The organism is Belliella pelovolcani (assembly GCF_900156785.1).
Taxonomy (GTDB): Bacteria; Bacteroidota; Bacteroidia; order Cytophagales; family Cyclobacteriaceae; genus Belliella; species Belliella pelovolcani.
Map to the genome: position 1 here is coordinate 115,344 of NZ_FTOP01000006.1, position 57,671 is coordinate 173,014.

A 57,671-nucleotide genomic window follows, 5' to 3' on the forward strand; every position below is an offset into this window, starting at 1 on the left:
AAAGACCCAACTTATGTAATTATTGATATCAACGGAGTAGGTTACCATGTGAAGATTTCTTTGCAGACCTACTCCAAGATAAAAGACGAGGAGCAGGTAATGCTCCTCACTTTTTTGCACATCAAAGAAGATGCGCATACTCTCTATGGCTTCAAGGAAGAAGCTGAAAAAAAATTATTTCTCAATCTTATTTCAATTAGTGGTGTAGGCCCCAATACTGGATTGATGATTCTATCCTCTTTGAGCAGTGAAGAACTAGAATCAGCCATCATCCAAGAGGACTTCAAAACCATACAAAACGTCAAAGGCGTGGGGGCAAAAACAGCCCAAAGAATCGTCTTAGAATTAAAGGATAAAGTTAAAAAAGACGCAATTTTGGATTCATCTACCAGCCATACTGGATTCATGACCCAAAACAATAAAATCAAAGAGGAGGCGTTACAGGCTCTGATTACCTTAGGTTTTCCAAAAGCGACAGCAGAAAAAAATATTGCTACGATTTTGAAAAAAATAGGTTCAGAAATTTCCTTAGAAGATTTAATTAAAGCATCTTTAAAGTCAACTTAGTCCTTTAATTGATAAACAATTGAGCTTTTGTTCTAGCATTTTTTTACACCTCATCCGTGTCCGTATAATCACCCCAGCAATCTTAAGTTTTTTGTTGGGATGTATTATATTGCCCAATGCACAAGCACAACAAAATCAAGCAGATACCACCCAAACCAGAGTAGACTCCTTAGATGCAAGAAGGCGACTTCCTTCATTTTTACTTTGGCAAAATCTAAATACCCAACCTCTATTTCCTACCCAATCACCTTTTAGATACCAATCCCCATTCTATCCGCTCAACCCTAATCAAGAAAGAATACAGGTTGAATTGGACTCTACACTCAGGTATAGCATCCGAGAAGAATTAGATTCTACGATCATCACTCCTGGTTTCATGTATGATTTTGATGATTATTCGAAGATGCAAGAGTATCGCTTGAGGCAGGAATATTGGAGAAATCGGTCCCGAGGAACAGATGGAGAAAGTGCTGTCAGTGGAAGAGGATTAATTCCACCTATGACGACAAGCCCTAGCTTTGATAGGATATTTGGGGGAAATGAAATAAACATTACTCCCACAGGGTATGTCAACCTCGACTTAGGAGCAATTTTCAGAAGGGTGGACAATCCATCAATTCCAATCCGGCAGCAGCAAAATGGGGGCTTCAACTTCAATCAGCAAATTCAAATGAGCGTCAACGGTTCATTGGGTGAAAAAATGAAACTTGGGGCAAATTTTGATTCCAACAATTCTTTTGATTTCCAAAACCAATTGAAAGTAGAGTATGCTGGATTTGAAGAAGACATCATCAAATCCATAGAGATTGGTAATGTCAGCATGCCTGTACAAAACAGCTTAATTCAAGGTGCTCAGAACCTTTTTGGTGTCAAAACTCAATTACAATTCGGAAAGCTATTTGTCACAGGCGTGGCTTCTACGCAAAGAGGTAGGAGAGACGAGTTGATCATTGAAGGAGGTGGACAAGGAAGATCTTTTGAAATTCAAGGGTCTGATTATGATGAAAACAGACACTTTTTCTTAGGACATTTCTTTAGGGACAACTATGAACGTTGGTTGAGAGGCCTTCCACAGATTCTATCAGGTGTCAATATCACTAGGGTAGAAGTCTATATCATGAATCGAGCAAACAACACAGAGACCTTGAGAAACTTTGCCGCATTTATGGATCTAGGTGAAGGTCAAAGAATTTTCAAACCTGAGAATTCAAATATCGGTGCGGGTACTCCTGGCGCCCCTACTTCAAACAATTCAAACCTACTTTTTGGAAACTTAAGTGGTAACCCAGTTTTTAGACCATTTGACACAGGTTCTTCTGCCATAGAGGCAAATCTAAACTTGGTAAGAGGCGTAGATTTCGAGCAGGTCAATGGAGCAAGAAAACTTGCCCAGACGGAATTTACTTTCAACAGAGAGCTCGGTTATATTTCTCTTTCAAGAAAATTACAAAATGATGAAGTTCTTGCAGTAGCTTATGAGTATACCTGGAATGGAAACGTCTATAAAGTAGGTGAACTTTCAGAAGATTATCAGAATAGACCTGAAGATCAGATCATTTTCATGAAAATGTTAAGACCTGCTAGAATCAACACCAGAATCCCAACTTGGGACCTGATGATGAAAAACGTCTACAACCTCAATGCTAGCCAAATTCAAAGAGAGGGTTTTCAGCTACAAGTTATTTATAGAGATGATAGAACTGGCTTAGATAATCCGAGTTTATTAGAAGGGCAAAACATCAAAAATATCCCATTAATCAGGGTAACTGGACTAGATAATCTCAATCCTCAAAATGACCCAGCTCCTGATGGGAATTTTGACTTTATCCCTGGAGTCACCATCCTACCGGAAAGAGGGATGGTTATATTCCCTGTATTGGAGCCCTTTGGATCTACCTTGAGGAATAGATTTTTGCCAAATGAAGCTGCACTGATAGATAAGTTTGTCTATGACACACTGTATAGAACCACCCAAGCAGATGCTGAATTGGTAACTCGCCTGAATAAATACTTCATAAGAGGAAGGCTGACAGCTGGATCAGCCTCAGAAATCATGCTTCCAGGACTCAATATTTCTCCAGGATCGGTGATCGTGATGGCGGGAAATATACCACTGACCGAAGGCGTTGACTTTACCATCGATTACAATATCGGTAGATTAACTATCATCAACGAGGGAATTTTACAATCAGGCAAAAGGATTAATATTTCCTTTGAAAAAGCAGACTTGGTTTCTTTTCAAACGAGAAGTTTATTGGGAACAAGGTTAGATTACATGTTTAGCGACAAATTCAATCTTGGAGGTACTTTCCTTTACTTGAATGAAAGACCCAACATTACGAGAATAGCAGCAGGTAGTGAAACATTGAGAAACAGTATGTGGGGCTTAGATGCCAACTACAGCGATGAATCAAGGTGGTTGACAAAGCTAGCTGATGCCTTACCTTTTACCAATACCAAAGAAACATCACTCGTTCAGTTCAGCGGTGAATTTGCACAATTACTCCCAGGAACTTCCAACAGAGTAAACGGAGAACAAGCAGCCTACATCGATGATTTTGAAACTGCCATCACACCTTTCAATCTTGGTGGGGCAGCAGCTCAAAACTGGCATTTAGCGGCTACTCCAAAGACAGAGGACAATCAGTTTGATCTGAGTGACATGACGGAAGATAGGCTAGGAAACGCCTACAGAAGAGCGAGAGTCGCCTGGTACAATATCGACAATGTATTCTACAGAGAGTCGGGACCGGGTGTGCCTACAAACATTACTCGGGAAGATCGTCAAAATCACTATGTAAGAAGGGTAATTCCTCAAGAAATCTTCCCTAGAAGAGATAGAGATGTGATTATTGTACCCGAGCCGCTCTTTGAAATGGCTTACTTCCCACACGAAAGAGGGATGTACAACTACAATCCGAGCTTGACAAGTGAAGGTCTACTTCCAAACCCAAGGAACAACTATGGCGGAGTCACACGTGCTATCACGACAGAAGTAGATTTTGATAGAACTAATATCGAATACATAGAATTCTGGCTTTTGGATCCTTTCATTCAAGGAGAAAATGGACGTGTCATCGATGGTAGATTCAATACCAATAATACAACAGGTGGTAAGCTTAGATTTAACTTGGGTGATGTATCTGAAGACCTAATCAGGGACGGAAGACATGGCTTTGAAAATGGACTTCCTGCTGATGGTGATCCAGGCAGTACAGCTACTACTGAATGGGGAAGAATCACAAGAGAACAATTTCTAATTCCTGCATTTGATAACTCTGCAGAAGCTAGAGCCAACCAGGATATTGGTTTAGATGGATTGAGAGATGCAGACGAGGCTGAGTTTTTCAGAGACAGATTTATCAATAGATTGAATGTGACTCAGAATGCTCTGAATGAAATTGTCAGAGATCCTTCAGCTGACAACTTTCAATATTATCTAGACGAAAATTTTGATCAGAATAATGTCAAAATCCTAGAGCGATACAAGAAATTCAATGGTATGGAGGGGAATACTCCGATCACTGCAAACCAAAATCTGGCATTTACACCATCAGGATCTAATCTCCCAAATAACGAAGACCTTAACAACGATAATACCATCAATGAACTAGAAAGTTACTATGAATATGAAATAGACCTTCGTCCAGGTCAACTTGAGGTAGGTCGAAACTATATCGTTGATAAAGTAACTGCCAATCAAAGTGGAGATGAAGTCAATTGGTACCTTTTCAGAATTCCCGTAAGAACTCCAGATAGAGTTGAAGGCGATATTTCAGGCTTCAAGTCTATCAGATTTATGAGAACATATCTTACGGACTTCGAACAACCTGTCGTAATGCGGATGGCCAACTTTAGATTAGTTGGATCCCAATGGAGGGTTTTCCAAGAGTCACTTTTCGAAAGAGGATTCTTTGAAGTGCCAGAGCCTGATAATTCTAATTTCACAGTTGGAGTAGTCAATATTGAAGAAAACAGCCAAGGTAGTGATACACAAAGTCCATATGTACTCCCTCCAGGAATCACCAGGGATAGAGACAACCTATCTACTGTAGAGCGTCAGCTCAATGAGCAATCTTTAAGACTTTGTGTGGAAGACCTTCAAGCAAGAGACGCTAGGGCTGTATTTAAAAACACACGGCAAGACCTCGTACAGTTTGAAAGGCTAAAAATGTTCTTCCATGCAGACAGTGATGATGCAGAAGATGGGGAGCTTACAGCATTCTTGAGATTGGGGACTGATTATACAGATAACTACTACGAAATCGAGGTTCCACTCAAAATCACACCAAAAGGTACCAGAGACCCAAGACAAATTTGGCCATTGGAAAATGAGATTGACATTGCCATCTCAGAGATCGTAGGGGTAAAAGTCGCGAGAGACAATCAGCGGGTACCGTTGAATCTGGCTTTTACACAGGATGTCAGACAATACAAAGTGACGGTAGTCGGTAGACCTGAGCTCAGCTTGATCCAAGGGATGATGATAGGTATCAGAAACCCAGGAGAATCTGGGACAGCTTCAAGAACTGTCTGTATTTGGGCTAATGAACTACGAGCAACTGGATTCAACGAATCAGCAGGCTGGGCGGCTAATGCCATTTTAAATGCAAAAATCGCCGATGTTGCGACCATTTCCACATCTATTCGCCATAATACAATAGGCTTTGGTGGACTAGAAACGAGGTTATCTCAAAGAGCACGACAAGCAACTACCCAATATGACATCTCTGCTAATGTAAGTGTTGATAAACTACTTCCTGAAGCCCTTAATGTAAGTATACCTATGTACGTCAGCTTGGAAAATTCGAGCACTAGGCCTGAGTTTGATCCGCTCAATCCTGATGTACCTTTTGAAGTTGCCTTAGGGAAATTCAATACAGATGCTGAACGCGAACTTTACAGAAGTCAAGTACTGGATCAAGTAAAGAGGAGGAACATTGGATTTACTAATATTCGCAAAAACAGGAACCCTGAAAGGGAGTTTAGTCGTGTTTATGATTTAAGTAATTTCTCATTTACTTATGCTTATGGTTCAGTCCAGCAAAGCAACATCAATACTGAATCTTACAATTTTGAAACTTATGTGGGAAATTTAGCCTACAACTATCAGCCGAAACCTCTAAATTTTGAACCATTCAAAAATAGTGAAGGCTTGAGTGGTAAATATTTGAAATTGATCAAAGACATCAACTTCAACTTCTCTCCTACCACAGTGGCTGCTCGAATAGATGTAGATAGAAGGTTCATGCGTACCCAATACCGCAATGACCAGCTCACCACCGATGGTGTGGATCCATTCTTCCAGAAAAGTTTCTTCATCAATAGGTTCTACAATGTAAACTGGGATCTCACCAAAAATCTAAGGGTGGACTTCATGAGTCGAGTGATGGCAGTCATTGATGAACCTGAAGGGGATATTGATTCACAAGCCAAAATTGATTCAATCAGGGTTAATATCAGAAATCTTGGCAGGACTACCAATTATAACCATAGAGCAGACGTCAACTATAAGTTGCCTTTGAATAAGATCCCTGCTTTAGATTGGATAAGTTCTGATGTGAGGTATGCGGCAGAATACACTTGGATGACTGGCGCTATTGGTCAAAGAGACACCTTGGGTAATGTCATTCAAAATACAAGAGAACAGGTATATCAAGGAAAGTTAGATTTCACCAAACTTTACAATAAAAATGCTAAATACAGGGCATTGACAGCACCGAAGAGGCCTTCTATTCCCGGCCGACCTGCTGTGAATGCTGAAGATACTATTGGAACACCTTTTACCAACAAGTTGATAAAGTTTCTAACCATGGTGAAAGATATCAACTTCAGGTACTCCATTGTAGAGGGGACATTCCTTCCAGGCTACATGGAAAATACAGGCTTGCTCGGACTAGACCGCAGCTTCTTAAATCCTGGCTTTGGATTTATCATGGGAAGTCAAAACCCAAGTGTAAGATTTGGACTAGCAAACAATGGCTTGATGGCACCTAGTGCGGAACTCACGCAACAATTCAGGCAGAATCAAGCAAAAAACTTACAAATATCGGGACTGGCTGAGCCTTTTAAAGACTTTAGGATTAACCTAGAAGCGAGAAAAAGGGAATCGGGGGAATACAGTGAGATATTCAGAAACTCTGCAACAAATCCTGGAGAATTTAATCCAATCAGTCCAAATAGAATGGGGGGATACAGTATTACCTATTCTATGATCAGGACCACATTCGCGAGAGATGACAGAAACAACAACTCACCCTTATTTGACAACTTTACCAGTTTCAGAAGCATCATTCAGAGCAGGTTAAATGCAGCAAATCCAGGAGGAGAATACAGCGCAAATGGTCAAGATGTGCTAGGGCTTGCATTTTTGGCAGCATATGGAGGCAAAGACCCAGCAACCATGAACTTAAATCCTTTCCCTAGAATACCATTACCAAACTGGAGGCTAGATTATAGAGGATTATCTCAAATTCCAGCATTGAGGGAGTATTTCTCCAGTATCAATATAACCCACGAGTACTCCTCTACATACGAAGTCAGCAATTTCTCCAATTCTCTACTGTACCAAAGCGGATTAGAACTCTTCAATTCCATCCAAAATATCCCAGGAGCTACTTTGACGAATGAATTTGGACAATATATCCCGATATTTGTTCTCAATCAAGTCATTCTCACAGAAAGATTCTCCCCATTGATTGGAGTGGATTTCTTGACAAAAGACCGATTGAATATTTCAGTTGAGTATAATTCAGAGAGAAATCTAGGTTTGAACTTCTCCAATGCCCAAGTGACCGAACAAAGGAGCAGAGATTTTGGATTTGATTTGGGTTATACAAAATCAGGCGTAAAAATTCCTTTTAAAATTCAAGGAAGGCAAGAGGTTTTAGAGAATGACCTACAATTGCGAATCAATACAAGGGTCGTAGACACCAGACAAATCCAGCGTAAGATTGAAGAAAGAAGTACAGTCACCAATGGTAATCTGAATATTCAAATCAGACCTACTATTGGATATGTGATCAATCAAAACCTCAATATTACGCTCTATTTTGATAGAACAATCAATGATCCAAGAGTTACAACAGCCTTTAGAAGAAGTTCTACTGCCTTTGGTGGACAATTAAGATTTAATTTATCCCAATAGGTTTTATCATTTGCTTAAACCTTGTATTTTTGGGCACCTTATAAAAAAGAACATATGAATTTTCCAAAAGACCTTAAGTACACCAACGACCACGAGTGGGTAAAAGTGGAAGGCGATATCGCTACAATCGGCATCACAGAATTTGCACAAAGAGAACTGGGTGACATCGTCTATGTAGAAGTAGAAACAGTAGGAGAAACAATTGCCTCAGGTGAAGTATTCGGGACTGTAGAAGCCGTAAAAACCGTCTCTGATTTATTTATGCCACTAGAAGGAGAAATTATCGAATTCAACGAGGAGTTGGAGTCTGCACCAGAGGTAGTCAACGAAGATCCATATGGTGCAGGATGGATGATCAAAGTGAAATTTTCTGGAGAACTTCCAGCAGAGCTACTTTCAGCTGATGCATACGCTGAACTGATAGGTGCTTGATCAGTTACTAAAATATAGGATACTTCCTGCTTTAATTTGGTTGTTGATGATGCTCTTCGCATTGCTCAGCCCTGGTGATCAAATACCAAAAACACCCGAAATTCCCTTTAAAGACAAAATCATCCACTTTGGACTGTTTTTTGTTCTTACAATACTGTGGCTTAGAGTCCAAAATCAAAATAAGCGTGGTAAAAACTTTATTTATAAATTTTTTACTACCTATTTAGTTTTTGGAATTTTAATTGCTATATTAGTTGAATATTTGCAGTTGTATGTCCCTAATAGGTCATTTGACTACCATGACATCACCGCAAATATACTTGGAGGAACCGTTGGAATAATTTGTTTTTATATTTTATACAAGAGAGATTCCAAACTTGTATAAGTAAAAATAAATGGCTAGAATTGTTATCTCTAAATGGAAAAAAGTTAATAACCTTTATAAAAGTAAACAACCATGGAAGCTAAGAAGACGCCAGAAGCAGATTTAACCAAGCGTTCGGGGATGTTCCTGAACTTGGGTCTGCTTGTCAGTGTGGGTCTAGTTCTGTTTGCTTTCGAATACAAGTCATTTGACGAACGTAATTTGAAAGACTTAGGACAAGTTGCCGACGATTTTGAGGAATTATTAGATATTCCGATCACGGAACAACCACCACCGCCACCACCGCCAGTGGAGCAGCCAATCATTCAGGAAATCCCTGATGAAATTGAAATCGAAGAGAAGATTGAAGTAAACTTTGACGTCGATGTGAAAGAAGAAACAGTCATCAAGGAAATCGTCATCTCAGATGCACCAGTTGTAGAAAAAGCAGATGAAATCTTCGACGTAGTGGAAAATGCTCCAAACCCTCCAGGGGGTATGGAAGGTTGGAACGAATACTTGAGAAAAAATCTTAAGTACCCAACTCAAGCTAGAAGAATGGGTATCGAAGGTACAGTATACGTGGTGTTCGTAGTGAATACTGATGGTACAATCCAAGACGTAGAAGTACTAAGAGGTATCGGAGGTGGATGTGATGAAGAAGCTTTAAGAGTAGTTCAAAACGCTCCTAAATGGGAACCTGGAAAACAAAGAGGTAGACCAGTGAGGGTTAGAATGAGACTTCCAATCAGATTCAAACTTGGATAAAATATTTAAAAGGGGCTTCCGCCCCTTTTTTTATGCTTTTTCTTCAATCTTTAGATTGAAAATCAATCCATATTTTTCAACTATCCTTTATACACAACCTATGTTTTTAAAATATAATTTATTTTGTTAGTTTATTAAAATATTTTTAACTAACTTTTACTCTAATCAAATCTTCTAATAGAAAATTGATGATAAGCACCCCACATGGCTAGCATCATTAAAGGATGATTTGAATTATTCTTCACATTCTAAACTTGAAATCATGGAAACCAAGAAATTGCCAAAAGCAGATTTGACTACAAAATCAGGAATGTTCTTCAACATTGGATTAGTCATCAGTATTTCCCTTGCACTATTTGCCTTTAATTACAAGGTTTACGAAAGAGAGAGTATTTTCAATGCTTCTACATTGGATATCAATGTTGAAGAAATGATAGAAATTCCAATCACAAATCAAACACCACCTCCACCCCCTATAGAGCAACCAATAATAAAAGAGATGCCCAATGAAATCGAAGTAGATAAATTTGAGTTTGTTATTGATGTAGATGTTCCAGATGAAATAGTGATCAGCGACATCGAAATCGCTCCTCCTCCGATTGAGGATGTTGAAACCATATTTGATATTGTTGAATCAGCACCCCTGCCGGCAGGAGGTATGAGTGCATGGAATGAATACTTGCAAAAAAATCTAAAATACCCAACCCAGGCAAGGCGTATGGGAATCGAAGGGACGGTCATTGTCGTCTTTGTAGTCAACATAGACGGATCCATTCAAGACTTAGAAGTACTGAGAGGCATTGGTGGTGGATGCGATGAAGAAGCTTTGAGGGTCATCAAAAACGCCCCAAAATGGGAACCTGGCAAACAAAGAGGAAAGCCTGTTAGAGTGAGAATGAGAATGCCTGTCAGATTCAAGCTAGGCTAAACTTAAAAAACGAAGTCTATCTGAGTATTCACTTAGATAGACTTCGTTTCCTTTAAGTTTCTATTTATCAAAGGATATTCAAAGACTGCTCTTTGATCTTTTCCAACTCGTCCTTCATCACGATTACATATTTCTGCATGGAAGCATCGTTTGCTTTAGATCCGATGGTGTTGATCTCCCTGCCAATTTCCTGACAGATAAACCCAAGCTTTTTACCTTGTCCAGTACCTTCCTTTAGATTCTTTTCAAAGTAATCAAGGTGCGTGCCTAATCTTACGATTTCCTCAGTGATATCTACTTTCTCAAAATAGTAGATAAGCTCTTGCTCAAATCTATTTTTATCAAAGTCATTTTCCTCAAGCCACTCTTTAAAATTATTTCTGATACGCTGTCTGATACGATCCTTTCGAATTGGGTCTTCAATTTTGACGTGCTTGAGGCCATCTCGTAATACCTCTAAATTCTCATCAAACTTCCTTTCTAAGACTTCCCCTTCATCCGTTCTAAAAGCATCGCAACTAATCAAGGCTTCTTCTATCACTTTTTTGACTACTTCCCAATCCTCAGCATTATTTGACTTCTCCATGGACTGCGTCATCACATTTGGAGACTGAATGGCTAGCTTGAATAAATCATCACTAGAGGCACCCACTAACTCTGCCAAGGCAAGGTATTTTTGATAATATGCAGCAAATAGTGGTTCATTGAATCCAACAGGAAGATCTTCTCCCGACTTTTTAGAAAACTCAATTGAAACATTGACTTTTCCTCTTTCCAATCTTGCACTCACAAGATTTCTGATTTCCAATTCTTTGTCTGAAAATTGCTTGGGACTTCTGATGGATAGGTCGAGAAATTTTGAATTCAAAGTTTTCACTTCCACACTTACTATGAAAGCTTCATCTTCAAAACCGGCCAATCCATAGCCTGTCATTGACTTAAGCATAAAGGTTTTTTATTGGTTAGAAATTGTACCCTAAGGTCACATAAAATTTTAGATCATCTGTTTGATAATTTCGCACAGGTCTAGCTAGGTCTAATTTGACATAATAGTTCAATAACACTGTCCTGATACCGGCACCATAACTCTGCAACCATGGGTTATTAAAATTATTCAAAGTGATGACAAAAGGTGAACCTTCTGTATTAATGACCTCAGTATTTTGATCATTGACTCTTTCCCATGGTGGATTATCATTCCAAGATGATCCAATATCATAAAACCCTACTAATTGGAAGTTCTTAATAAAATTTGAGGTGATATTGCCTCTGGATAAATAGGAGAAAAGAGGAATTCTCAATTCGGAAGTAAATGTGACTACATTTCGCCCTCTGATTTCATCATAATTATATCCTCTCAAATCTACAAACTCTGCAAAAAGAATATTAGAGTTCTCAAAGCCTCCTGCATTTCTTACTGGGGATGCTTCTGGCCTATTGCTAGGCGGGCGATAGAACTGATTGAAGAGCCAGTTGTCCATTCCACCTACTAGGTAAGTCTGAGGGTTACTTCCAAAGAAAGAACCTGCAAACAACCTTGTCGCCAAAGTAATGTTCTTATGAATTTTTTGATAGTTTCTAAAGTCAACATAAGCATTACTGAAGGATCTCTCACCTGCGTTTAGACCTTGATAGTGAACCACACCGATTTTACCTTTGAGTCCTTGCTGCATATATAGGCCAAGTTGCTCTGTTTTATCCACTACAAACTCAAACCTAGCACCAGCATAATTGACATCAAATCTATTTTGTTCAGGTACTACACCTCTCAAAATAGAGTCTGGATTTAAGTTAAAATATTGAGATTTGGCTACAAAAGGGGCTAACATCACACGGCTATGAACTGAGAATGGATAAGAAAATCCAAGTTCAGTTTTTGTCAACACATACCTTTGGAAAGTCAAATCACCCTCAGAAACTTGAATGGATCTTCTATCGAACCTACCTCTGAGATCTACTCTACTTTTCAAATATTGATAATCAAAGAAAATATCACTGCCCGACCTAAAATCAAGCGTGGTCATCAAGCCTCCTTCAAAAAGATGGTTATCGAGAAGGTCTGACATTTTCCCATTCAGATTAATACCAAATCCTCTCAGTGGATCGACGACGAAGGTTGTCTTCAAGCTGGTAGTGATAAACTGAGGCGTCATGATCGCAGGACCTACTACCCTTCGCTGCATATTTTGTCTTCTGAAATTATCCAGAAGCGTACTTCTTGAAGCAGCTTGCTGCGTCCTTTCTGTAGGCTGCGTCAATGGAGGAATGGTATCAAAGGTATAATTCTCTGTATCGATACCTCCCCTTCTCTCAAATCGAAGTCTTTCAGTATCTATACTTCCAGTTAAGTTACCACTTGGTGGTACAGTATCTCTCTGAACCTGTTGCTGAGGCGTAGTAGACGCAGGGGGCCTAACACCCGTCTGACTGGTAGCTGGAGGTGTGGTAGTTCTTCCGCCTACAATCAAATCTTCCAAGCGGAGATTGAGACTTGTATCTCTTTTCACCTCTTCAGTCTTCAATTCTTGAATTGGTGTAGTAGTTGATTCTTTTTGTGTTCTTGTTTCTTGCTGCTCAACTCTTCTACTTGATATCCTCTGATTCAATTCCTTTGCTTGTTGAAGCTGTACCCTAGGAGTGCTTGGCGTGAACTGATCAGCATTAGAATATGGCTCGACAATCAAGACGCTCTGGTTACCATCTCTATATGCATAAGCTACCCGATTCATTCTCGAATTGTAATCAAATGCTTCTAGACTCTTATTGAAAGCAGACATTTGGCTTGAAATAGCTCCATTCGAACTGGTCCTCATCAGGTTCATGATACCGCTCTGATCACTGAGATGAAGAATGAAGTTAGCATTCATCACTGTTGGTCTGATGTTTCGATAATTGCTATTTGTCATCTTGGTGATGATCTCAGCGGAATCCGTCAAATCAATTCTGAATAAATTAAAATAGTCGGGCAATTTCCTTATATCTGGATATCGCGTCATTACTGAATCAGGTAGATCGGTAGAATTTGAAGAAAAGATAATAGTAGAATCGTTCAAGAAAACTGGATGGAGGTTGTCAAAAACATCATTGGTCAATCTCTTACCTACTCCCCTTACATTCAAAGTATAAATATCTGTTTTGCCATTGGTCAATGCAGAGACCACCATGTTTCTACCAGAAGAATTATAATCAATACTCAATACCTGAGTTATATTTCTTAAGAAAATTTTGTCTTGATTTGAGCCATCAATCGCCCTTTGGATCAACGTAGTCGTCCCTCTTCTAAATGTAGCAATTGTCAGATTCAATGTATCTCTCCATGCTATCACAGGACTAGTAAGGTTAACTGGTTGATCATCAGATCGGCTACCTCCAGACAGGATGGTTCTTTCTCTTTTGGTAGCGATTTCTTGAACTTGTACCTTATATTTCCCACCATTGTTGATCACATACGCTAGATGCTTGCCATCAGGACTGAATTTGATATCATTGATCGTTCCAAGATGAGCGCTTTTGGTTCTATTGACCTCGTTAGATTCATTAAAATCCTTGAAAGTCGTCAGTACGGACTCATTGGTTTGCTGGTAAAAATTCTGCCATTGTTCCTCGAAAATTCTAAAGTTCAAACCAATCGTGTTGGCAATGCTATTTTCTTCATTTCTATTAATTCTACTCAGATTGAGAATACTAGAAATATATCTTCTGCCATATTTCTCAGCTATGTAATTCCATATAGACTGTCCAACTAAAGCGGCTTCTTTTTCTTGTAAGCGATGGATTTTATGCTTTTTATCTCCTCTAAAATAATGCCGCATATAATCATCCATTTCCATACTCCAACCATATCCAAGATACATAGCCGCCCCTTCTACATACCAATCAGGGAAACTATTGATAAGGTTCGCTTGAAAGGCATCTGCTATAGTAGCACCATAGAGCATTTCTTCTATGATTACTTTAGATGTAGTGTAGATCAAATCTTTTTTGAACTGTTCCCATGTCCCTGCGAAAGCTACCTCTCCCAGTAATCGACTGAAAAATGTCTGACCGTCAACTGTATACTCGTCTTTATTCAAGTTGAGATTACTTTGCAGAATTTCTTCTTGAGAATTATAAATAAAAATCTTAGGCTTAGTGTATGCAACATAACCTATCATCTGTGTCAACCTATCGAATTCATTTTCAAGATAATCGATAGCCATTCTGGCATTATTGACACCTCCATCATAATAGTAGACTTCAAAATTATTTGAGCTAAAATAATACCACTCAATGTTTTTATGTTGTATTCTATTTTTACCAAATCGCTCTTGGTCAAACTGGGCATGAGCAGAACTGCCATACAGCATCAGGCCAATCAGTACAATTAAACAGCGTAAATTATGATTCATTAGTCAATTCCACTTAGATTTTAAATATACTTAAAAAAACGACTTATGTTCACATCTGGATGGGGTTCATTTTTTTTTATCAACAAATCTATCATCATTTTACTGTAATACGGAATCAAAGAAACTCCTTTTGCCCCAAAACCATTGAAGATATAAACGCTTTCATGCTCAGGATGTTTTCCCAAAAATGGTCTCCTATCCTTGGTCGCAGGTCTGATCCCAGTTTTATGAACGACCACTTTTTTATTTTCAATATTGACCAAATTATCCAACCTATCCAAAATCTCATTTTTAGCTCTCTCAGTTGGGCCCTGATCTAGGTCATGCCATGAATAAGTAGATCCCACTCTTAGAAGTTTGCTTGGCAATGTAATTCTAAACACGCCCCTATTGATAATTTCCTGAGGTTGAAAATCTTGTTCGATATCTAGAATCTCTCCTTTCACTGGAGCAAAAGGTAAATCTCTAAAAAACTTACTTCCTAGACTACCCAAACCATTGCAATATACTACTCCCTTTGCTTGAATATCTTGATATTTTATTCCTGTTTTTTCTACGGTTAGCTGCGTTTCTTCATATTTCTCGAACCTTACTAAATTCCTTTCTGAAAGATAACGTGTGTACCCATCTAAAAGAACATTAATGTCTAGATAACCTGAAGTATTGAGCAACACTCCACCAAATTCATCTTTCACCGCTTCAAAATATGACGAAGTTCTGATTTCTTTGAGGTAGGATACAAATTTTTCATCTCCACTATTCCCCATCCATTCATTTTGTTCTTCAATAGAAAGAAAAGGTCTGTAAATAGGATTTTTGTATAAAAACTTTGCTCCTAGTACACTTTCTAATTCTTCGTATAGCGGCTCTATTTCAGGAAAAAGTAAATCTGCATTCCATGTCTTGACCATTTTTCTTCCTGTCACAGGATTATAAAGGCCAGCAGCAATGCGACTACTTTGATTTTGATTTGGCTGATCTATGACGATTACACGCTGTCCCGCTTGCATTAACCTATACGATAATACAGTACCTGCAATCCCTTGTCCGATGAGTAAAAAATCTACTTCCATGCCCAAAAATAAATTCTTTCTTTGTTATTTTGACTGATAATCAAAAATCATTCTCTAGTATGTTGCAACTTCGATCATTCACATTTAATCCATTCATGGAAAATACCTACGTCCTCTATGACGAAACCAAAGAGGCTGTGATTTTTGATCCTGGGTGTTATGAAAAAAGAGAGCAACAAACCTTGCAGGCATTTGTAACAGCAGAAGGTCTTACGGTCAAATACTTGATCAATACCCATTGTCATATCGATCATGTTTTGGGAAATGCTTTTGTCAAAAGAACTTTCAATGTCCCACTATTGATGCACCAATTTGAGATTCCTGTGCTCAAGTCTGTGCCTTCTTATGCTTCTAATTACGGATTCCCAGCATATGAAGAGTCAGAGCCTGAGCATTTGATTGATGAAAGTGATGAAATCAAGTTTGGTAACACAGTCCTAAAAATCCGTTTTGTTCCAGGACATGCTCCTGGACATTTGATTTTCTACAATGAAAGTGCTAAAATCTGCATAGCTGGTGATACACTCTTTCAAGGGAGTATAGGTAGGACAGATCTCCCAGGTGGCGATCATCAAACCCTTCTTGATGCCATCAAATCTCAGCTATTTACATTACCTGAAGATATGACTGTGTACTCAGGACATGGACCTGAAACAAACATAGGTCTTGAAAAAGAACACAATCCTTTTGTAGGAAAAAGAGCAAGATTCTAATGATCAAAAAACACATTCCAAACACCATTACTTGCCTCAATCTTCTTTCTGGAATGATTGGAATTTACTTTGTATTAAGTGGAGAAATTCACTACGGGCTTTATTTTATTGTCTTGGCAGCTATTTTTGACTTCTTAGATGGATTTGTAGCCAGGATGCTTCAAGTACATAGCGAAATAGGCAAACAACTTGACTCCCTAGCTGACTTGGTGACATTTGGAGTATTACCTTCCTTCATCTTCTTCCAATGGATTTTAGAAATCTCTGAATTCAGCTATTTCCCTTTCATTGCTTTTTCAATGGGTATTTTTTCTGCGATTCGGTTAGCAAAATTCAATGTAGACACAAGACAATCTGACAGATTTATAGGAGTTCCTACTCCTGCAAATGCCCTTTTGATTGGTTCCATCCCCTTTTTAGTAGATCGATTTCCTGATATGGAGATTTGGTTGGTCACACCTGTTAGTCTGGCGGTGATTGCTATTATCATGTCACTCCTACTTGTTGCCGAATTGCCTCTGATTGCCTTGAAATTCAAAAGCTTTGATTTCAAATCCAATGTCTTTCGGTATCTGACCATTGGAGTAGCTTTGATCTGTATCGCATCATTGGGTTGGGCAGGTATTCCGATTACAATTATTTCTTATATTGCACTTTCTGTAGTGGAGGGAATGATTGCAAAAAATGATCAGAAGGCGTAACATATTAGCTAGGGCATTCTTCGGGATACTCTTTTTTTTTCTCCTGGGAAATCATTTTGCATTTGCTCAAGAGCAATATTTCAAATTCCCCGTAACCGTTGAGGGTGTGTACAAAATCAGTTCCGCTCAGCTCAATGCGATTGGGATCAGTGACATCAGAAATATCAGTATTTATGGCAATGCCGGCATGCTTGATCAAAAGCTTGACAGTGTTTCTTTAGGCTTGAGAGAAATCCCTGTCCAGGTGATTGACAATGAACTCTATTTTTTCTTAGAAGGCCCTCACACGGTTCGCGCAATTGAAAATACCTGGACTTATCATCATCACCATTACACAGATACACTCTACTACCTGATTGGCTCAAAAACTCCCTCTATGAATATCCTCTTAGAGCCAAGCTCTACTAATACTTCGACAGGTTCTGTGTATCAAATTCTAACTAAAAAAGAGGAGACTATTAATATATTATCTTCCGGGAGAAAATGGTACGGATCTGCTTTCAATTCAGGGCAAGCTTACAATATGCAATTTGACCTTCCAGCTTCTCGTCAAGGCGATTTACTTCTTCAGTCTCAGGTCATGGCTCAGTCCCTACAGACTGCAAATTTTAGCTTATCTGTCAATGGACAAAGTCGAGCCAATTTCTCTATCCCTTCAATCCCCAATAGCATCTATGGAATAAAGGGAAGGGAAGAAAACCTGCTCATTCAAATTCCCTCCCAGAGCCAAAACACTCTTTCTTACACACTAAATTTTCAAACGGCTGATGTCAATGGTACAGCCTATATAGACTACATATCTGTTGCCATCCCATTCAGCAGCAATAATTTACCGATAGGAATATTTCACCATCTTGGCGACTCACCTATAGTCATTACCAAACCAGCTAATCTTAAAACTTGGAAGGTTAGTAATATGTATGACGTGAAAGAGGTTGAAAGCAATAGTCTCTTATCCAATGGTGAAAAAGTGGTCACATTCAACCCTCAAAATACCCCAAGCATCAATCAATGGACTCCGGCAGCTCAAAATTTACGAAATGAAAGCATCAATAGCACTTTGATCATCATCAGTCCAGAGGCGCTACTATCTGAGGCCAATAGACTTGCCAATCATAAAAATAGCCTTGGAATATCTGCTCGCGTAGTCAGGTTGAGTGAAATTTTTGATGCTTTTGGTTATGGATCATATGATATTGTAGCCATTAGAAACTTTCTTGCTTACCACTATCATCAATCTGGCCAACTCAAGCATGTCTTGTTTTTTGGGAAAGGCACTTTTGACTATAAAAGAAAAATCACCGGTGGTCGCCCAAACCTTGTCCCATCCTACAGCTCCAGAAATAGCTTGAATCCATTGGCAACATATTCATCTGATGATTTTTTTGGGTTCTTAGATTTTGGTCAAGGTGAATGGGAAGAAAGTACTGCAGGGGATGAATCAATGAAAATTGGAGTTGGCAGAATCCCTGCGATCAATCTTTCAGAGGCAAGAGAGGCCGTAAATAAAATCATAGCCTATGAAAGCAGAAAAAATCTAGCAGGGGACTGGAAGCGAAGAATTGCTTTTTTTGCCGATGATGGTGACAATAATATCCATTTAAATGATGCTGAGAATCATGCGCGATTTTTGAGTGAAAATCATCCTGAATACATTCTTGAAAAAATTTACCTGGACAGGTATGAACAAATCAGATCAGCAGGTCGTCAATCCTCTCCACAAGCTAGAGAAGCTTTGAAAACTACCGTAGAAGAAGGACTTCTGATTCTGAATTACATTGGGCATGGAAATGAAACCACTTTGACAGCAGAGCAAGTGTTTCAGATTTCAGATTTTAGGGATTGGCCAGAAAATGAACTATTGCCATTGCTGGTAACTGCCACATGTGAATTTGGTAGGCATGACAGCCCATTTCTGAGATCAGGAGCAGAAGAAATGCTTTTTGCTCCAAATAAAGGCGCTATTGGACTTTTGACGACTGGTAGACCAGTATTTAGTAGTATCAACTTCGCATTGAATAAGGCATTTATAGAAGATGTATTTCAGGAAGAGAATGGTGAACGGCTTGATTTGGGAGAAATTTTCAAACGAACCAAAAACAATAGCCTCAATGGTGCCTTCAATAGAAATTTCTCACTATTGGGTGACCCATCATTAAAACTGGCCATTCCTGACCTCAATACTACAGTCAAAGAAATTCAAGATGTTCAACTTGAGCTCAGCATTGACACGCTACGGGCTATGCAACAAGTCAGAATCCAAGGTGAGATTCAAGACCCAATGACTGGAGCAAAAATCATGAGGTTTGGCACTTTCAATCTAGAAATTAGAGATAAAAAAATCGAAGAAAGAACCTTAGGTGATGAAAGCACACCAACTAGCTTTCTAGAAGAAGGCAATGTTTTATTTAATAGTGAGGGTGTGTTTACCAATGGCGAATTTGATATTGATGTCTTTATCCCTCAGAATATTGATTACGATTTTGGAGAAGGCAAGCTTAGAATATTTGCAATATTAGATGATGGTCTAGAGGCCATGGGAGCAAATAACATCACCATCGGAGGAACAGCAGCCAGTAACATCATAGATACCCAAGGGCCAGAAGTAAATTTGAAGTTTGGCTATGAATATGGAGAAGACTTGAGTCAGTTCAAGGCTTACAACATCAAATTACAAGCAGAGTTAAGCGATGAAAGTGGCATCAACATCTCTAACAACAACTTAGGTCAAGACATTTTGCTATATATTAACGACCAGGAACCAATCAATTTGAATCGATTTTACAGGTCCACGCAAAACACATTCAAGCAAGGGATTTTGCAAGCGCCTGTATCAGGCCTGCAAGAAGGTGCGAATCAGATTATTTTCGAAGTATGGGACAATGTCGGCAACAGTACCACAGTCCAAAGAGAGGTTATAGTAGACGGAAGTCAGCGCATCAAAATTCTCGAAAATATCACTTATCCGAATCCAACAAGTGAATTGAGTAAATTTAAAATCAAACACAATAGACCTGGCGAAAACTTAATGCTTCAAGTTCGTGTTTTTACCTTGACTGGTAGTGAAATATTTAAAGCCAGCAGGCGTTATGTGATGGCTGATTACCTGTTAGATGATTTTGAGTGGAATTTTTTCCATTCCAAAACCAATTATCCCGTAAAAGGAACTTATATTTACGAATTACAGCTCACTTCAGAATTGGACAACACCATGGATAGAAAGAGCGGAAAAATAATAATTAAATGAAAATATCGGTAAGCCATTTATTCAAGCCATTTTTTGTTTCCTTGATCTGTTTTTCGTCTACAGAGCTTTTGGCTCAGAATTCTACGATTATCGCAGGACAAGATCCTAATAGACGGGTGATTACGACAGCCGTTCCATTTTTGAATTTTGCACCTGACAGCAGACACTCTGCTATGGGTGATGTGGGAGTTGCTACTTCTCCAGACGCTAATTCAGCACATTGGAATGCTGGTAAGCTTGCCTTTATCAAGGATGATATGGGTTTTTCATTATCATACTCTCCATGGCTAGGGAGACTGGTCAATGACATGTCTGTCAGTTATCTGACAGGTTATAAGAAGATAGATGAAAACTCTGCCTTTGGCTTCGACCTTCGTTATTTCAACATGGGAGATATTCAGCTGACTGATGGAAGAGGAAATGAGTTGGGAGAGTTCACACCAAGAGATATAGCCATAGGAGGTACATATTCTAGAAGATTATCTGAGAATTTAGGTTTAGGTATTTCAGCAAGATTCATCCATTCAAACCTCTCTGGGAATATTTCTTCGGCTGGAGGAGCTGAAAGTAGACCTGGCATCACTGTAGGTACAGATGTAGGCCTATATTACAACAAAGACGTAATGGCAGGCAACAAAGAAGGCGAATGGTCTTGGGGAGTTGCCATCACCAATATAGGTCCAAAAATCACTTATAACAGCGCAGAAGATTTAGACTATATCCCTACAAACTTTAGAATCGGTACAGCTTATCAAGTCAAATTTGATCAGTACAACTCTTTGACTTTTGCGCTAGATCTCAACAAACTAATGGTGCCTACCCCTCCCATTTACAAAAGAAATGAGGATGGATCACTTTTCACTGACGAAAATGGAAATTTGGAAATTGAAGAAGGTAGAGACCCAAATAGACCACTGATTGCGGGGATGTTTGGTTCATTTGCAGATGCTCCAGGTGGTTTTAGCGAAGAGTTACAAGAATTGATGATCTCCTTTGGTATGGAATATCTATACAATGAAAAACTAGCCATTAGAACTGGTTATTTTCACGAAAACATCAACAAAGGAGGCCGAAGGTACTTCACCATGGGTGTAGGTTTCAACTACAAAACTTTAGGATTTGATTTCTCTTACTTAGTTCCAATGGAACAAAATCACCCATTGGCAGAGACATTGAGAATATCACTAGGTTATAATATATCCAAATAATGACATTAGATAGAAGCAAAGCTCCTGAATTTCTTATACCACAGGACATTCATCTTCCCAATCCCATCAAACGGACTCTGCCAAACGGAGTCCATTTGTATTTTATACCCACACCTGAAATAGATGCCATTAGACTGGAAATCAATTCAGAAACGCAAAACTCATCAATTTCAGCCGATAAAAAACTAACCTCCTTTTTTACTTTACACATGATGATGGAGGGAACGAAGTCCATGGATGGCAGTGAACTGGATGATTTTTTTGATTTTTATGCAAGTGAAGTAGAAGTGCATGCAGGCTTTGAAAACAATAGCATTGCCTTGATCACGACCAAAAAACATTTCTCCAAGGTCATACCTGTATTCAGGTCATTACTGACAGAGGCTACTTTCCCTGAAAAAGAATTAGCCAAAAGAAAGTCTCAAAAAGCGCTCAACATCTCTATCCAAAGAGAAAAAACAGCTGTCCGAGCAAGTCAACTTTTCAGACAACAGCTATTCGGCCAAGACCATCCTTATGGTCAAATCGCAGAAGAAGCAGATGTGGAAAGTATTCAAAGAGATGATTTATTGAAGTACTACGAAACTTCTCTATTGATCAATCCAGAGATATTTCTCACAGGAAATGTGGATGCCGAAGAATTGGCGCTGATAGAAACCTACTTGGGTAGTCTAATCATTAATAAAGACAATAATCCAGCTTATACATTTGAAAACAAGCCTACCGCAAGACTTTATGAAGACAGAAAGGACGCTTTACAATCATCCATCCGAATAGGTTGTCACCTGATACCAAAAAGTCACCCTGACTACCATGCCCTCACTGTGTTCAATACAATATTAGGTGGCTATTTTGGATCAAGATTGATCAAAAATATCCGAGAAGACAAAGGTCATACCTATGGAATATACAGTACCATTGGTTCTTTGCAAGGGTCAGATTACTGGGTGATCATGGCAGATGTTCAAAAAGCCTTTGTCAATGAAGTCATTGAGGAAATTTACAAGGAAATCAACCTGCTAAAAACTACTCCAGTTTCAGCCGAAGAATTAGAAGTGGTTAAAAACTACATGATCGGAAATTTCTTATCGACGTTTAGTAGTTCCTTTGAGCTTATCAATAAATTCAAGTCTGTTCATCTTGCAGGTTTAGACATGAATTTTTACGAAGACAAGCTTGATTTTATTCGAGATTTCGAAGCAGAGGACATCCTTGCTGTAGGTCAGAAGTATTTTCTTAAAGATGATTTGATCGAAGTGATCGTTGGATAAAACCAAGAGAAATCCAACCGAAGCTTAGCAAAGAATTGATAAATCAGAACTTTCATTGGTCTGGGCTTAATGCTTGTAGCAATCTTCAGTAATTCATCAGCAGACTCAAAGTTGGCAGACCATATGGCATGTTTGCACTCAAACAAAACTCTACTCAGAAGCGCTTGATCTTCCTCCTGAGTTTGATTCATAAATTTGATTTTCTGACAAACTTTTACCGTTGACGGAAGCATGCTTGAGTTTCGAGACAGGTATTGATTTGCAGAAAAAGCCTGTGCATGAATTCTTTTGATCACCCCTTGATGATCTGAAAATACTGCAGGATAATGACGTGTCAATCTTACTAGGATATCGAAATCCTCGTAAATCAATGTCTCATCATATCCTCCTAATTCTTTCAATATTTTTGAATCAAATATGACTGTAACTGCTGAAATAGGATTCCCCTTGATGACTTCTTGGTAAAGACTTCCATTTTCTATAAACTTTTTTAAGTCTGAAACATGCTCTCTATTATAATAGGATCTAATCTTGCCAGCTTCATCCAATAATTTGGCATCAGAAAAAGAAAATGCTGCATTTGGACTTTTCTGCAATGCCCGAATACTCTGCTCAATATGTCCTTCACAAAGCTGATCATCTCCTGAGAGATCAATGATATAATCTCCTGAGATTTGCTTCAAACCCAGATTGAAAGCCTGACAATAATTTAGACTTTCTGGAAGATCGATAAATCTACACTCAAACTTTTCCTTGTTTGTGATCCAATTCTTGATTTTCTCTTTGGATGAATCTTGACTTCCATTGTCAATGATAATCAGTTCAATGTTGTGATAGCCCTGATTCAAAACAGCATCCAAAGCTTCCTCCACAAAATCTGCTTGATTGAAAACTGTACAAATGATGGACACTTTAGCCAAAGATCCCATATCAAAGTACTTTTACCCAAGTAGGCTTATTACAAAAAGCATCGGTATATTTATTCTTGAAGTAAATCAATTTATGATTTGGCTCATCATTGGATTCAGAAGATCCCAAATCAAGTAGACCCACTTTTTGCTCAGCAGCAAGCTTTAGCAGGTATGCCATCATCAATTGACCTGTAAGTCTGAGTTGATTCTTTGGATTGATTGCAGAATAAAAATAATAAAGGCTCTCACCAGTCAACTTGACCGTCAAAGCATGGGCAACTGCCGTCCCATTATGTAGGACTGTAATTACAAAATAGCGCTCGGGGTAAGTAGAAACTTGTTGTATAAGCCTGTTTTCATCCAAAGGCTGCTTATGTCCTCGATCATCTTTCCATGCAGCAATCTCCTCCAGAAATGTAAAACTCTGAATATTTCCAGTGGTCACATTAAATTTGTTTTCTTTCGCCTTTTTGTGGAGTTTATTGAAGTTTTGAGTGAGCCATTTCTTGATTCGCTTTTTACCACAGACCACCTGATGATTGAGTAGGTTTTCTAATCCAAAACCTGACTTGAAGAGCAGATATGAAAATAAGTCTGCTTGATTTCCATAAGCAGCAGGTGCTTGGGTAATAGCAATCTTCTTTGCTTGCAACTGTGTAAGAGAGTCTAATAAAAATGAAATGAATTCACCCAAAACATCAGATGGAATACTTTCCTGCGTCCACAATCCGCCAAATGGCAAATTAGGTAAAGAATGGGCAAAATCATTTTCATCAATTGAAATGAAAAGTGAAGCCTTTTCTTGATCCTTCTTCCGTATTCTTCCAACCAAAAAAAGCTTGGCATCATTAGGCTTGAATTCTTGGAGAAAGTAATCATGCTGTTCATCTCTAACTTCAGACATCGTGAAACTATAATGTTCCAGACTATTTTTTTCAAATTTGATCATAAGCTTGCTTATCTCTTATATAATCTGATTCCGAAAACTTACAATTCCCCAAACCCAGTAAAATAGCATCCTGCTGAAAACTTACTTCCGACCAATGCATTGCAGGAAGGACTAGTCCTTGATCAGGCTGATCAAGCTTAAAACTAAACAACTCGCCTTTCTTATTTTCTAAACTCACTTGCAGAACACCTTGCAGTGCTACTAGAATTTGAACTTCCTCACGATGGGCATGTACTCCTCTGATGCCATTTTCTGGCACATTCGTAATCCAAAAAACCCGTTGAATTTCAAATGGCAATTGCTCTGAATGCTCAAGAAATCGGAGTTGACCTGTTTGCTGTACATCTCCTTGAATCTTGATTAGTTTTGGTGATTTAAAATCAATCATATCATTTCAAAAATAAGAATTTATAAGTATCCCAGTCATTCCATGATCAAAATAAATCTTTTGTTAATTTTAACTCCCAAAATCGAATAAATAATTTAACTAAATGGAAGACACTTACCTCACATTAGCTCACAATTCAGAGGGCTTATACAAGGAAAAAGGCAGTAAATTTTTAGCCTTTGCATTTCCAGTAGTGAATGAAGAAGAAATCAAGTCCCATTTGGAGGCCTTGAGAAAGCAATATTATGATGCCAGACACCACTGCTACGCTTATATCTTGGGGAAAGATCAAGATTCCTATAGAGCAAATGACGATGGAGAGCCTAATCACTCTGCTGGCGACCCCATTTTAGGACAAATCAGATCAAACAACCTAACCAATACCTTGATAGTAGTGATTCGATACTTCGGAGGCACCAAACTAGGGGTTGGAGGATTGATCTCAGCCTACAAAATCGCAGCTGCAGAAGCCATTACTAATAATGAAATCATAGAAGAAATCGTCAAAAACAAAGTTAAACTTCAATTTGATTACCTTTCTATGAATGATGTCATGCGATTGATCAAGGACATGGACTTGAAAATCCAAAATCAACAGTTCGACAATACTTGCCTAATAGAATTGCTAGTGAGGGAAAGTATGTTAGAAGAATTTATAAATAAGATCGAAGACTTAGGCCAGGTCAATATTATCGATTAAATAAATCATCTAAATAGCCTTGATACTGGAGTTTTTTGTAAATCTCTAAGCAAACCCAAGCGTCTGTCGCGGCGTAGAGCTGCTGCTTTTCGGTCAACTCAGGTGCTTCCCAATTCGACACTTGTTCAGACTTAGACACTCTGAAATTGAGCACCATGGCGGCAAGGTTTCGTACGCCAATGTTCTCAAAACCTACTTTCTTCAATTCATCATTCAAATCAAAAAAACCTGCTGGCTTAAAGTCCGCTGCGTGTTTTTTCAATGCCCTCAAATCGTCTAATACTGCTGCTCCAATTTTCAAGATGTCTGAATCTTCCATCAGTCGCTGAATGGGCTTTGGCAAACCAATTTCGTTAAGTCTGATCAAGTAAGCAATTTCAGGAGTGGATAGCTGTAGGAGAGCTACATAATTATAGACTCCTTTGCGAAATGCTGGCTTTGTCTCAGTATCAAATCCTATCAAATCATGAAAAGATAATTCCTCAACCATTTCATCAATTTGTTCTAAAGAATTGACCAAGACAATTTCCCCTTCAAATTGACCAATAGGTAGATTATTTACTTCTTCTTTTGTAATACGCTTCTGAATCATGCAGCAAACTCTTCTTTGATTTCAGCCATTTCTTCTTCCGAATAGTAATTGATCCCCAACTTGAGATAACCATACATGATTGTCATAAATGGACTGATGATATTGAAAAAACAATACGGGGCGTAGGTCAAGGTAGCCACACCTAGTACGGATGCTTGAGTCGCACCACAAGTATTCCAAGGCACCAAAACAGAAGTCACTGTGGCACTATCTTCTAAGGTTCGGCTCAGGTTCTCAGGCTTGAGTCCTCGTTTTCTATAGATATCTGCATACATTCTTCCGGGAACCAAAATCGCTAGATATTGATCGGAAGTAGTGACATTGAAAAACATACAAGTAGCCGCAGTAGAAGCAACTAGTGACCCAATCGAATGAACTTTCCTGATCACCGCTTCAGCTAAGACCGCAAGCATTCTACTCTCCTCCATGATTCCACCAAAAATCATGGCACAAATGATCAACCAGATGGTATTGAGCATCCCAGCCATTCCTCCTGTGATCAACAACTCGTTCACTACATCATTGGAAGTCACCACACTGATCTCTCCATAAAGTGCCATCATGACCGCTTTGAATGCACTGTAAGCATAGCTGACACCTTCTTCACTAGCTATCAAATAGATGATCTGTGGCTGAAAAATAATTGCAAATATCCCTCCTAGCAATGCCCCTGCCAATAAAGCAGGAACCGCTGGTACTTTTTTGATAATCAATATCAAAACCACTACTGGAACGATAAACAACCAGCCATTGATATTGAATTTTTCTAAAATAACAGCAGAGATACCTTTAACTTGCTCGACAGAACCTTCTGCTCCTGTGGTAAAACCTATCACTCCAAAAATCACTAAGGTGATCAGAATTGAAGGAACTGTTGTCTTGGTCATGTGACGAATATGAGTGAAAAGATCCGTCCCTGCCATAGCTGGAGCAAGATTGGTCGTATCAGACAATGGAGACATCTTATCTCCGAAATATGCTCCAGATATAATTGCACCTGCGATGATCCCTTCACCAAAGCCTAATGCTTTACCAATTCCCAACAGCGCTACGCCTACTGTTGCTACAGTAGTCCAGCTACTTCCTGTGGAAATAGAGACCACCGCACTCACAATTACAGCAGCTATCAGGAATATGGTTGGATTCAAAACCTGCAGACCATAGTAAATCATCGCGGGTACAATCCCACTCAACATCCAAGTACCTGCTAATGCGCCAATCAGCAACAAAATCAAAATACTTGACATCGCAGAACTGATACTTTTGACTATCCCATCTTGCAAGGTCTCCCATTTGATGCGAAGTCTGAATACAGCAATCAAAGCAGCTACTGCAGATGATATCACCAAAACCATCTGATTGGAACCCTCAAGGCCATCTGTGCCAAAAATCCCTATATTGATCACTAAGAGAACGATTAAAAATAGGATTGGGATCAAAGCCTCAATCAGGCTGGGTTCTTTGCGAGTCTTAACCATTAAATACTTCTTGGAAAATTTTTAAAGCTTGAAATTAATAAAATTTTGGAACTTTACAGCCTTAAAGTAAGTCAACCAGTTCAGTTCCTGCTTGCCAACCAATCGCTACCCCCATACCACCAAGCCTCACTCCTACTCCTATGTTTTCCGAAACTCTTTGGATGATTGGCTTTTTGGACTCTCCAAATGCCATGATACCAGTCCATTCCATTTCGAAGTCTACTTTTTGATCTGGAAAAACTATGGTACGAGTCAATTTTTCTAAATATGTTCTAAGAAGCGAATTCACCTCAAAAGTCTCAGTGCGTTCCCCTTCAAAATCTAAATTTCTTCCTCCGCCAATCAAGAGCCTATCCCCAACTACGTTTCTAAAGTACACATAGCCTTTGTCATAATGAAAAGCCCCCTCCCAAGGGATTTTATTTTGCATTGGCGTGCTGACCATCACTAACCCTCGTCCAGGAGTAATGTCTAACTCGGGGAAAAATCGCTTAGCAAAAGCATTGGTACAAATAGCGATTTTTAATGCCTCGAATTGAATTACATCATTGGTCAAAGGTTCTTTTACATGTATTTGTTGACCATCAATTCTGATGACCTCTGCACCGGTATGGAGCCTGATGCCTAGTTGCTGACACTTATCCCAAAGTGCAAGTATGTATTTCCCAGTATCTAATTCCCCTTCAAACTTATTGCGAACTATATGGAGCACGTCCTTGCCAAATCCATAGTGATGTATATTTTTCTCTACACTAAAAACATCCTTTCCAAACAAAGGCATTAACAATTTATTGATACGATTCATTTGATCTAAAGCCGAAACTTCTTGGCTCGTAATCAACTCAAATCCTCCTTTATCTTGGTAGCTCAATGTCTCATCTCCAAAAACCTTTCTGATCGCTAGCAGTCCTTGATAACGTTTTTCTACCAGTGCCAAGACCTCCTCTTCAGGCATCATGTTCAGATCATCAAGTATCTCAGTCAAGCTCCCAAAGCAGGCAAATCCTGCATTTTTTGTACTGGCACCAAAAGGAAAAACTCCTCTTTCCAAAATGGCTATGCTACTTTGAGGGAATTTCAATTTGTATTGAATTGCTGTGGACATTCCGACAATTCCTGCGCCGATTACAATCAAATCATATTTAAGAAAATGAGTTTTCTCCCAGTAGCTTAGCATTATTTTATATTTGGTTCCATCAAATTTGAAGACTATTTATTAATTTAAGTCATATTTTGCAAGGTCACACTACAAAACGCAAACTTATCATGAGAAAAATAGAAACGCTACTTCATGAATATGGGCTCAGCCATCAAAATGAAACCAACAAAGCCATTCACTGGATTTGTGTTCCCGCGATATTCTTCAGCATAGTAGGATTGATTTTCAGTATCCCATCAGGGGTTCTTGAAAGTTACCTCCCATTCTTAGGCAGTTTTGCCAATTGGGCTACGCTAATATTGATTGTAGTTCTTGTCTATTATGTTTCTATCTCACCACCATTGGCTTTGGGTATGTTCTTCTTTTCTGCTATCTGCCTAGCACTTGCCAATCTCATTACCTTGATATCTCCGATTCCACTTTGGTTGATTTCCATTGGAATTTTTGTGATTGCTTGGATATTTCAATTTTATGGTCATAAAATCGAAGGCAAGAAACCTTCCTTTCTCAAAGATGTTCAATTCCTTTTGATAGGCCCTGCATGGCTAATGCATTATATCTATAAAAAATTAGGCTTTGCTTATTGATTAATAGGGAATTACAATTATCTGCAAATATACCACTTGACATATTCAGCACAAATATTCTTGCGGATAAAATTATTTGTTATCAGTCGATCTGTAATCAGTTCATCAATTGTTTCAAACACCCCATTTAGTTTAGCAACCGGTTTGAATTCAGAAATTCATTTAAGGAATTTCCATAACAGGAATTAATTTCATCAATTCAATGAACCAATTAGATTCATGTATTTCGCATTTTATTTTTAACTTCGAATTGAATTCTAATTAAACTCTTTTTTATGCTTGAATTAATCATTGCCAGTGCTGAAATCCCCTTACTTTCTGACATAGTAGTCATTTTTGGATTAGCTACGCTTGTGATTTTGCTATTTATGCGACTCAAGATTCCTACCATCATTGGATTTCTATTCACTGGCGCACTTGCAGGCCCATATGGCTTATCATTAGTCAATGCTTCCACAGCGGTAGAAATGCTCTCAGAAGTCGGTGTAATCCTTTTACTGTTTGTGATAGGGATGGAGTTTTCACTGAAAAGCTTACTCTCTATCAAAAAGGCTGTTTTCATTGGCGGATCCCTACAAGTTGGGTTGACCATAGGCGCTACAGCTTTGTTGACCTATAGTTTTGGATTTGATTGGAATGTGGCCGTGTTCTTTGGCTTTTTGTTTGCCCTCAGTAGTACTGCCATAGTCTTGAAACTTTTGCAAGAGTCTGGACAAGTCAATACTATACCAGGAAGAACTACACTAGCAATCTTGATATTCCAAGACGTGGTGATCGTGCCTTTGATGCTATTCACTCCTATGCTCGCGGGCGAATCGGATAATGTGGCTTTATCCTTACTTTACTTGGCTATCAAAGGAGCCTTGGTCGTATTGCTTACCATAGTCAGCGCCAAGTATATTATACCACAATTGCTATTCAGGGTTACCAAGACCAGAAATGAGGAGTTATTCCTTCTGAGTATCATTTTGACTTGTTTTGCAGTCGCCTATTTGACATCATTATTAGGGCTATCACTTGGGTTAGGGGCATTTTTGGCTGGATTGATCATTAGCGAATCAGATTATAGTCATCATGCAACTGGAAAAATTCTTCCATTCAGAGAGATATTCTTGAGCTTCTTCTTTGTATCTGTTGGGATGTTATTTGATATCACTTTTCTTTGGGAGCATATTTTCATTATTCTAGGGTTGACTTTACTGACATTTGCTGTGAAGTTTCTGTTAGTAGCTTTTTCTGTAAAAGCTATAGGCCAAGGATTCAAGGAAGCTTTTATGGTTGCCTTTTCTATTTTTCAAGTTGGGGAGTTTTCTCTTTTGCTTGCTAAAGAGGGGTTGAAATATGATTTATTAGATCCTGAGACATATCAATATTTCCTGGCTATCTCTATTTTGACCATGACAGTGACGCCATTTGTATTGAAGAAAAGAGAAAATCTTGCCTGTGGAATTCTTGACTTACCGCTTCCAGAGAGATTAGCTAATCGTCTCGTCAATAATGACCTACCTAATATTGAAATAGAAACAGACGAGTTAAAAGATCACTTAGTCATCATTGGCTTCGGTCTCAATGGAAGAAACCTTGCAAAAGCTGCCAAATCAGCCAATATTCCTTATGCCATCATTGAAACAAACCCTGAAACAGTTAAGCAAGAATCTCTAAAAGGGGAACCTATCATGTACGGAGATGCAGCAAATGAAGCTGTTCTTGAGCATGTCAATATCCATAAAGCAAGGGTAGCCGTTATTGCCATTTCCCACCCAGAGTCTACCAAGAGAATTATAGCTTCCATAAGACATATTACTCAAAACCCTTATATTATTGTCAGGACAAGATACGTCGGTGAGATGGAGGCTAATCTAAAATTAGGAGCTAGCGAAGTAATCCCAGAAGAATTTGAAACATCCATCGAAATTTTCACTAGAGTTTTAGACAAGTATCTGATCCCAAAACATGACATCGAGGAGTTTACATTAGACATCCGGTCTGATAATTACGAGATGTTCAGGTCACTTTCTCCGGAGGGTCAATCTAAATTCAAAATTGACTTGCCTCAAATCAATTTTGTAAGCTTAAAAGTTGAAAAGGACTCGGGAGATGTGATCAATAAATCGCTGAAAGATGCTAAAATAAGGGAGAAGTTTGGTGTCAATATCGTCGCCATCAAAAGAGGGGACAAAACGACGGCGGAAATCACGGGTGAAGAGAAACTCAAATTAGGTGATATTGTCTACGTAGTTGGCAAACCTGCTAATCTGGAAAAATTCGAAGAAGAAATAGAGATAGATTGAAATCAATTTGGATCTTCTAAAAATTGAATTTTAGTGATTTTATCTAATGCTGATCGATTTTGAATGCTATTGATATTTTCCAAAATGGAAACTTTCTCGCGTGCCGTCAATCTCCAATTAAGAGAGGCTCTCTGAATCTCTCTTTCTTGCTGACTAGCTTCTGAATTCTGAACTAACAATCCCCTATCCCTCAAAAAATCAGTAGTAGCGTACTCAAATTCTATCCTATCCAAATCAAAGGGAAGCCATTCTTTGTGTTTGTTGTATAATACCTCATTATTCAACGTCTGTACATTATCCCAATTGATATAAATATTCTTCAATGGAGTAGCCATTTTTTGGAAAATAGTCGGCGGTAGTTTTGGGTCAATTTCCGAGAATTTTTCAGAATCGCGAATAGTAATTAGTGTGACGCCTGAGGTATTTTGATCGATCCAATCTTTGAAAACGTGAAGAAATCTGAGTGCATCTTGCATCCCAAAATTGTCAGACAAGCCTGAGTCCATCACTTCCATCTGCGGTTCGGATGGCAATTGTATGTGCGGGGTGATAAAAGGAAATGTGGCTCCCATTCTCAAAGCACTTATAAAATGAAGGTTATCAGCGTCCTGATGATGGAAAAATCGCTTGAAATCTATTCCTTGGCTTTTTTCATTTGGTCCATCTATTCTTCCTAAGGATACCCCCATATAACTAATAGAATGCGGTGATATCAATAATTTCCGGCCATCATTGGTGATCAATGGAGTCACCGGTAGCATGGGAATCAGGCTTTGTTCTTCTGGATCACGATAAGCAGAAATAGGTTTATCTAATACCCCTTTAGTATTGATATTGAGCTGTTTTTCAAAAGCAAATCCACGGTCTTGCAAATACCTACGGCCGTTGTATTCATGATATTGATTTCTAATAACAAGATCATTGACCAATAGCGTGAAAATAATCGGGTTTAAGTTATCTGCTGAGATTTGATCTAAATATTTCTTATCTAATGGATCAATATCCTCTCCCAATTGGGCTCTAAGATACAATTCTCTAAAAAAAGCAGCTCCAACTGTTCCACCTGAAGCTCCAGTGATCAGCTGAGTATGAGCAAAGGCTTGATTGTTAGACGCTTTTTGTATCTGCTGTAACACATGCAAAGTCCATAGCGCTGCTCTTTGCCCTCCTCCACTTGTAGTGATCATCAACATCCTAGGTTTACTACCCTGAGGAAACTTGGCCTTCCAGTTTTCTAAAATCCTCAGCGTGTTTTCTCTATCTTTTTGAAGTGTGTCTTTATGTAAATTCTGCTCCAAAGCTGCAATGTTATAGACAACTGGCTCCACATCATAGTCTAGCCCAATAGCAGCATGAGGTCTGTTCAAGATTGGGGAATTAGAAAAAGAGTTGAATAAAACTAGGAACAAAATAATGATTAAAGTAGAATACTCTCTTAGCCAAAAAGCAACTGCCCCAACCAACATGGTGATGACAGCAAAGAGCAAAGTCGCACTCGTCGCAGCGGGGATTTGTAATAATGGATAATCTCTGAAGAAACCTAAAAGTAAAATCAAACTAATTAGTATCGTCTGAATAATAAATAAATTGAGGTGATTTTGGTCAAATACCCTAAGTAGTTGGTAAGGTTTGAATTTGGATAAATCCCTTCTGACCAATTCGATTCGAAGCCTGTAATCAATGTAATCAAGTACTTTATCTTTGGCATCTTTACTTTCTTGAATCCGCTTGAGCATGTTTGCCCTTGGAATTTTTGATCGCTTTAATCTTTTTTCAACTGAGTCTGCAAAGAGTATAAAAAAGTCCTTATTGGTAAAACCAAAATAGAGAAATATCAAAGTATAAATCAGTATTGATCCCCCTGCAAAACCAAGGAAATATTGAAACACCTCTCCTGCTTCATGCTCATTGTCTAGTTGAAAATTGATAAAACTGTATAAATAAAGGATGTAAAAAGCCAGTGGAATGATAGCATTGTTGATACAAAACTGTATGAAAGGTCTCGGAATTACTGCCAGGAATTTGAATTTTGCACCATCGAGAATATAGGTCGTCATATGAAAGGACATGGTAAAAATACCCAAGGCAATCCCCATCAAAAAAAATCCTTGCCAACTGACCTCATTAAGATATTCTGGATCAAGAAATAGATAAGGTATACCTAATACAGAGCCAAACTTTTGTAAAATAATCAAGGCTAAAATGACCCAAAGAAATAGTAAAGCAAGATTTTTCCTCAGATGAAGGATCAAAAGTTGAATTGGGAAACTATAATAGATTTTATTCCACATAGGTGATTATTGACAGAAATATAAGGTATTTCTCCTGATATCTACAAGCAAATGCGACTTAAGAAGGGTTTTGTAATTTTTACGGTAAATCGCATTATTGAGATTGTGGCTTTTGTCAATAAAGCTTACCTTCGCAAGCATAAAATTGAAAAAATATGAGAGTTTGGTTCCTGTGTAAAGTAAAATACGCCAAAGAAAACGAAGAGGGCTTATTGAAAAATGTTTCAGAGCAATATCTGGTAGATGCTGTATCATTTACAGAGGCTGAAGCTAGGATTTATGATATGCTCGGCTCAGTTATTAGAGGGGACTTTCAAGTAACCAATATCAGTAAGAGCAATATCGTAGATGTGTTTTTCTTTGAAGATATCGATGTATGGCACAAATGCAAAATCACTTATATCATCACAGATGCTGATAGTGGAAAAGAGAAAAAGGTGACGCAATTTATGCTTGTGACGGCACATGATGTAAAGGAAGCGTATGATCGGATCTATGAAAGTCTAGATAATATGCTTGTATCTTTCAGGGTCCCTGAAATTACCGAAAGCCCAATCGTAGAAGTATTCCCTTTTGAAAAAGACGATGAAGAATTGCTCCCTCCACCTCCTGCCAATCTCAAACCTTTGAGTGAGGTCAAAGCTGATCAAGAAAGAAGAGAGGAGATTAGAAGAACCAATCAACCGACTGAAGAGATTGAAGAAGAAGAAGCTACTTTGACACAGTATGAAGCTGAGGACTCCGAAAATGATCTCAAAGAAGAATAAAATCTAATTCAAAGATAAAAGCAAAAGGCCAACTTGAAATTCAATTTGGCCTTTTGCAGTTTTTAGTTTTTAAAGTATTCTTATTATTCACGCAATTGATGATCAATCACAAATTGGATTAAATCTTCAACAGGCACAGCAGCTCTTTGAGAAGCATCCGAAATATCATCTCTACTTACCTGCGCAGCAAAACTCTTGTCCTTTAATCTTTTTTTCACTCCTTTGATTTCCATACCATCGTAGCCATGAGGACGCATCAATGAATATGCATGAACAAACCCTGATAATTCATCAAATGCATATAGCATTTTATCCAACTCAGAGTCTGGATCTACACCAAAATACCGAGGACCATGTGATGCTATGGCTTTGATCAATCTTGGATCCTGATTTCTTGCCTCTAGCTCTGCAATGATTTTCTTACAATGCTCATCTGGCCATTGATCCCAATCAGCGTCATGCAATAGTCCTGATAAGTGCCATAAATGTACTTCTTGGGAAGGTAAGCCTTTAGATTCTGCATATTTTTTCAATAAATGACCTACTTGTTGCATATGAAAAAGTAGCTTCTCATTCTTTACCCAATCTCTCAAAAGATCCATGGCTTGCTCTTCTGACATGAGGTTTCCGATATGATCTGAAGATCCAAATTCTGTTCTATTTAGTGGGTGAGTTAATTCCATCTTGGTAAAATTCAAGTTTTTAATTTTAAATATATATTTATGTATTTCACAACAATTATTTTGCTTTTTGTTTTATTGTTTATAGATTTAATTATTACTTTTGACCCATAACCTAGCCACTTATGACAGCAATTGACCAAAGCGCGATTTTTGCATCCAATTATTTTTATTTCATCCAAGTAGATCAAGATGGGATATTGCAAAATGCAAATCCAAACCTTAAGTCTCAACTTTCCTTGTTTCCGAATTCATTGATTGGTCAAAGTCTTGAAGAAGTTCTATTTCCAAAGGATTTTTTAAATTATCAAAATTCTCTCAAAAATGCATTAGAAACCAGCGAAAGAAATTTCAAGATTGACCTCAGAAAGATGAAATCAGATGGCTCAGACTTTCATTGGACTAGATGGGAATTTAGTATTGAAGCAAATACCAAAGGAGAAATCAAAATATCTGGTATTGGTCATGACATTTTAAAAAACAACGAGAAAACAATAGAATTCCCCAATTTCATCTACGAACACCAGATTAAAAATGAAATCATGGAAGGTTTATTTGAAGATAATTTGATTGGTTTTTGGCTTTGGGATATAGAAAACCAAAAAGACCAACTGAGTGTATCTCTCAAATATATGCTTGGCTATGATTATGAAGTAGAAGGAAAGTCGGAAGTCAAATGGCAAAGACATATTCACTCACAAGATAGGACCAAAGTACTGCAACAATTAGATGATCATTTTGCTAGTTATGGGAAAATTCCATTTCATAGTGAAATGCGCGTGAGAACCTTACTAGGTAAGGAAATATGGGCAATCGCCTATGGTAAGGTGATCAAATGGGACAAAAACGGAAAGCCTGTCAACATGGTTGGTTGCTTCTTTGATGTCTCCGAAAAGAAAAAATCTGAGGCTATTCTTGAAAAGCAAAGTCAATTCCTGAAAGAACTTACTTTCAATCAGTCCCACTTAATGCGGTCCAAACTAGCCAATATCATGGGTATACTCGAAGTAATGCAACCAAAAAAGAGTCCTGAGGAACTCCCAGAACTCTTGGCTTTATTAAAAGAAGAAGCATTCAAACTTGATAAGGCACTACAAGACAGCATACACTCTTCAAGTTCTCTAAACCAAAAGAACTTTGAAAACAATGATTAATTGCCTAATCGCACTGTCAGTTTAAATCCTTTATTTGCCCATTTGAAGTGAATCTCTCCTCCACCATCGCCTTTACTGATCACTTCAAATTTCAATTGTTCTTCAGTTTCGTCCAAACTAACGGATGGTACTTCAAATCTGGCCACATCTTCCGCTTCATCATAATCATCGGCTAGATGCTGTTCATAATTGGTATTAAATATAACGGTCCAGCTATCTTTCCGAGGAATCGTGAATAGCGCATATTTTCCTGCCGGTATCACTTCCCCCTCAATCTCAAGACCTTCATTGAAAGAAATACTGGTGGCCGAATGTGCCCCGGTTACCCATACTTCATCAAAGGCCACGAGTCCTCCGAAAATCTCTCTCCCTCTTACACTTGGTGCAGAATAGTCTATGTGCACATGGTTGGACCCAATATTGGCCATGGCTGCCGTTCTTGGGCTTTTGGAATTGGACGCTCCAGCATGTGCACTATGGTCATGATGGGCATGTTCATCTTTTGCTACTTCCTTCTCCTCTGTCTTGTTGGAGGTGCAGGAGATACTTAATAATAGAGCGGCGATGATTAATTTATTTTTCATGTTTTCCAGTTTAAATTCACTTTTGAATTATATAGATATTAGTTGATATTTAGATATTGGGATATTTCATAAGACTCTATATCAAAGTATCCAGGAATATCAATCACTATCTTAATCCTATAAACTACTAATTTTTTGAATATTGAAGGTCGCCCGATAATTTACCGGACGAATATCCAAATATCAATTTAATATCAACCAATATCTATTTTAATGCTGATGCCCCACCTGTACCTCCGCCTGGTTACCAGATGAAGAAGTCACCCTTTTCCCCGGCTGATAAGCTTCCCTGACTTCTCCACAGGTCAGCATCATGTCCCCGAAATATGGATTTCTGATTTCCTTTTCTGAGCTCAGCCAATAGGCTCCCTGGTCTTTGAAGGCCATGGGGCAATACTGACGGTAAATGGTGTTTTCCACTACACCAAAGTATTCCACTGCTTCAATCAGGTTGTCCGAAAGGGTCTCGAAATGCTTTCTTTGCTCCTCTACATCTGAAGTCTGTGTGATTTTATCCAGACTGCTCTGCATAGGTCTCAACAGTTCCATCCAAATATCATGGGCCTTTCCTTCCAAAAGCTTCATATCCACTTTGGCCAAACTGGCTTTGGCTGGACTGATTGTTTTTTGGGTAGCATCCGCATCGGTTTTGACCAAGGCATCTTTGATGGGAAGATAGCTTTGAACAAAAGCCGTAAGCTGTTTTCTAAACTCTTCCGGTGTATCCAAAGTCTTCACTTCCGGCCTGGTCATCATGCTGTAATTTCCACTCAACTGTGCCGCTGCATCAATGGCAAAAACCCCATTACTAACCACCTGATCACCTTCTTCTACTCCTGACAAAACCAAGTAGTCTTCACCTACCCTTGGCCCCAATTCTACCTCACGCATCTCAAATGCCGGAGCTTCCTTATCCCCTACCTGCACATAGACCACCGATCTAGGCCCCGTCCAAAGTATCGATGTCTTTGGAATCATCAAACCTGACTGACCCGCTTGAGCAGTAGAGATATTGGCTGAGACAAACATCTCTGGCTTCAACTCAAAATTCCTGTTTACTGCTTCTGCCCTGACGCCTACAGTTCGGGTATCAGGATTCAAGACAGGGTCGATATAAGTCACCTTGGCCTTGAACTCCCTTCCAGGATAAGCAGAAACCGAGAAACTCAAATCATCTCCTTTGCGAATTGCCCCGAGATCAGATTCATAAGCGTCAAGAATGACCCAAACATTACTTAAATCAATGATTTCAAACAAAGCCGATCCCCTACTCACAAAATCTCCCACTGCAATATTTCTTGCTGTCACCACACCCGCCACATCAGCATAGACATCAAATTGGGTCTGAACCTGACCTGAACTTTCTATAGCAGCAATTTGCTCCTCTGAAATCTTCCAAAGTCTCAGTTTTTCTTTAGCAGCTTGGTACAAGGCCGGTTGGCGCTCTTTGATTTTGGCCGTTTCCAACAATTCCTTTTGGGCATTGACCAGTTCAGGGGAGTAGAGGGTCGCTAATTTTTCACCCCTTCTGATCTCCTGCCCGGTAAAGTTGACAAATAACTGGTCCACCCTTCCCGCATAATTGGCGGTAAGGCTTTTGACCCGCTGTTCGTTGGCTTGAATTTTCCCGGTCAGAGTTAGTTTTCCTGAACCTGATCCAGATTTCACCCTAGTGGTCTGCACATTGGATAATGCAACTGCCTCGGGAGTCATTTCCAACACAAAAGGACTGGATTCTCCGCCCTTTTTATTGCTGACTGGAGTAAGTGCCATACCGCAAAGCGGACATTGCCCAGGTTCATTTTGACGGATTTGCGGGTGCATAGAGCAAGTATATTCCACACCGTTTTCGTCAATATGCGTATGCTCGTGGTCAGGATGCTCTTCTCCTCCTCCACGAATCAGATATCCCGCTACCCCTCCAAAAAGAAGACAGCTGAGGATTACGATTACTATTTGCTTATTTTTGATCATTATACCTTTTTTAAAGTCTAACCATAATTCCTTTTGATGATAGATATTGATGGATATTAGATATTAATGGATATTGGGGTGCAACCAGTCAGAACCCTAATATCCAATATCCAAATATCAATCAGTATCCATTAATATCCATTAATATCAATTTCACACCCCAACCAACGTTTCTAATCTCGCCAACTGAATCTCCCTCCCAATCCTCGTATTCAGCAAATTCAACCTGAAATCCAGTAATTCTCTTTGGATGCTCAGGATCTCTTCGAAGGAACTACCTTCCGTTGCGTATGAAGTCACGGAGAGCTCCAGTGTTTGCTCGGTCAATTCAATTTGATCTTGTAAGAGTCGGATTTTACGGTCAGCATCTTTGATGGCTACCAATATGGTTTCAAACTCGGTCTCCAAATTTCTTTGCAGATCTTCCTTCTGACGCTCGTTTGCTTCCCAGTAAAGCTTGGATTCTGCCTCCATGGCTTTGTACTTTTTGCGGTAAATCGGCAGGGAAACCGTTGCCATCGGCATGATCATGTTGTTGCCCATACCAGCTGGCATGTAATCCATTCCACCCATACCTCCAGGCACGCCCATTTCAGGTCTTGGAGAAAATACCATATAATTCAACCCCAATCCAAACATGGGTTTACCTTCCAATTTGGCCATTTCACCTTGCTTCTGATAGGCCAACCCTTCTTTTTCCAGCATCAACAGCATGGGATTGGTATCCAGGATTTGCTCGAGCATTTCCACTTCCCAGCCAATGGACTTTTGACTTTCTAACTGGCTTTCTATAGCTATGGCTTCATTTTTATCCCTGCCTAACAGTTGATTGAATTTTACTGTCAATGGGCGTTTGTCTACCTCCAACTGTTCCAAATCAGACTCTAAAGCCTTGATCTGAACTTGCAGTCGGAGTACATCCGTGAGTTTACCGGAACCTCCACCCGAACCCATACTGTTCATGGCTGCACCTGAAGATTGCCCCGAGGAAGCAGCGGAAGAACCTCCACCTCCCATGCCCATCCCATCATCTCCACTGCCCTGCTGCATCGTCCGTGCTGGCCTCCTTACCGCTGATGAAACAGATGAAACAGCCTCAGAAGTACTTCCTCCCTGATAGCGGATGATGGCCAATTGCTCCAATGATTTCAAAATCTCCAAATTGGATACGGTGATGTCAATGGTATTTTGCAATTGCTGTAATTGGAAGTAGGTTTCCTTGACCTGATACAGAAGCACATTACGCTGCTGTCTGAATTCCTCGTATTTGGCTCCCGCCATCAGGGTAGCTTCATCCTTCTGCGTCCTGAGCATCCCAAACCAAGGAAACATCTGCATCACCGAAGCCTCTGCCCGCTGATTCCCCATCAGCAATTCCATAGGTCTAGTAAATACACCGATATTTAATTGGGGTGATTCAAGACTTACTTGGTTTGTTTTTTCTAATGAAGCCTGATACCCTTTAAAAGATGCTTGAAGTCCTGGATTATTTTCAGCTGCTTCTTCTAGGTATTGGTCTAAAGTTTGACCTTGGGCTAATCCTATATTCAACAGCCAAATAAACACTAGGAATAGATATTTGTGGATATTGGATATTGATTGATATTGTACCAGAGCTTTAAGCTGTTCCTTTGATTTCAGGCATTCGGATAGGCAATATTTTTCTGTAAATCTGTTCATTTCAATTCTTTTTTTGAATTGTAAATAGATTGAATGTAGTTGTTGAGTTTGAGTGAAAGTTTGTCAGATAATTGCTTGAAGTCATCAAACTCCTCCTTTGAAATAATTTCTCTTTCAAGCATCAAGCTTAACCAGTGATTTGCGGACTCAATCATAGAACCTCTGCTATTGTAGAGAAACCTGATTCTATCCAGGTAATGAAAACGACCATAGGACTCAGCTATATTTGCCCCAATAGAATCCGTCGATTCAATAAATTGATCACCAATTATTTTCCGTGTCTGCCAATCCATTTTTTTATAAATAACCCATCCCTTCCGCGACAGCTGTCTAGACAATTTATACACCTCCAAATCCTCCAATTTTATATACCCCTTTTTCTCTTCCATATCATTAAAAGATTACTTAAACCAAAGACTACTAATAACATTTACCCCATCTCCTCAATTGCCAACCAGCTAAATATTCAAATTAAACGCCTGAAGACCAGCCCAATATCTAATATCAATGAATATCCATCAAAACCCATAAGCACTTTCCCATAACCAAATAAACGTTTGATAACCAAACCAATATCCACCAATATCCAATATCCATTAATATCAATTCTAAATCTATCTCCTTATCTGATACTCCCTAAGTTTCCCATAAAGCACCGGCACAATAAATAGTGAGATAAGCGCCACCGTCATCCCCCCAAATGCTGGAATGGCCATGGGAATCATGATGTCGGAGCCTCGGCCTGAACTTGTCAATACTGGAAGCAAGGCCAATAATGTAGTTGCTGTTGTCATCAGGCAAGGTCTAACCCTTTTCAGTCCAGCTTCCAAGACTGCTTTTCGTACTTCTTTGGCATTCTCTGGCTGGATTTTTTCGAAGCTTTGTTTTAGATAGGTACCCATCACAACCCCATCATCGGTAGCGATACCAAAGAGGGCGATAAACCCTACCCAGACTGCCACAGAGAGATTGAAGGTGCGCATCTGGAATAGTTCCCGCATATTTGTTCCGAGGAAACTGAAATCAAAGAACCAGTCCTGCCCATATAACCACAGCATCATAAAGCCTCCTGAGAAAGCCATGGCAATGGCTGAGAAGATCATCAAAACCATGGCAGTAGACTTGAACTGAAAGTAAAGAATCAGGAAAATCACGGCCAAACATAGCGGTATCACTATCGCCAAACGCTTCTCAGCACGGATCTGATTTTCGTAACTTCCGGAGAAAGTGTAGGATACCCCGGTAGGTACTTTCAACTCACCGCTGTCAATTTTTTGCTGGATAAAGTTTCGCGCATCATCTACCACTGAACCCTCAGCAAAGCCATCTCGCCTATCAAAAAGCACATAACCCACCAAGAAGGTGTTTTCCCCACGGATCATCATGGGGCCAGGTCTGTAATTGATCTCTGCCAACTGACCCAAAGGTATCTGTGCACCTGTAGGCGTGCTGACCAAAATCCGCTTCAAAGCTTCGGGATCATCCCTGTACTCTCTGGCATATCGGGCACGGATGGCATAGCGCTCCCTGCCTTCCACCGTTGTGCTCAAGGTCATTCCTCCTATAGCCACTTCGATAAATTCCTGCACATCGGCAATATTCAGCCCAAACCTACCCAGTTGGGTTCTATCCAAATCAATCTCCAAATACGGCTTGCCCAAAGAACGGTCTGCAAAAACTGCCTCAGACTTTACGGAAGGCACTTCTTTCAACACCGACTCCAACTTCAAGCTGAAATCCTCTATGGTTTCCAAATCTGGACCATACACTTTCATCCCCATAGGAGCACGCATTCCCGTCTGCAACATCACCAAGCGGGTTTCGATAGGCTGGAGTTTAGGTGCGGAAGTTACCCCAGGAAGATTGGAGGTTCGCACCTGGATTTCATCCCAGATATCATCAGGCGTGCGGATTTCATCCCTCCACTGACGGAAGTATTGACCACGTCTTTCATTTGGCACCAAGTATTTGGCGACATTTCTAATCACCGACCTGCGCTGGGATTCCTCCATGTAATTCTTTTCTTCATCCCAAATAGCTCCATCCTGACGGTCATACCACCAAGTCTTACCATTAACTTCAAGCTGATAATTCCCCTCTCGATCTACTTCAAATCGGAGCTTGCGGGCATCATTATCCTGTAGGTATTCGGTCTTGTAATTGATGATGTTTTCATACATAGACATGGGAGCGGGATCAAGCGGGCTTTCCGCACGGCCTGCTTTTCCAACCACCATTTCCACCTCCGGAATGGCCTGCACCAACATGTCAAGCTGTTTCACAATCTGCATATTGGCCTCCACGCCGGAGTGAGGCATAGAGGTAGGCATCAAGAGGAAAGAACCTTCATTCAAGGCAGGCATAAATTCCTTGCCCATTCCCGGTAGTGCATGGCAAAGACCTGACCAAACAGAAGTTGTTCGGATATTCCACCCCACCTGATCGAAACCTTTGGCGACAAAGCCAAAAACACTATTGAATCCGAGCCAGATATTGGTAGCAAATAGGATAACCAATGCAGGAAGTAGAAGAAAAACTCTAGCATGCTCCAAACACCATTTCAGCATGTGAGCATAATATTTGATGAATAAAGAGAAAAGACCCAAAACCAAACCCACTACCAGACCAATAAAAATAAAGTTAACGAATACAGATTGGGTCAAACCCAAAGGCCTCCATTCAATCGCCAATAAAACGGATACTGCCACCACAGCTATCAGCATGGCAATCTGATTTTTGTATTGTCCTTCTCTGGTTTGTTTTGGGAAAAAGTGGTGGATCAAATGATTGACCGCAAAAGCCAACAAGACCCAACCTGCCCAAGGGAAGTAGAAAAGCAGCACAAAGCCCAAAACTGCCATGGCTATATTTAGCACCATCTTATAATTCTTGGACTTCACCTTCGCACCAAACACCCAATGGGCAAAAGCCGGCATGAATACCAAAGTAAAGATCAAGGCAGCGATCAAAGCAAAGGTCTTGGTATACGCCAATGGCCCGAACAACTTCCCTTCTGCTGCCTGCAAAGTAAATACAGGCAAGAAGCTGACAATCGTAGTCATCACAGCCGTCAAGATCGCAGAACTCACCTCTGTAGTCGCATCGTAAATTACTTGTAGTTTGGATTTTTTATCATCCGATTCTTCTAGATGGCGAAGGATATTTTCATTCAAAATAATCCCCAAATCCACCATGGTTCCGATGGCAATGGCAATCCCAGATAGCGCCACTATATTCGCATCCACCCCCACATACTTCATCATGATAAAGCACATCAAAACTGCCAATGGCAACAATGCAGAGATCAAAATCGAAGCCCGCAGATTATACACCATCACCATAATCACAATAATGGTGATCAAAATCTGCAAGCTGATGGCTTCATTAAGCGTATTCAGGGTTTCCTTGATCAGGCCAGAACGGTCATAGAAAGGCACAATAGTCACCTTGGAGACCGTACCATCTTCCAGCGTTTTGCTCGGAAGTCCAGGAGAGATTTCATCGATTTTAGCTTTGAGGGCATCAATTACTTGAAGGGGATTATCCCCATAGCGAGCTACTACCACGCCACCTACTGCTTCAGCACCACCTTTATCCAAAATAGCCCTTTCCGCCCTGCTTGCCGGCCCAATATTCACTTTGGCAATATCCCTGATTCTCAAGGGTACATTGTTGCTGGTTTTGACTACCGCCTTTTCGATATCCTCCAGAGACTTCACATAGCCCAAGCCTCTGACGATAAATTCCACCTGATTGATCTCCATGGTATTGGCGCCGATATCGAGGTTGGATTGCTTGATGGCATTCATCACCTGCATCATGGAGACGTTGTGGGCCTTCATGGCCACAGGATCCAGGTCCACCTGATATTCCTTGACATGCCCTCCTATGGTCGCTACCTCAGCAACTCCTTCTGTACCTGCGAGTCCATAGCGCACATAATAATCCTGAATGCTACGGAGTTCGTGCAGGTCCCAACCACCGACTGGATTGCCATTTTCATCTCTTCCTTCAAGTGTATAAAAATATACTTGCCCAAGACCTGTGGCATCTGGCCCGAGTTTGGGTTGCACCCCCTCGGGTAGCAATCCTGAGGGAAGTGAATTGAGTTTTTCCAAAATCCTGGATCGGCTCCAGTAGAACTCAATATCCTCTTCGAAGATGATATAGATGGAAGAGAACCCGAACATGGAAGTGCTTCGAATGGATTTGACCCCTGGCATTCCCAAAAGGGAAGTAGTCAGCGGATAGGTAATCTGATCCTCCACATCCTGAGGAGAGCGTCCCATCCAATCGGTAAATACGATTTGCTGATTTTCCCCGATATCCGGAATGGCATCGACCGGCACAGGGTCATTGGGAAGAAAACCGGTGTTCCAATTGAAAGGAGCAGTCACTATTCCCCATGCCACGACGAGGACAAGTAGGATGACGGTGACCAGTTTATTTTCGAGGAAGAATTTTATGGTTTTATTGAGCATAGTTTCTTGGACTAAATGCTGTTTTTCTGATTGAACTTTTGATTTTTAGAATCAGAAATTAATTGATATTCTGATACTTGTAGATACTTAAACCCCAAAGTAAACCTATTATTTTGATAAAAGGGAAATAGCGGATAAAGCTATGGCTAGACCCGTCAGGTTTTGAAAACCTGACAGGTCTTCAACCTAAACTAGATGCAATAAATAATTCTTTGCGGTCTTTGCGCCTTAGCGTCTTTGCGTGAAACAAAAAAATCAAATCAGAAATACCTGACAAAAAATATAAATCGGCGTATTGTGAAATATAGGGGGAGAGGAATCAGCAAAAGCTGTTTTCTCGTCAAAAACAATAAAATTCAGGGGCAATTCAAATGAAAACTCAGCATTCAATAATTCGAAAGTCTGAGGTTGGAAATTCAAAACATCGGAAACCTGCTGATCGGAATTCGGAAGCTCCAGATTGGAGACATCATCGCAACAACCCTGCATTGGAGTATTGGCCTCACAGCAGGATTTATACTCCGCAAAAACATTAATCCTCTGAAAATCATCTTCACAAAAATGCATGGAATAGCTCAACCCTGCGTTAAAAAACACATAGAAAACAAGGAGTGCTATTTTGATAAATGACTTCACGATGAACTATTACGATACAAAGGTATGAAAGTTTTGATTGATAAATGTATATAATTTTTGTTTGATTTAATAATATGCAACCTATCTATGAAAAGACAGAAACGAATAATGAGTCAAAAACAGTTTTGATACCTCTGATGACATTAAATATGGAAATCCAAAAAGAATTCCGTTGTGGCCTTTTAGATTTTTGTATTGATCTATTTTAAATATATTTAAGAGTTTAAAATCACTCCAAAAACCTATGAAAACATATATACCATTTATAATAAGCTTATTTTCAATCACCTTGTTCAGTCAAACCACGAAAGCACAAGTCGATCAAGGTGCTATAGATGCGACAGAGGCATATTTTACAGCCAAGATGTGTGATGATTATGAAACACTGATCAACCTTACACTTCCAGACCTAATCGAACAGGCAGGGGGACGCGAACGTATGCGGAGTGCATTATCCAAAATTCACGACAATCAAAGAGCCAAGGGAATCTTACTTCAAGAATTCAAAATCAAAGAAGAAATCGAACAAGCTAAAACTAAATCAGAAACACATGTCCTGATTCCTACTTTAACAGTCAGTAAAGTACCAGGCGGTAAAGTCACTGCAGAAAGTTATTTGATTGCTGTCGGAACAGAAGGAAATTCCAAATGGTATGTCGTTGAAACTTCCTCTTTGAATGAATACAATATTCACAAAGTAATCGCCAATTGGGATAATAGTATAGTCCTTCCTTTCAAGAAATCACCTGTTTTCAAAGAGGATAAATAGTTTTTCAAGAGAAATTTTCCCTGATCAATTCATCCTTATGCTGCTCTAAGTAATCTAAATAGAGTTTTCCAACTGGAGAGAACTTCCGTCCTTTTAAATAGATTAAATTCCATTGTGTTTCGATTGGAAGATCTTTTACTGGAATAATCTTTAGCGATCCAGCTTTCAATTCATTTTTGATACCTATCAAAGGCATAATTGAGCATCCCATCCCTGCAAGGACCGCTTGTTTTACCGCTTCATTTGATGTAAGAACGATTTTTTTTCTAACCGAGACCTTCTTTTCATTCAAATATCTCTCCATGTAGAGCCTAGTACCAGAACCCTCCTCTCTATAAATCAAGGTGATTTCTTCAAAAACACCTTCATCATAAAGCTTTTTTGATAACTCAAAATCTTTGTTCCCTACGAGGCAAAGTTGATTTGGCATCAATTCAATTCCCTCCACATTTATTGTCTCTGGCATTTTAGATACCAAAGCAAAATCAACTTCATTTGTTGATAAACTTTCTAGTACTTTAGCCTTATTGGTCACATCCAATTTGAGATCAACTTCTGGGTGCTGTTTTAGAAAGCCTGATAAAAAATATGGCATCACATACTTCCCTGTAGAAACTACAGAAATTTTCAACTTCCCAGACATCAAACCTTTAAAAGCAGCAGTTTTATAATTGATTCCTTGTACCTCTTCGATGATCTTTTCAGCAGCAGCAGCAATTTCCCATCCAAAGTCCGTCACAATCAACTTCCTCCCAACTACCTCGGTCAGAGGAATTTCAAACTGATCTTGAAGATTTCTCAACTGAATAGAAACAGCAGGCTGAGTTAAATGCAATTCCTCAGCAGCCTTGGTGATGCTACTTGTCTCCGTGATCTTCAAAAAGATCATCAATTGATGTAGGGTATAATTCATAACATTAGTTTATGTTTGTTATTAAAATTATAAATAAAAATCAATGTATAAAACACTTCACATTTGCAACGAGAAAATTTTAAAGAGGTTATAAAAATCGAACATTTGGAGAATAAATAAAATGACAGTTTATACCCATTCATTTTCAATAAATACGTTTTTTTGTTCCCATGTATAACTTTGATAATTTTAATCTCTATATTCAAACCTAGTTCACCAACCAAAAAAGATGAATTTTCAACTATTAATAGATAATCTAACCAACCCGGCATTATTATTTTTCATTTTAGGGATCATCGCTGTGAGGCTTAAAAGCGACTTAGAAATTCCTCCAAATTCCTCTAAGTTTATCTCACTTTATTTGCTTTTCTCAATTGGTTTCAAGGGAGGTCAGGAACTCGCACATAGTGAATTCGAATTGACAATTATATGGGCTGTGCTGTTTGGGATTTTTATAGCCTCCGCAATTCCTCTATACACTTTCTTCATCATTAGGAAAAAAGTTGGGGTTGAAAATGCAGGAGCGATTGCCGCGGCTTATGGTTCTGTCAGTGCAGTGACATTCGTGACAGCTGTTACTTTTCTAGAGATTCAGGACATAGCCTTCAGTGGCTACATGGTGGCCATCATGGCTCTGATGGAAGCGCCTGCAATCATCATTGGCATGCTGCTGATCAAAGTATATGGCGCTTCAAATGTTCTAGAAGTAAAACTCAAAAAAGTTGTAAGTCATGCATTCACCAATGGCTCAGTAGTCATGATTCTGGGTAGCCTTTTGATTGGTTTCCTTGCAAATGATCATGAAGCAGAAGGGATCAAACCTTTTACTACTGATATTTTCAAAGGGTTTTTGGCTATTTTCTTACTTGATATGGGAATTTCCAGTGGTAAAAAACTCAAGGCATTCTTAGATTCTGGAAAATCCCTGGTTGTATTTGCCATTGTCATTCCTTTGATCAACGGCTCCTTAACTGCCTTGCTAAGTCAAGTGATCACAGACAATACCGGAGATCGTTTTATGCTAGCGATATTAGCAGCTTCAGCATCTTATATTGCAGTCCCTGCTGCGATGAAGATTGCAGTGCCAAAAGCTAATCCAGGACTCTTTCTACCGATGGCTTTAGCAGTGACATTCCCGATCAATATCACAGTAGGCTTCCCTATTTATTATATTATCGCAGGCCTTTAAGAACATAAAAAAATCAGCCAAAAGGCTGATTTTTTTTACAAGTTTCTGATTTTCCATTTTGCTTTCAGATAGCCCCAAAGTAGCTTGGGGCTTATTGCTTTTTTTCCCTTGAGGCCTCCAGCATATCCCACATTTCCTGAGGAATTGCTTCTAAATTATTGAATTCACCTGCACCTTGAAGCCACTCACCTCCGTCAATCGTCACCACTTCGCCATTGACATAAGCTGAATAATCAGACATCAGGTAGGCAGCCAAATTCGCTAATTCTTGATGCTCACCTACCCTTCCTACAGGTACTTTCTTGGCTGGGTCAAATTTCTTCACCAAATCACCTGGTAAAAGCCTACTCCATGCACCTTCAGTTGGAAAAGGACCTGGTGCAATGGCATTGGATCTTATTTTATATTTGGCCCACTCTACGGCAAGTGACCTGGTCATGGCAAGAACGCCTGCTTTGGCTGCTGCACTTGGCACTACATAGCCTGAACCAGTCCATGCATAAGTAGTCACAATATTCAAAAATGTGCCAGGTTGCTTTGCTGCAATCCACCTTTTGCCAGCTACCATGGTTACGTTGGCAGTACCTTTCAACACAATATCGATGACTGTATTAAATGCATTGGTTGATAAGCGTTCAGTAGGGCTGATAAAGTTACCTGCCGCATTATTGAGCACGCCATCCACTTTACCAAACAAGGCATCTGCTTCATCAAACATAGTTTCTACTTGCTCAATATCCCTCACATCACATGCCACTGCCAAGACCTTACCGCCTGTTTCTCTTTCCATTTCCTTGGCCGTCTCTTGCAAGACGTCTAGTTTTCTTGAAGTGATCACAAGGTTTGCACCAAGCTTCAGAAAGTACAAGCCCATGGATTTACCAAGTCCTGTTCCTCCTCCAGTCACGACTATAGTTTTGCCCTTTAGGGCACCTTCTTTTAACATTCCTTCTGTATAGCTCATATTTCTTCTTTTAAAAGATTTAATATATCAATTACTTCAAGCAAAAGAAAGAAAGCACTCGCCTTTTGGCATCATTTTTTTTATATCCTAAAGACCTTAAATTCGCAGTACAAATCTATCCCATGAAAAAACCGATTTTTCTTCTCTCCCTTGCTTCAATATTAGTATCATGTTCCAATGATGTAGAAAGAGCAATTACTACAGATTTACAAGTAGAAGGTAGAGAGCTATTCCGAACATCTCTTGCTTTGGAAGAGGGTTTACGATATGCTTTTTATAGCTTTGAAGAATACCATCAGGCGCTAACAGATACATTACCTGGATGTCCGTTGATAGAAATATCTGAGTTTGAACAAAAAGTCAAACTAACTTTTTCCAATGATCCGAATTGTCCAAGCCAAAAGGTGAGAAGAACTGGAGTGATTAATTTAGACTTTTTCTCCTTTAACCTAAGGGATCGAAGAGTTTTACTCAGGTATGAAGACTACCAAGTCAATGACTTCAAAATACAAGGAGAGCGCGTATTTGATTCTTTTTCCAATGGGGATAATCAAAACAGCTGGATGGAATCCTTTGAAGACTTGGTCATTTTAGATCAGTTTGATAATAGCACAAAAATCACAGGAAACTATGAACATCAACTTTTGAAAGTGGATAATCGAATTCAATCCTTTACCAGCAGTGGCAATCTATCAGGTAGAAATCTCACAGGAAGACCACTTAGAATGACTCAAATAGCTCCTAGGCAATATGTAATCAACTGTCTCGATGAAGGCTTTGTAATTGCTAGAGCCGGAGAGGAAGTATGGGAAATCTTCAGAACATCAGACAGGTCTCTTGCACACAGATTGACACTTAGCATTGAAGACATATGTAACACCAAAGTTGCTATTCAGCTTTCTGATGGGAGGTTACTGAGTTTTAGTTATTAAAAAAAGCTGGGCAAATGCCCAGCTTTTTTTAATCTCTTAGATTCATACTTTTTAGTATCTATAATACTCCGGTTTGAATGGACCTTCTGGGGTCACACCTATATATTCAGCTTGATCAGCAGACAGGGTATCCAATTCTACTCCTAATTTAGAAAGGTGCAAAGCTGCCACTTTTTCATCCAAATGCTTAGGAAGTACATATACTCCTGGCTCATATTGATCTGTATTGGTCCAAAGTTCCAATTGTGCCAAAGTCTGATTGGTAAATGAATTAGACATTACAAATGATGGGTGTCCTGTAGCACAACCCAAGTTCACCAATCTACCTTCTGCCAACACGATGATTTCTTTGCCATCTACATTGTAAAGATCTACTTGAGGTTTAATGACATCTTTGGTATTGCCATAGTTTTTGTTTAACCATGCCATATCGATCTCGTTATCAAAGTGACCGATATTACATACAATGGTTTTATCTTTCATCGCTCTGAAGTGAGGCTCAGATATGATGTCTTTATTTCCTGTAGCAGTCACCACGATATCAGCTTCTTTGACTGCATCTACCATTTTCTTCACTGCAAAACCATCCATAGCAGCTTGAAGTGCACAAATTGGGTCGATTTCAGTGACAATCACTCTTGCTCCCGCACCTCTCAAAGAAGCTGCTGAACCTTTCCCTACATCACCATAACCAGCGACAACAGCAACTTTTCCAGCCATCATTACATCAGTAGCTCTTCTGATTGCATCTACCAATGATTCTTTACAACCATATTTGTTGTCAAATTTTGACTTAGTTACAGAATCATTCACGTTGATTGCAGGCATTGGAAGCGTACCTTTTTTCATTCTTTCATACAATCTATGTACTCCAGTAGTGGTCTCTTCTGATAAGCCTTTAATTCCGGCAACCAATTCTGGATAATTATCCAATACCATATTGGTGAGGTCTCCTCCATCATCTAAGATCATGTTTAATGGCTGTCTTTCCTCTCCAAAGAATATGGTCTGCTCAATGCACCAATCAAATTCTTCTGCAGTCATACCTTTCCAAGCATATACTGAAATCCCTGCTGCCGCAATGGCCGCTGCTGCGTGATCTTGAGTAGAAAAAATATTACAAGACGACCAAGTAACTTCAGCACCAAGAGCTACTAATGTTTCTATCAAAACAGCAGTTTGGATAGTCATGTGAAGACATCCTGCAATTCTAGCACCTTTTAATGGCTGAGCAGCGCCGTATTCTTCTCTCAAAGCCATCAAACCTGGCATTTCTGCTTCAGCTAATTTAATTTCTTTTCTTCCCCATTCTGCCAGGGAAATGTCTTTCACCTTGTACTTGATGAATTTGTCGGATTTAATTTCGGACATGTTTTTTATTTTAATGAATTGATTTTCAAATTAGAACTCACAAAATTAGAGATTTTTGACTCAAAATAAAATTTGGAGATCACAGGAATTTAACCTCCTTGAAGGCATAATAGTTCTGACTACCCGTGTCTTTCTCAATTATCAACCTCCCATCCTCTTTGACACCCAAAATCTTCCCTTTAAACTTTTCTTTATCCTCAAAATCTCCCATTTCATGGTACCTATACATATTCTTGAGATACTGATCTTTAATTGATTTTCGGTTTCCTTTTTTTAACTCTAAGTAATGAAACTCGAGTTTTTGAATCAACTTTTCGAAAATTGCGTGCTTATCAAAATCAAAACCTGACAGATTTGACAAAGAAGTGGCAGTCTCTGTTTGGAAATATCGCTGATTGACATTCAGCCCAATACCAATCACAGCGGACTCAATTTTACTTTGAGAAATTATATTTTCAATTAGAATCCCCGCAATCTTTCCATCATATTGATGGATAATATCATTGGGCCATTTGACTTTCAAGCCCGCAATTATATCATCTATTGCCTCCAAAATCGATATAGACACTACCATATTGAGGTAAAATTGATCCATTGCATCAAGGAATCTTGGCATAAGAATGATTGAAAAAGTAAGATTCTTGCCTTCCTGACTTTCCCAAGTGTTCCCCCTTTGACCTTTGCCTTTGGTCTGATGATCAGTGATGACAACACTCCCTTCAGCCACCTTTTTATCCTTGAGCATTTCCATGGCCAATTGATTGGTCGAATGACAGTCTGGCAGATAAATAACATCTTTCCCCAGAAATAAGGTATTGGCAAGGATTTTATACATTTTTAATAGTTAATTTGTAATCCAATAGAGATATTTAAAAACTGCTAAGAGGCACGATTAAAGATTCAGTAAAATTAAAGTAAAAATATGACAGCAGAAGAGCTGAGTAAAGTTATTGTAAAAGGAATGGAAGAAAAAAAGGCTTCCAACATCGTGGTGATGGATCTAAGAGATGTGAAAAATTCAATGACAGATTTTTTTGTGATTTGTTCGGGTAATTCAGATACACAAGTAGAGGCAATTGCAGATGCCGTAGAAGAAGAAGTCATCAAGAGCAACAAAGAAAAACCATGGCGTGTGGAAGGCAAAAACAATAATCAATGGGTACTAATAGATTATGTTAATGTTGTTGCCCATGTTTTTTTGAAAGATCAGAGAAGTTTCTTTGGTTTGGAAGAACTCTGGGGAGATGCCAAATTCACTTACTTGGATTAATCATCAGAATTGAACTTTCAACCCCTGATTTCGTTTTACAGAAGTTATATACCGCAATAAATATCAAGCGATGAGCGAAAATAATAAAAACAAAAAATTCATTCCTAAGACACCTCAAAAGCCAAATCTACAACTTTGGTTGATCATTTCGGCAGTAGTTGTTTTGATAGGTGTGACTTGGTTTCAGCAACGAAACAATGTAATCAATATCACCAAGAGTAAATTTGAAGATATGTACTTAGCCAACGATGTGGCTAAGGTAATGATTATCAGAAATCAAAATAGAGTCGATATTACGCTTAATGAATCTGCTTTACAAAACGAAAGATATAAATCAGAATTAGAAGGTAATAGTCCATTCTTTAACCCTGCCGGACCACATTATTCTGTTGAAGTAGCAAGTGCGGAGAAGTTTGCAACAGACTTTGAAGAACTTGAGGCTAAAGTTCCTGAAAACCAAAGGATTGGCTATAATGTAAAAAATGAAGAATCTTGGGGAAGTTGGTTTTCCAGCTTCGGATTCTTGATACTTTTATTTGTGCTTTTCTGGGTGATGATGCGCAGAATGGCGGGACCAAGTGGTCCTGGAGGACAAATATTTAATGTTGGCAAATCTAAAGCGCAGCTATTTGATGCGGAGAACAAGGTTAAAATTACATTTGACAATGTAGCTGGCTTAGATGAAGCAAAAGAAGAAATCCAAGAGATTGTAGAATTTCTAAAGAACCCCTCCAAGTTCACCAAGCTTGGTGGTAAAATCCCGAAAGGAGCGTTATTGGTTGGCCCTCCAGGTACCGGTAAAACGCTTCTAGCAAAAGCAGTTGCTGGTGAAGCTGGTGTACCATTCTTTACACTTTCAGGTTCTGATTTTGTGGAGATGTTTGTCGGTGTAGGTGCTGCAAGAGTAAGAGACCTATTCAAACAAGCTAAAGAAAAAGCTCCCTGTATCATATTCATTGACGAGATTGACGCCATCGGTAGATCAAGAGGTAAAGGTCAAATGCCTGGCTCCAATGATGAGAGAGAAAATACATTGAACTCACTCCTTGTGGAAATGGACGGTTTTGGAACTGATACCGGAGTAATTGTACTTGCTGCAACGAATAGACCAGATGTATTAGACTCTGCCCTCTTGAGACCAGGAAGATTCGATAGACAAATCAGCATTGACAAACCAGATATCGTTGGACGTGAGGCCATTTTCAAAGTTCACCTGAAGCCGATCAAAACTATTTCAGATGTAGATGCCAAAAAATTAGCTGCTCAGACTCCAGGGTTTGCAGGAGCTGAGATTGCAAATGTTTGTAATGAAGCAGCATTGATAGCAGCTAGAAGAAACAAAGAAGCAGTAGATATGCAAGATTTCCAAGATGCTATCGATAGAGTGATTGGTGGATTGGAAAAGAAGAATAAAATCATCTCTCCGGAAGAGAAGAAAATTGTAGCATACCATGAAGCAGGGCATGCAGTAGCTGGCTGGTTCTTGGAGCATGCAGATCCATTGGTAAAGGTGAGCATCGTGCCTAGAGGAGTAGCTGCATTGGGCTATGCCCAATACCTTCCAAAGGAACAATTCTTGTATCAAACAGAGCAGTTGATAGACGAGATGTGTATGACCTTGGGAGGTCGTGCAGCAGAGGAAATTGTTTTTGGAAAAATCTCAACCGGTGCACTATCAGACCTTGAGAGAATCACCAAAATGGCCTATTCAATTGTTTCTATATATGGAATGAATGACAAAATAGGTAATGTATCCTTCTATGATAGCAAAGCATCTGAATTTAGAACCTCAAAACCATATTCAGAGAAAACTTCAGAGACCATCGATGAAGAGGTTAGAAAACTTATCACCGATGCTTATGATAGAACAAAAAAACTATTGACTGAAAGAAAACCTGAATTAGAAATATTGGCAAAGGAATTACTTGAAAAAGAAATTCTTTTCCAGACTGATTTAGAAAAATTGATCGGTAAGAGACCTTTCGGTAGGGAAACTACTTACGAAGCTTTCACGAGAAAAGTAGATGCAAACGATAAAGCTGCTGCAGAAAAAGCTGCCGCTGAATCAGAAAAATCAGTTGAAGAGCCAACCCAAATTGGAGAGAATAAAGATTAAGGCAGGGTAATTAGCTTGCTTTTAAAAAAGACCTCGGTTTGAACCGAGGTCTTTCTTGTTAATAATAGTAAATGGTATTTTAAATTTCTATTTCTTACCTCCTATTGTTCCTTTGGAACTATCAGAACTACCAGAATCATCTCCAGCGATAGTTGACCTCATATCCGTATCAGACTTGATGTTTTCCATCCTGTAATAGTCCATGATCCCCAAGTTCCCTGATCTAAATGCCTCTGAAATAGCTTTAGGAATATCTGCTTCAGCTTCGATAACTTTGGCTCTCATTTCCACTGATTTGGCTTTCATTTCTTGTTCTAGGGCTACTGCCATAGCTCTTCTTTCTTCTGCTCTAGCTTCTGCTACTTTGAGATCAGCTGAAGCTTGATCAATCTGTAATTTGGCTCCAATGTTGGTTCCAACATCGATATCAGCAATATCAATAGATAAGATTTCAAAAGCTGTACCTGCATCCAATCCCCTTTCCAATACTAGCTTAGATATTTTGTCAGGATTTTCCAATACACTCTTATGATTCTGAGCAGAACCTATAGAAGTGACAATCCCCTCACCTACTCTTGCTAGAATGGTCTCTTCTCCAGCACCGCCTACCAACTGTGCGATATTAGCTCTTACAGTGACTCTTGCCTTGGCTATCAACTGAATCCCATCAGCAGCCACAGCGGCTACATTTGGTGTATTGATGACTTTGGGGTTTACAGATATCTGAACTGCTTCAAACACATCTCTACCTGCTAAGTCAATGGCCGTAGCCTGCTTGAAGCTCAAATTGATATTGGCTTTGTCTGCCGAAATCAATGCTCTGATTACATTCGGGACATTCCCACTAGCCAGATAGTGCGTCTCTAGATCATTGGTAGTCAAATCAAGACCTGCTTTGGTTGCTGTAATCAAAGAGTTGACAATGATGCTTGGTGGCACCTTTCTGATTCTCATCCCAATCAACTCACCAATCCCTACTTTTACATTCGAGAAAATTGCAGTGATCCAAAGATTGACTGGAACAAAGTACAAAAACACAAATAAGAGTATCAGCGCGGCAAATGCTGAAAATAAAATGAATGCCGAATTAGTCATGTCCATAGTTTAACTTTTTACAATGATCGTATTATGTTCCAATTTAGTAATTATTAATTTCGTTCCTACTCTTATAAATCCTGAATCGGATTTTACTTCATATATTTTATCTAAAAACTCCGCTTTACCGATTGGTTTGATATCTGAAACAGCTATCCCCTCGATCCCAATTTCCAAGCCTTCCAAGCGATTGTCAAATGATCTACTTTTCATGGTGTCTGTCAAAGCAAACTTATTCCACACTCCTGATCGAAAACTGTAAACAAGTGCAGAGAAATTCAGCAATAAAGTAACTGTTAAAATTGCCCATGCAGTTCCTGTATCAAAACTCACAAAACCATAATAAACCCCGCCAGCTGATACCAATAACCCGAAAATCCCAATGATTGTTGTTCCAGGTACAAAGAGGATTTCCGTCAATATCAAAGTGAGTCCAATCCCAAGTAGGGCTATAAGAATAAACCAAGTCATTTTAATTTTTTTTTGAAAATACGAAGAAAGTGTAAAATTCGAAGTATCGTGATCGTAAATATGATTGAGGATTTACACAACTTTGCCAGTAACTCTGTAAAAAACTAATTAGCTTAAGTATGATCCCGAGTCTTCGGGATTGGATTCACCTCGGACAAGTTACTTTTTGTTATCAGTTATTAGTCGATTAGTTACCAGGACATCTATTCCTGAAAAACAACATGCCATTTAGCTACTAGTGCGAAAGAGGAAATAGATATCATTGAAAAGAAAAAAACCTCTGGAGTAGGCTCAAGAGGTTTTTGGTTAATTTGATTATCCTTAATTGAGACAGTAAAATTTATTAACAATTCAATGCTTGCAAAAATCATTGACTGATGACTGTCAAAATTATATGAAGTCGCAAAGAGTATTGCAAATAGTTGCTGAAATGAAAGTGGATATATCTCGTTAGTAATGTGGATGCTTAATA

General features: G+C 39.2%; 45 protein-coding genes (2 of these 45 cut by a window edge). 21 read left to right on the forward strand and 24 right to left on the reverse strand.

Going from position 1 to position 57,671, the window contains the following annotated elements; all coding sequences use genetic code 11:
- The 6 genes from ruvA to BW935_RS08675 form a co-directional block, all read left to right on the forward strand.
- Positions 1-567: the 3' portion of a Holliday junction branch migration protein RuvA gene (gene ruvA, locus BW935_RS08650; RefSeq protein ID WP_076500613.1), read on the forward strand. The gene continues 33 nt to the left of window position 1, outside the view; the window shows 567 of its 600 coding nt (coding positions 34-600); the start codon falls outside the window, past its left edge; it ends in the stop codon at positions 565-567.
- A gap of 91 nt (positions 568-658) precedes the next feature.
- Positions 659-7,714 carry a T9SS outer membrane translocon Sov/SprA gene (sov, locus tag BW935_RS08655; protein ID WP_175606653.1) on the forward strand — a complete coding sequence of 2,352 codons (7,056 nt, stop codon included), beginning with the start codon at positions 659-661 and terminating at the stop codon, positions 7,712-7,714.
- Between the two features lie 54 nt (positions 7,715-7,768).
- Positions 7,769-8,146, forward strand: coding sequence for a glycine cleavage system protein GcvH (gene gcvH, locus BW935_RS08660; protein WP_076500614.1), 378 nt, complete (start codon positions 7,769-7,771; stop codon positions 8,144-8,146).
- On the forward strand, positions 8,139-8,531 hold the full coding sequence (locus BW935_RS08665) for a VanZ family protein (RefSeq protein ID WP_262484359.1): 393 nt from the start codon (positions 8,139-8,141) through the stop codon (positions 8,529-8,531). The genes gcvH and BW935_RS08665 overlap by 8 nt, the downstream gene beginning before the upstream one ends.
- 72 nt (positions 8,532-8,603) lie before the next feature.
- Entirely contained in the window at positions 8,604-9,278 is a 675-nt protein-coding gene (locus BW935_RS08670) for an energy transducer TonB (protein WP_076500615.1), read from the forward strand.
- 262 nt (positions 9,279-9,540) lie between these two features.
- Positions 9,541-10,206 carry an energy transducer TonB gene (locus tag BW935_RS08675; RefSeq protein ID WP_076500616.1) on the forward strand — a complete coding sequence of 222 codons (666 nt, stop codon included), beginning with the start codon at positions 9,541-9,543 and terminating at the stop codon, positions 10,204-10,206.
- Between the two features lie 67 nt (positions 10,207-10,273).
- Here BW935_RS08675 and BW935_RS08680 read toward each other — a convergent pair whose 3' ends face one another.
- Genes BW935_RS08680 through BW935_RS08690 form a run of 3 tightly spaced genes read right to left on the reverse strand, consistent with a single transcriptional unit; the run spans position 10,274 to position 15,667 of the window.
- Entirely contained in the window at positions 10,274-11,152 is an 879-nt protein-coding gene (locus tag BW935_RS08680) for a YicC/YloC family endoribonuclease (protein WP_076500617.1), read from the reverse strand.
- Between the two features lie 16 nt (positions 11,153-11,168).
- Positions 11,169-14,594, reverse strand: coding sequence for a biopolymer transporter Tol (locus BW935_RS08685; protein ID WP_076500618.1), 3,426 nt, complete (start codon positions 14,592-14,594; stop codon positions 11,169-11,171).
- Positions 14,595-14,614: 20 nt separating this feature from the next.
- Positions 14,615-15,667, reverse strand: coding sequence for an NAD(P)/FAD-dependent oxidoreductase (locus BW935_RS08690; RefSeq protein ID WP_076500620.1), 1,053 nt, complete (start codon positions 15,665-15,667; stop codon positions 14,615-14,617).
- A gap of 59 nt (positions 15,668-15,726) precedes the next feature.
- On the opposite strand from BW935_RS08690, the gene BW935_RS08695 reads away from it, so the two are divergent.
- Genes BW935_RS08695 through BW935_RS08715 form a run of 5 tightly spaced genes read left to right on the forward strand, consistent with a single transcriptional unit; the run spans position 15,727 to position 22,807 of the window.
- A complete protein-coding gene (locus tag BW935_RS08695) occupies positions 15,727-16,380 on the forward strand; it encodes an MBL fold metallo-hydrolase (protein WP_076500622.1) in 654 nt (217 codons plus the stop codon).
- Complete coding sequence (gene pssA / locus BW935_RS08700) at positions 16,380-17,081, forward strand: CDP-diacylglycerol--serine O-phosphatidyltransferase (protein ID WP_076500624.1); 702 nt, start codon at positions 16,380-16,382, stop codon at positions 17,079-17,081. The genes BW935_RS08695 and pssA overlap by 1 nt, the downstream gene beginning before the upstream one ends.
- On the forward strand, positions 17,065-20,328 hold the full coding sequence (gene porU, locus BW935_RS08705) for a type IX secretion system sortase PorU (RefSeq protein ID WP_076500626.1): 3,264 nt from the start codon (positions 17,065-17,067) through the stop codon (positions 20,326-20,328). The genes pssA and porU overlap by 17 nt, the downstream gene beginning before the upstream one ends.
- On the forward strand, positions 20,325-21,536 hold the full coding sequence (porV, locus tag BW935_RS08710; RefSeq protein ID WP_076500628.1) for a type IX secretion system outer membrane channel protein PorV: 1,212 nt from the start codon (positions 20,325-20,327) through the stop codon (positions 21,534-21,536). The genes porU and porV overlap by 4 nt, the downstream gene beginning before the upstream one ends.
- Complete coding sequence (locus BW935_RS08715; protein WP_076500630.1) at positions 21,536-22,807, forward strand: M16 family metallopeptidase; 1,272 nt, start codon at positions 21,536-21,538, stop codon at positions 22,805-22,807. The genes porV and BW935_RS08715 overlap by 1 nt, the downstream gene beginning before the upstream one ends.
- Here BW935_RS08715 and BW935_RS08720 read toward each other — a convergent pair.
- Genes BW935_RS08720 through BW935_RS08730 form a run of 3 tightly spaced genes read right to left on the reverse strand, consistent with a single transcriptional unit; the run spans position 22,759 to position 25,055 of the window.
- Positions 22,759-23,736: a glycosyltransferase gene (locus tag BW935_RS08720; protein ID WP_076500632.1), complete on the reverse strand. Its 978-nt coding sequence runs from the start codon at positions 23,734-23,736 to the stop codon at positions 22,759-22,761. The two genes, BW935_RS08715 and BW935_RS08720, sit on opposite strands and share 49 nt — an antisense overlap.
- Before the next feature lies 1 nt (position 23,737).
- The gene (locus BW935_RS08725) at positions 23,738-24,667 is read right to left on the reverse strand and encodes a GNAT family N-acetyltransferase (RefSeq protein WP_084565896.1); all 930 of its coding nucleotides are present in this window, start codon (positions 24,665-24,667) and stop codon (positions 23,738-23,740) included.
- Positions 24,654-25,055 (reverse strand): sugar 3,4-ketoisomerase, encoded by a 402-nt coding sequence (locus BW935_RS08730; RefSeq protein ID WP_076500634.1) that lies wholly within the window; start codon positions 25,053-25,055, stop codon positions 24,654-24,656. Before BW935_RS08730 ends, BW935_RS08725 begins: the two co-directional genes overlap by 14 nt.
- A 103-nt stretch (positions 25,056-25,158) precedes the next feature.
- Here BW935_RS08730 and BW935_RS08735 point away from each other — a divergent pair, with 103 nt between their 5' ends.
- On the forward strand, positions 25,159-25,755 hold the full coding sequence (locus tag BW935_RS08735; protein ID WP_076500637.1) for a YigZ family protein: 597 nt from the start codon (positions 25,159-25,161) through the stop codon (positions 25,753-25,755).
- Here the strand turns inward: BW935_RS08735 and BW935_RS08740 are convergent.
- The 3 genes from BW935_RS08740 to BW935_RS08750 form a co-directional block, all read right to left on the reverse strand.
- A complete protein-coding gene (locus tag BW935_RS08740; protein ID WP_076500639.1) occupies positions 25,745-26,347 on the reverse strand; it encodes a 3'-5' exonuclease in 603 nt (200 codons plus the stop codon). The two genes, BW935_RS08735 and BW935_RS08740, sit on opposite strands and share 11 nt — an antisense overlap.
- On the reverse strand, positions 26,344-27,825 hold the full coding sequence (gene nhaC / locus BW935_RS08745) for a Na+/H+ antiporter NhaC (RefSeq protein ID WP_076500641.1): 1,482 nt from the start codon (positions 27,823-27,825) through the stop codon (positions 26,344-26,346). The genes BW935_RS08740 and nhaC overlap by 4 nt, the downstream gene beginning before the upstream one ends.
- 61 nt (positions 27,826-27,886) lie before the next feature.
- Positions 27,887-29,002, reverse strand: coding sequence for an NAD(P)/FAD-dependent oxidoreductase (locus BW935_RS08750; RefSeq protein WP_076500643.1), 1,116 nt, complete (start codon positions 29,000-29,002; stop codon positions 27,887-27,889).
- A gap of 89 nt (positions 29,003-29,091) precedes the next feature.
- On the opposite strand from BW935_RS08750, the gene BW935_RS08755 reads away from it, so the two are divergent.
- Both BW935_RS08755 and BW935_RS08760 read left to right on the forward strand, forming a co-directional pair.
- Positions 29,092-29,571: an Mpo1 family 2-hydroxy fatty acid dioxygenase gene (locus BW935_RS08755; protein WP_076500645.1), complete on the forward strand. Its 480-nt coding sequence runs from the start codon at positions 29,092-29,094 to the stop codon at positions 29,569-29,571.
- Positions 29,572-29,846: 275 nt separating this feature from the next.
- Complete coding sequence (locus BW935_RS08760) at positions 29,847-31,862, forward strand: monovalent cation:proton antiporter family protein (protein WP_076500647.1); 2,016 nt, start codon at positions 29,847-29,849, stop codon at positions 31,860-31,862.
- A gap of 2 nt (positions 31,863-31,864) precedes the next feature.
- Here BW935_RS08760 and BW935_RS08765 read toward each other — a convergent pair whose 3' ends face one another.
- Positions 31,865-34,153, reverse strand: a complete 2,289-nt coding sequence (locus BW935_RS08765; RefSeq protein WP_076500649.1) for a patatin-like phospholipase family protein — start codon at positions 34,151-34,153, stop codon at positions 31,865-31,867.
- Positions 34,154-34,308: 155 nt separating this feature from the next.
- Here BW935_RS08765 and BW935_RS08770 point away from each other — a divergent pair, with 155 nt between their 5' ends.
- Complete coding sequence (locus BW935_RS08770) at positions 34,309-34,920, forward strand: DUF4494 domain-containing protein (RefSeq protein WP_076500651.1); 612 nt, start codon at positions 34,309-34,311, stop codon at positions 34,918-34,920.
- A gap of 83 nt (positions 34,921-35,003) precedes the next feature.
- Here the strand turns inward: BW935_RS08770 and BW935_RS08775 are convergent, their stop codons facing one another.
- Positions 35,004-35,603, reverse strand: coding sequence for an HD domain-containing protein (locus BW935_RS08775; protein ID WP_076500653.1), 600 nt, complete (start codon positions 35,601-35,603; stop codon positions 35,004-35,006).
- 122 nt (positions 35,604-35,725) lie between these two features.
- Between BW935_RS08775 and BW935_RS08780 the strand changes: the two genes are divergently transcribed.
- A complete protein-coding gene (locus tag BW935_RS08780) occupies positions 35,726-36,754 on the forward strand; it encodes a PAS domain-containing protein (RefSeq protein WP_076500655.1) in 1,029 nt (342 codons plus the stop codon).
- Here the strand turns inward: BW935_RS08780 and BW935_RS08785 are convergent.
- The 6 genes from BW935_RS08785 to BW935_RS08810 all read right to left on the reverse strand — a co-directional run bounded on the left by BW935_RS08785 (position 36,751) and on the right by BW935_RS08810 (position 46,109).
- Positions 36,751-37,338, reverse strand: a complete 588-nt coding sequence (locus BW935_RS08785; protein ID WP_076500657.1) for a DUF2911 domain-containing protein — start codon at positions 37,336-37,338, stop codon at positions 36,751-36,753. The genes BW935_RS08780 and BW935_RS08785 overlap by 4 nt on opposite strands.
- Positions 37,339-37,548: 210 nt before the next feature.
- Positions 37,549-39,312, reverse strand: coding sequence for an efflux RND transporter periplasmic adaptor subunit (locus BW935_RS08790; protein WP_076500659.1), 1,764 nt, complete (start codon positions 39,310-39,312; stop codon positions 37,549-37,551).
- Between the two features lie 153 nt (positions 39,313-39,465).
- Positions 39,466-40,992 carry a TolC family protein gene (locus BW935_RS08795; protein WP_076500661.1) on the reverse strand — a complete coding sequence of 509 codons (1,527 nt, stop codon included), beginning with the start codon at positions 40,990-40,992 and terminating at the stop codon, positions 39,466-39,468.
- Complete coding sequence (locus tag BW935_RS08800; protein WP_076500663.1) at positions 40,989-41,381, reverse strand: four helix bundle protein; 393 nt, start codon at positions 41,379-41,381, stop codon at positions 40,989-40,991. Before BW935_RS08800 ends, BW935_RS08795 begins: the two co-directional genes overlap by 4 nt.
- 225 nt (positions 41,382-41,606) lie before the next feature.
- The gene (locus tag BW935_RS08805) at positions 41,607-45,473 is read right to left on the reverse strand and encodes an efflux RND transporter permease subunit (RefSeq protein WP_076500665.1); all 3,867 of its coding nucleotides are present in this window, start codon (positions 45,471-45,473) and stop codon (positions 41,607-41,609) included.
- 255 nt (positions 45,474-45,728) lie between these two features.
- Positions 45,729-46,109 carry an HYC_CC_PP family protein gene (locus BW935_RS08810; RefSeq protein ID WP_076500667.1) on the reverse strand — a complete coding sequence of 127 codons (381 nt, stop codon included), beginning with the start codon at positions 46,107-46,109 and terminating at the stop codon, positions 45,729-45,731.
- Positions 46,110-46,353: 244 nt separating this feature from the next.
- Between BW935_RS08810 and BW935_RS08815 the strand changes: the two genes are divergently transcribed.
- Positions 46,354-46,878: a hypothetical protein gene (locus BW935_RS08815; RefSeq protein ID WP_076500669.1), complete on the forward strand. Its 525-nt coding sequence runs from the start codon at positions 46,354-46,356 to the stop codon at positions 46,876-46,878.
- Between the two features lie 4 nt (positions 46,879-46,882).
- Here BW935_RS08815 and BW935_RS08820 read toward each other — a convergent pair whose 3' ends face one another.
- Complete coding sequence (locus BW935_RS08820; protein WP_076500671.1) at positions 46,883-47,791, reverse strand: LysR substrate-binding domain-containing protein; 909 nt, start codon at positions 47,789-47,791, stop codon at positions 46,883-46,885.
- A 229-nt stretch (positions 47,792-48,020) separates the two neighbouring features.
- On the opposite strand from BW935_RS08820, the gene BW935_RS08825 reads away from it, so the two are divergent.
- Positions 48,021-48,980, forward strand: a complete 960-nt coding sequence (locus BW935_RS08825; RefSeq protein WP_076500673.1) for a sodium-dependent bicarbonate transport family permease — start codon at positions 48,021-48,023, stop codon at positions 48,978-48,980.
- A 91-nt stretch (positions 48,981-49,071) separates the two neighbouring features.
- Here BW935_RS08825 and BW935_RS08830 read toward each other — a convergent pair whose 3' ends face one another.
- Complete coding sequence (locus tag BW935_RS08830; protein ID WP_076500674.1) at positions 49,072-49,944, reverse strand: SDR family oxidoreductase; 873 nt, start codon at positions 49,942-49,944, stop codon at positions 49,072-49,074.
- A gap of 122 nt (positions 49,945-50,066) precedes the next feature.
- Here BW935_RS08830 and BW935_RS08835 point away from each other — a divergent pair, with 122 nt between their 5' ends.
- Entirely contained in the window at positions 50,067-50,876 is an 810-nt protein-coding gene (locus BW935_RS08835) for an SRPBCC family protein (RefSeq protein ID WP_076500807.1), read from the forward strand.
- Between the two features lie 51 nt (positions 50,877-50,927).
- On the opposite strand, the gene ahcY is transcribed toward BW935_RS08835, so the two are convergent.
- Both ahcY and BW935_RS08845 read right to left on the reverse strand, forming a co-directional pair.
- Positions 50,928-52,247: an adenosylhomocysteinase gene (gene ahcY / locus BW935_RS08840; RefSeq protein WP_076500676.1), complete on the reverse strand. Its 1,320-nt coding sequence runs from the start codon at positions 52,245-52,247 to the stop codon at positions 50,928-50,930.
- 79 nt (positions 52,248-52,326) lie between these two features.
- The gene (locus BW935_RS08845) at positions 52,327-53,082 is read right to left on the reverse strand and encodes a biotin--[acetyl-CoA-carboxylase] ligase (protein WP_076500677.1); all 756 of its coding nucleotides are present in this window, start codon (positions 53,080-53,082) and stop codon (positions 52,327-52,329) included.
- Between the two features lie 87 nt (positions 53,083-53,169).
- Between BW935_RS08845 and rsfS the strand changes: the two genes are divergently transcribed.
- A complete protein-coding gene (gene rsfS, locus BW935_RS08850; protein ID WP_076500679.1) occupies positions 53,170-53,517 on the forward strand; it encodes a ribosome silencing factor in 348 nt (115 codons plus the stop codon).
- A 70-nt stretch (positions 53,518-53,587) separates the two neighbouring features.
- Entirely contained in the window at positions 53,588-55,633 is a 2,046-nt protein-coding gene (gene ftsH, locus BW935_RS08855) for an ATP-dependent zinc metalloprotease FtsH (protein WP_076500681.1), read from the forward strand.
- Between the two features lie 87 nt (positions 55,634-55,720).
- Here ftsH and floA read toward each other — a convergent pair whose 3' ends face one another.
- The 3 genes from floA to proS form a co-directional block, all read right to left on the reverse strand.
- On the reverse strand, positions 55,721-56,734 hold the full coding sequence (floA, locus tag BW935_RS08860) for a flotillin-like protein FloA (protein WP_076500683.1): 1,014 nt from the start codon (positions 56,732-56,734) through the stop codon (positions 55,721-55,723).
- Between the two features lie 3 nt (positions 56,735-56,737).
- Positions 56,738-57,199 carry an NfeD family protein gene (locus BW935_RS08865; protein ID WP_076500685.1) on the reverse strand — a complete coding sequence of 154 codons (462 nt, stop codon included), beginning with the start codon at positions 57,197-57,199 and terminating at the stop codon, positions 56,738-56,740.
- A 466-nt stretch (positions 57,200-57,665) separates the two neighbouring features.
- Positions 57,666-57,671, reverse strand: the 3' end of a protein-coding gene (gene proS, locus BW935_RS08870) for a proline--tRNA ligase (protein ID WP_076500687.1). The gene runs 1,476 nt beyond the window's last position; 6 of the gene's 1,482 nt are visible here — the last part of the coding sequence; its start codon lies off the right edge, out of view; its stop codon occupies positions 57,666-57,668.

Bases quoted from the DNA above. Each gene is read 5' to 3' on its own strand.
- BW935_RS08800 (WP_076500663.1), bottom strand. From the start codon at position 41,381: ATGGAAGAGAAAAAGGGGTATATAAAATTGGAGGATTTGGAGGTGTAT.
- BW935_RS08785 (WP_076500657.1), bottom strand. From the start codon at position 37,338: ATGAAAAATAAATTAATCATCGCCGCTCTATTATTAAGTATCTCCTGC.
- BW935_RS08805 (WP_076500665.1), bottom strand. From the start codon at position 45,473: ATGCTCAATAAAACCATAAAATTCTTCCTCGAAAATAAACTGGTCACC.
- BW935_RS08685 (WP_076500618.1), bottom strand. From the start codon at position 14,594: ATGAATCATAATTTACGCTGTTTAATTGTACTGATTGGCCTGATGCTG.
- BW935_RS08750 (WP_076500643.1), bottom strand. From the start codon at position 29,002: ATGCTAAGCTACTGGGAGAAAACTCATTTTCTTAAATATGATTTGATT.
- nhaC (WP_076500641.1), bottom strand. From the start codon at position 27,825: ATGGTTAAGACTCGCAAAGAACCCAGCCTGATTGAGGCTTTGATCCCA.
- BW935_RS08690 (WP_076500620.1), bottom strand. From the start codon at position 15,667: ATGGAAGTAGATTTTTTACTCATCGGACAAGGGATTGCAGGTACTGTA.
- ahcY (WP_076500676.1), bottom strand. From the start codon at position 52,247: ATGTCCGAAATTAAATCCGACAAATTCATCAAGTACAAGGTGAAAGAC.
- BW935_RS08780 (WP_076500655.1), top strand. From the start codon at position 35,726: ATGACAGCAATTGACCAAAGCGCGATTTTTGCATCCAATTATTTTTAT.
- BW935_RS08775 (WP_076500653.1), bottom strand. From the start codon at position 35,603: ATGGAATTAACTCACCCACTAAATAGAACAGAATTTGGATCTTCAGAT.
- BW935_RS08740 (WP_076500639.1), bottom strand. From the start codon at position 26,347: ATGATTCAGAAGCGTATTACAAAAGAAGAAGTAAATAATCTACCTATT.
- BW935_RS08845 (WP_076500677.1), bottom strand. From the start codon at position 53,082: ATGTATAAAATCCTTGCCAATACCTTATTTCTGGGGAAAGATGTTATT.
- ftsH (WP_076500681.1), top strand. From the start codon at position 53,588: ATGAGCGAAAATAATAAAAACAAAAAATTCATTCCTAAGACACCTCAA.
- BW935_RS08770 (WP_076500651.1), top strand. From the start codon at position 34,309: ATGAGAGTTTGGTTCCTGTGTAAAGTAAAATACGCCAAAGAAAACGAA.
- BW935_RS08865 (WP_076500685.1), bottom strand. From the start codon at position 57,199: ATGACTTGGTTTATTCTTATAGCCCTACTTGGGATTGGACTCACTTTG.
- BW935_RS08720 (WP_076500632.1), bottom strand. From the start codon at position 23,736: ATGGGATCTTTGGCTAAAGTGTCCATCATTTGTACAGTTTTCAATCAA.
- BW935_RS08755 (WP_076500645.1), top strand. From the start codon at position 29,092: ATGAGAAAAATAGAAACGCTACTTCATGAATATGGGCTCAGCCATCAA.
- BW935_RS08830 (WP_076500674.1), bottom strand. From the start codon at position 49,944: ATGAGCTATACAGAAGGAATGTTAAAAGAAGGTGCCCTAAAGGGCAAA.
- BW935_RS08680 (WP_076500617.1), bottom strand. From the start codon at position 11,152: ATGCTTAAGTCAATGACAGGCTATGGATTGGCCGGTTTTGAAGATGAA.
- BW935_RS08735 (WP_076500637.1), top strand. From the start codon at position 25,159: ATGGAAGACACTTACCTCACATTAGCTCACAATTCAGAGGGCTTATAC.
- BW935_RS08715 (WP_076500630.1), top strand. From the start codon at position 21,536: ATGACATTAGATAGAAGCAAAGCTCCTGAATTTCTTATACCACAGGAC.
- BW935_RS08760 (WP_076500647.1), top strand. From the start codon at position 29,847: ATGCTTGAATTAATCATTGCCAGTGCTGAAATCCCCTTACTTTCTGAC.
- BW935_RS08820 (WP_076500671.1), bottom strand. From the start codon at position 47,791: ATGAATTATACCCTACATCAATTGATGATCTTTTTGAAGATCACGGAG.
- rsfS (WP_076500679.1), top strand. From the start codon at position 53,170: ATGACAGCAGAAGAGCTGAGTAAAGTTATTGTAAAAGGAATGGAAGAA.
- BW935_RS08725 (WP_084565896.1), bottom strand. From the start codon at position 24,667: ATGATCAAATTTGAAAAAAATAGTCTGGAACATTATAGTTTCACGATG.
- BW935_RS08695 (WP_076500622.1), top strand. From the start codon at position 15,727: ATGTTGCAACTTCGATCATTCACATTTAATCCATTCATGGAAAATACC.
- pssA (WP_076500624.1), top strand. From the start codon at position 16,380: ATGATCAAAAAACACATTCCAAACACCATTACTTGCCTCAATCTTCTT.
- BW935_RS08795 (WP_076500661.1), bottom strand. From the start codon at position 40,992: ATGAACAGATTTACAGAAAAATATTGCCTATCCGAATGCCTGAAATCA.
- BW935_RS08670 (WP_076500615.1), top strand. From the start codon at position 8,604: ATGGAAGCTAAGAAGACGCCAGAAGCAGATTTAACCAAGCGTTCGGGG.
- BW935_RS08835 (WP_076500807.1), top strand. From the start codon at position 50,067: ATGAAAAAACCGATTTTTCTTCTCTCCCTTGCTTCAATATTAGTATCA.
- BW935_RS08825 (WP_076500673.1), top strand. From the start codon at position 48,021: ATGAATTTTCAACTATTAATAGATAATCTAACCAACCCGGCATTATTA.
- BW935_RS08765 (WP_076500649.1), bottom strand. From the start codon at position 34,153: ATGTGGAATAAAATCTATTATAGTTTCCCAATTCAACTTTTGATCCTT.
- BW935_RS08730 (WP_076500634.1), bottom strand. From the start codon at position 25,055: ATGATTGATTTTAAATCACCAAAACTAATCAAGATTCAAGGAGATGTA.
- BW935_RS08675 (WP_076500616.1), top strand. From the start codon at position 9,541: ATGGAAACCAAGAAATTGCCAAAAGCAGATTTGACTACAAAATCAGGA.
- porU (WP_076500626.1), top strand. From the start codon at position 17,065: ATGATCAGAAGGCGTAACATATTAGCTAGGGCATTCTTCGGGATACTC.
- floA (WP_076500683.1), bottom strand. From the start codon at position 56,734: ATGGACATGACTAATTCGGCATTCATTTTATTTTCAGCATTTGCCGCG.
- BW935_RS08815 (WP_076500669.1), top strand. From the start codon at position 46,354: ATGAAAACATATATACCATTTATAATAAGCTTATTTTCAATCACCTTG.
- BW935_RS08790 (WP_076500659.1), bottom strand. From the start codon at position 39,312: ATGATCAAAAATAAGCAAATAGTAATCGTAATCCTCAGCTGTCTTCTT.
- porV (WP_076500628.1), top strand. From the start codon at position 20,325: ATGAAAATATCGGTAAGCCATTTATTCAAGCCATTTTTTGTTTCCTTG.
- gcvH (WP_076500614.1), top strand. From the start codon at position 7,769: ATGAATTTTCCAAAAGACCTTAAGTACACCAACGACCACGAGTGGGTA.